This window comes from Hyphomicrobiales bacterium (genome assembly GCA_030688605.1).
Taxonomy (GTDB): domain Bacteria; phylum Pseudomonadota; class Alphaproteobacteria; order Rhizobiales; family NORP267; genus JAUYJB01.
Genome location: JAUYJB010000039.1, coordinates 1 through 49,850, shown reverse-complemented (window position 1 = coordinate 49,850; position 49,850 = coordinate 1). Strand labels below are relative to the sequence as shown.

The 49,850-nt window shown below is 64.4% G+C and carries 50 protein-coding genes and 2 tRNA genes; 45 read left to right on the top strand and 7 right to left on the bottom strand.

The window, feature by feature from the left end:
* From Q8P46_04960 to Q8P46_04950, 3 genes are all read left to right on the top strand, one after another.
* On the top strand, positions 1 to 657 hold a 657-nt coding region (locus Q8P46_04960), incomplete at its 5' end, for an AAA family ATPase (GenBank protein MDP2619510.1).
* Between the two features lie 264 nt (positions 658 to 921).
* A complete protein-coding gene (gene lon, locus Q8P46_04955) occupies positions 922 to 3,357 on the top strand; it encodes an endopeptidase La (GenBank protein MDP2619509.1) in 2,436 nt (811 codons plus the stop codon).
* Positions 3,358 to 3,557: 200 nt separating this feature from the next.
* Positions 3,558 to 3,833, top strand: coding sequence for an HU family DNA-binding protein (locus Q8P46_04950; GenBank protein MDP2619508.1), 276 nt, complete (start codon positions 3,558 to 3,560; stop codon positions 3,831 to 3,833).
* 66 nt (positions 3,834 to 3,899) lie between these two features.
* Here Q8P46_04950 and Q8P46_04945 read toward each other — a convergent pair whose 3' ends face one another.
* On the bottom strand, positions 3,900 to 4,052 hold the full coding sequence (locus Q8P46_04945; GenBank protein ID MDP2619507.1) for a hypothetical protein: 153 nt from the start codon (positions 4,050 to 4,052) through the stop codon (positions 3,900 to 3,902).
* 133 nt (positions 4,053 to 4,185) lie between these two features.
* Here Q8P46_04945 and Q8P46_04940 point away from each other — a divergent pair.
* The 3 genes from Q8P46_04940 (at position 4,186) to Q8P46_04930 (ending at position 5,544) form a co-directional block, all read left to right on the top strand.
* Positions 4,186 to 4,261, top strand: a tRNA-Val gene (locus Q8P46_04940).
* Between the two features lie 115 nt (positions 4,262 to 4,376).
* Positions 4,377 to 4,453, top strand: a tRNA-Asp gene (locus Q8P46_04935).
* 143 nt (positions 4,454 to 4,596) lie between these two features.
* Complete coding sequence (locus Q8P46_04930) at positions 4,597 to 5,544, top strand: glycosyltransferase family 9 protein (protein MDP2619506.1); 948 nt, start codon at positions 4,597 to 4,599, stop codon at positions 5,542 to 5,544.
* On the opposite strand, the gene Q8P46_04925 is transcribed toward Q8P46_04930, so the two are convergent.
* Together Q8P46_04925 and Q8P46_04920 are read right to left on the bottom strand one after the other, a co-directional pair.
* The gene (locus Q8P46_04925; protein ID MDP2619505.1) at positions 5,532 to 5,933 is read right to left on the bottom strand and encodes a DUF6165 family protein; all 402 of its coding nucleotides are present in this window, start codon (positions 5,931 to 5,933) and stop codon (positions 5,532 to 5,534) included. The two genes, Q8P46_04930 and Q8P46_04925, sit on opposite strands and share 13 nt — an antisense overlap.
* A 664-nt stretch (positions 5,934 to 6,597) precedes the next feature.
* On the bottom strand, positions 6,598 to 6,792 hold the full coding sequence (locus tag Q8P46_04920) for a hypothetical protein (protein MDP2619504.1): 195 nt from the start codon (positions 6,790 to 6,792) through the stop codon (positions 6,598 to 6,600).
* Between the two features lie 552 nt (positions 6,793 to 7,344).
* Between Q8P46_04920 and Q8P46_04915 the strand changes: the two genes are divergently transcribed.
* From Q8P46_04915 to Q8P46_04785, 27 genes are all read left to right on the top strand, one after another.
* Positions 7,345 to 7,710, top strand: a complete 366-nt coding sequence (locus Q8P46_04915; protein MDP2619503.1) for an NADH-quinone oxidoreductase subunit A — start codon at positions 7,345 to 7,347, stop codon at positions 7,708 to 7,710.
* A complete protein-coding gene (locus Q8P46_04910) occupies positions 7,701 to 8,279 on the top strand; it encodes an NADH-quinone oxidoreductase subunit B family protein (protein ID MDP2619502.1) in 579 nt (192 codons plus the stop codon). Before Q8P46_04915 ends, Q8P46_04910 begins: the two co-directional genes overlap by 10 nt.
* 39 nt (positions 8,280 to 8,318) lie before the next feature.
* Positions 8,319 to 8,921: an NADH-quinone oxidoreductase subunit C gene (locus tag Q8P46_04905; protein MDP2619501.1), complete on the top strand. Its 603-nt coding sequence runs from the start codon at positions 8,319 to 8,321 to the stop codon at positions 8,919 to 8,921.
* A gap of 15 nt (positions 8,922 to 8,936) precedes the next feature.
* On the top strand, positions 8,937 to 10,127 hold the full coding sequence (locus Q8P46_04900) for an NADH-quinone oxidoreductase subunit D (GenBank protein ID MDP2619500.1): 1,191 nt from the start codon (positions 8,937 to 8,939) through the stop codon (positions 10,125 to 10,127).
* A gap of 131 nt (positions 10,128 to 10,258) precedes the next feature.
* Complete coding sequence (locus tag Q8P46_04895) at positions 10,259 to 10,633, top strand: endonuclease domain-containing protein (protein MDP2619499.1); 375 nt, start codon at positions 10,259 to 10,261, stop codon at positions 10,631 to 10,633.
* Positions 10,630 to 11,340: an NADH-quinone oxidoreductase subunit NuoE gene (gene nuoE, locus Q8P46_04890; GenBank protein MDP2619498.1), complete on the top strand. Its 711-nt coding sequence runs from the start codon at positions 10,630 to 10,632 to the stop codon at positions 11,338 to 11,340. The genes Q8P46_04895 and nuoE overlap by 4 nt, the downstream gene beginning before the upstream one ends.
* Before the next feature lie 14 nt (positions 11,341 to 11,354).
* Entirely contained in the window at positions 11,355 to 12,659 is a 1,305-nt protein-coding gene (gene nuoF / locus Q8P46_04885) for an NADH-quinone oxidoreductase subunit NuoF (protein ID MDP2619497.1), read from the top strand.
* An 11-nt stretch (positions 12,660 to 12,670) separates the two neighbouring features.
* The gene (locus Q8P46_04880) at positions 12,671 to 12,877 is read left to right on the top strand and encodes a hypothetical protein (protein ID MDP2619496.1); all 207 of its coding nucleotides are present in this window, start codon (positions 12,671 to 12,673) and stop codon (positions 12,875 to 12,877) included.
* 57 nt (positions 12,878 to 12,934) lie between these two features.
* Positions 12,935 to 15,049, top strand: coding sequence for an NADH-quinone oxidoreductase subunit NuoG (gene nuoG, locus Q8P46_04875; protein MDP2619495.1), 2,115 nt, complete (start codon positions 12,935 to 12,937; stop codon positions 15,047 to 15,049).
* Positions 15,042 to 16,106 (top strand): NADH-quinone oxidoreductase subunit NuoH, encoded by a 1,065-nt coding sequence (gene nuoH, locus Q8P46_04870; GenBank protein MDP2619494.1) that lies wholly within the window; start codon positions 15,042 to 15,044, stop codon positions 16,104 to 16,106. The genes nuoG and nuoH overlap by 8 nt, the downstream gene beginning before the upstream one ends.
* A gap of 14 nt (positions 16,107 to 16,120) precedes the next feature.
* Positions 16,121 to 16,390: a hypothetical protein gene (locus Q8P46_04865; protein ID MDP2619493.1), complete on the top strand. Its 270-nt coding sequence runs from the start codon at positions 16,121 to 16,123 to the stop codon at positions 16,388 to 16,390.
* A 10-nt stretch (positions 16,391 to 16,400) separates the two neighbouring features.
* Positions 16,401 to 16,892: an NADH-quinone oxidoreductase subunit NuoI gene (gene nuoI / locus Q8P46_04860; GenBank protein MDP2619492.1), complete on the top strand. Its 492-nt coding sequence runs from the start codon at positions 16,401 to 16,403 to the stop codon at positions 16,890 to 16,892.
* Positions 16,893 to 16,931: 39 nt separating this feature from the next.
* Positions 16,932 to 17,546: an NADH-quinone oxidoreductase subunit J gene (locus Q8P46_04855; protein MDP2619491.1), complete on the top strand. Its 615-nt coding sequence runs from the start codon at positions 16,932 to 16,934 to the stop codon at positions 17,544 to 17,546.
* Positions 17,547 to 17,567: 21 nt separating this feature from the next.
* Entirely contained in the window at positions 17,568 to 17,876 is a 309-nt protein-coding gene (nuoK, locus tag Q8P46_04850; GenBank protein ID MDP2619490.1) for an NADH-quinone oxidoreductase subunit NuoK, read from the top strand.
* 276 nt (positions 17,877 to 18,152) lie between these two features.
* Positions 18,153 to 20,093, top strand: a complete 1,941-nt coding sequence (gene nuoL, locus Q8P46_04845; GenBank protein ID MDP2619489.1) for an NADH-quinone oxidoreductase subunit L — start codon at positions 18,153 to 18,155, stop codon at positions 20,091 to 20,093.
* Positions 20,093 to 21,604 (top strand): NADH-quinone oxidoreductase subunit M, encoded by a 1,512-nt coding sequence (locus Q8P46_04840; GenBank protein ID MDP2619488.1) that lies wholly within the window; start codon positions 20,093 to 20,095, stop codon positions 21,602 to 21,604. The genes nuoL and Q8P46_04840 overlap by 1 nt, the downstream gene beginning before the upstream one ends.
* A gap of 17 nt (positions 21,605 to 21,621) precedes the next feature.
* Positions 21,622 to 23,058, top strand: a complete 1,437-nt coding sequence (gene nuoN / locus Q8P46_04835; protein ID MDP2619487.1) for an NADH-quinone oxidoreductase subunit NuoN — start codon at positions 21,622 to 21,624, stop codon at positions 23,056 to 23,058.
* Between the two features lie 4 nt (positions 23,059 to 23,062).
* Positions 23,063 to 23,866: a biotin--[acetyl-CoA-carboxylase] ligase gene (locus Q8P46_04830; protein MDP2619486.1), complete on the top strand. Its 804-nt coding sequence runs from the start codon at positions 23,063 to 23,065 to the stop codon at positions 23,864 to 23,866.
* Positions 23,867 to 25,543 (top strand): ribonuclease J, encoded by a 1,677-nt coding sequence (locus Q8P46_04825; protein MDP2619485.1) that lies wholly within the window; start codon positions 23,867 to 23,869, stop codon positions 25,541 to 25,543.
* A 72-nt stretch (positions 25,544 to 25,615) separates the two neighbouring features.
* Positions 25,616 to 26,020, top strand: coding sequence for a methylmalonyl-CoA epimerase (gene mce, locus Q8P46_04820; GenBank protein ID MDP2619484.1), 405 nt, complete (start codon positions 25,616 to 25,618; stop codon positions 26,018 to 26,020).
* A gap of 16 nt (positions 26,021 to 26,036) precedes the next feature.
* On the top strand, positions 26,037 to 26,297 hold the full coding sequence (locus Q8P46_04815) for a DUF1467 family protein (GenBank protein MDP2619483.1): 261 nt from the start codon (positions 26,037 to 26,039) through the stop codon (positions 26,295 to 26,297).
* A 465-nt stretch (positions 26,298 to 26,762) separates the two neighbouring features.
* Positions 26,763 to 28,082, top strand: a complete 1,320-nt coding sequence (locus Q8P46_04810) for a proline--tRNA ligase (protein MDP2619482.1) — start codon at positions 26,763 to 26,765, stop codon at positions 28,080 to 28,082.
* Between the two features lie 26 nt (positions 28,083 to 28,108).
* Positions 28,109 to 29,374 (top strand): lipoprotein-releasing ABC transporter permease subunit, encoded by a 1,266-nt coding sequence (locus Q8P46_04805; protein ID MDP2619481.1) that lies wholly within the window; start codon positions 28,109 to 28,111, stop codon positions 29,372 to 29,374.
* A gap of 25 nt (positions 29,375 to 29,399) precedes the next feature.
* Positions 29,400 to 30,086 carry an ABC transporter ATP-binding protein gene (locus Q8P46_04800; protein MDP2619480.1) on the top strand — a complete coding sequence of 229 codons (687 nt, stop codon included), beginning with the start codon at positions 29,400 to 29,402 and terminating at the stop codon, positions 30,084 to 30,086.
* 174 nt (positions 30,087 to 30,260) lie between these two features.
* Entirely contained in the window at positions 30,261 to 31,142 is an 882-nt protein-coding gene (locus Q8P46_04795) for a dienelactone hydrolase family protein (GenBank protein MDP2619479.1), read from the top strand.
* Between the two features lie 178 nt (positions 31,143 to 31,320).
* Positions 31,321 to 32,868 (top strand): class I adenylate-forming enzyme family protein, encoded by a 1,548-nt coding sequence (locus Q8P46_04790; protein MDP2619478.1) that lies wholly within the window; start codon positions 31,321 to 31,323, stop codon positions 32,866 to 32,868.
* A gap of 452 nt (positions 32,869 to 33,320) precedes the next feature.
* Positions 33,321 to 34,577 (top strand): DcaP family trimeric outer membrane transporter, encoded by a 1,257-nt coding sequence (locus tag Q8P46_04785; protein MDP2619477.1) that lies wholly within the window; start codon positions 33,321 to 33,323, stop codon positions 34,575 to 34,577.
* 109 nt (positions 34,578 to 34,686) lie between these two features.
* Here the strand turns inward: Q8P46_04785 and Q8P46_04780 are convergent, their stop codons facing one another.
* Positions 34,687 to 36,903, bottom strand: coding sequence for a lytic transglycosylase domain-containing protein (locus Q8P46_04780; protein ID MDP2619476.1), 2,217 nt, complete (start codon positions 36,901 to 36,903; stop codon positions 34,687 to 34,689).
* 163 nt (positions 36,904 to 37,066) lie between these two features.
* Between Q8P46_04780 and dapA the strand changes: the two genes are divergently transcribed.
* Together dapA and smpB are read left to right on the top strand one after the other, a co-directional pair.
* A complete protein-coding gene (dapA, locus tag Q8P46_04775; GenBank protein ID MDP2619475.1) occupies positions 37,067 to 37,948 on the top strand; it encodes a 4-hydroxy-tetrahydrodipicolinate synthase in 882 nt (293 codons plus the stop codon).
* Positions 37,949 to 37,977: 29 nt separating this feature from the next.
* Complete coding sequence (gene smpB, locus Q8P46_04770; protein MDP2619474.1) at positions 37,978 to 38,448, top strand: SsrA-binding protein SmpB; 471 nt, start codon at positions 37,978 to 37,980, stop codon at positions 38,446 to 38,448.
* 10 nt (positions 38,449 to 38,458) lie between these two features.
* Here the strand turns inward: smpB and Q8P46_04765 are convergent, their stop codons facing one another.
* Both Q8P46_04765 and Q8P46_04760 read right to left on the bottom strand, forming a co-directional pair.
* Positions 38,459 to 39,106, bottom strand: coding sequence for a uracil-DNA glycosylase (locus Q8P46_04765; protein MDP2619473.1), 648 nt, complete (start codon positions 39,104 to 39,106; stop codon positions 38,459 to 38,461).
* Between the two features lie 40 nt (positions 39,107 to 39,146).
* Positions 39,147 to 39,773 carry an NYN domain-containing protein gene (locus tag Q8P46_04760; GenBank protein MDP2619472.1) on the bottom strand — a complete coding sequence of 209 codons (627 nt, stop codon included), beginning with the start codon at positions 39,771 to 39,773 and terminating at the stop codon, positions 39,147 to 39,149.
* Positions 39,774 to 40,058: 285 nt separating this feature from the next.
* Here Q8P46_04760 and folK point away from each other — a divergent pair, with 285 nt between their 5' ends.
* The 10 genes from folK (at position 40,059) to Q8P46_04710 (ending at position 49,610) form a co-directional block, all read left to right on the top strand.
* A complete protein-coding gene (gene folK / locus Q8P46_04755; protein ID MDP2619471.1) occupies positions 40,059 to 40,613 on the top strand; it encodes a 2-amino-4-hydroxy-6-hydroxymethyldihydropteridine diphosphokinase in 555 nt (184 codons plus the stop codon).
* Positions 40,614 to 40,951: 338 nt separating this feature from the next.
* Positions 40,952 to 41,344 carry a DNA-directed RNA polymerase subunit omega gene (gene rpoZ / locus Q8P46_04750; GenBank protein ID MDP2619470.1) on the top strand — a complete coding sequence of 131 codons (393 nt, stop codon included), beginning with the start codon at positions 40,952 to 40,954 and terminating at the stop codon, positions 41,342 to 41,344.
* A 123-nt stretch (positions 41,345 to 41,467) separates the two neighbouring features.
* Positions 41,468 to 43,753 (top strand): bifunctional (p)ppGpp synthetase/guanosine-3',5'-bis(diphosphate) 3'-pyrophosphohydrolase, encoded by a 2,286-nt coding sequence (locus Q8P46_04745; GenBank protein ID MDP2619469.1) that lies wholly within the window; start codon positions 41,468 to 41,470, stop codon positions 43,751 to 43,753.
* 12 nt (positions 43,754 to 43,765) lie between these two features.
* Positions 43,766 to 44,347, top strand: coding sequence for an orotate phosphoribosyltransferase (gene pyrE, locus Q8P46_04740; GenBank protein ID MDP2619468.1), 582 nt, complete (start codon positions 43,766 to 43,768; stop codon positions 44,345 to 44,347).
* A gap of 161 nt (positions 44,348 to 44,508) precedes the next feature.
* On the top strand, positions 44,509 to 45,078 hold the full coding sequence (locus Q8P46_04735; protein MDP2619467.1) for a DUF2062 domain-containing protein: 570 nt from the start codon (positions 44,509 to 44,511) through the stop codon (positions 45,076 to 45,078).
* A 10-nt stretch (positions 45,079 to 45,088) separates the two neighbouring features.
* Positions 45,089 to 45,502, top strand: a complete 414-nt coding sequence (gene acpS / locus Q8P46_04730) for a holo-ACP synthase (protein MDP2619466.1) — start codon at positions 45,089 to 45,091, stop codon at positions 45,500 to 45,502.
* A 93-nt stretch (positions 45,503 to 45,595) separates the two neighbouring features.
* Entirely contained in the window at positions 45,596 to 46,351 is a 756-nt protein-coding gene (gene lepB, locus Q8P46_04725) for a signal peptidase I (GenBank protein ID MDP2619465.1), read from the top strand.
* Positions 46,352 to 47,071, top strand: a complete 720-nt coding sequence (gene rnc / locus Q8P46_04720) for a ribonuclease III (GenBank protein MDP2619464.1) — start codon at positions 46,352 to 46,354, stop codon at positions 47,069 to 47,071.
* A complete protein-coding gene (gene era, locus Q8P46_04715; protein ID MDP2619463.1) occupies positions 47,064 to 47,990 on the top strand; it encodes a GTPase Era in 927 nt (308 codons plus the stop codon). The genes rnc and era overlap by 8 nt, the downstream gene beginning before the upstream one ends.
* A gap of 375 nt (positions 47,991 to 48,365) precedes the next feature.
* The gene (locus Q8P46_04710) at positions 48,366 to 49,610 is read left to right on the top strand and encodes a DEAD/DEAH box helicase (protein MDP2619462.1); all 1,245 of its coding nucleotides are present in this window, start codon (positions 48,366 to 48,368) and stop codon (positions 49,608 to 49,610) included.
* Here the strand turns inward: Q8P46_04710 and Q8P46_04705 are convergent.
* Positions 49,607 to 49,850: hypothetical protein (locus tag Q8P46_04705; GenBank protein ID MDP2619461.1), on the bottom strand; the 244-nt coding region annotated here is incomplete at its 5' end. The genes Q8P46_04710 and Q8P46_04705 overlap by 4 nt on opposite strands.

Here is a 49,850-nt window from a genome sequence, read left to right as displayed (position 1 = left end):
GAGGGCGTGCAGCAGGCGCTGTTGAAGATCATGGAAGGCACCGTCGCCTCGGTGCCGCCGCAGGGCGGGCGCAAGCACCCGCAGCAGGAATTCCTGCAGGTCGACACCACCAACATATTGTTCATTTGCGGCGGTGCCTTCGCGGGCCTCGAGAAGATCATATCGGCGCGCGGGCGGGGCACGTCGATCGGCTTCGGCGCCGACGTCAAATCGGCCGACGACCGGCGCACCGGCGAGGTGCTCAAGCAAGTCGAGCCGGAGGATCTGCTGCGTTTCGGCCTGATCCCCGAATTTGTCGGCCGCGTGCCGGTGATTGCCACGCTCGACGACCTCGACGAGCCGGCCTTGATGGAGATCCTCACCGAGCCCAAGAACGCGCTCATCAAGCAGTATCAGCGCCTGTTCGAGATGGAGAACATACACCTGTCCTTCGCCGACGAGGCGATCCGCTCGATCGCCAGGAAGGCCATCGACCGCAAGACCGGCGCGCGGGGTCTGCGCTCGATCATGGAGGCGATCCTGCTCGACACCATGTTTGAACTACCGGGCCTGGAAGGCGTCGAGGAGGTGGTCATCTCCAACGAGGTCGTCGAAGGTCAGGCGCGTCCGCTGCACATCTATGCCGACCGCGCGGAGGATATCGGAACCAGCGCCTGAGGGTGTCGGGCCGGAATGTGGCCGGGTTACAACGGCATCGACGGGTTTTGCCGCCGCCGGCTTGAAGTTTCGCCTGTAAAGGGCCAACTATGCGGTGAGCGGAAAATCCGACCCACCGCCGATGAGGCCGAGTTTGGTTCTCTAAGGATCAAATGGCGTTGGTACCGGTCAGTCTCGTTCAGGGGTCAAGCGCGAGCAGCCCTCGACGGGGCACTGATCGGCTGCGGTGCGGTGCCCACGGGCCAAGAAAAGGATATTTTGCAGATGAGCGATGACAAGCCGCGTATGGTCGGCGTTCCCGGACGCAAGGGCCGCTTCCCGGTCCTGCCGCTGCGCGACATCGTGGTGTTCCCGCATATGATCGTGCCGCTGTTCGTCGGGCGCGAGAAGTCGATTCGCGCGCTCGAAGACGTCATGCGCAACGAAAAGCAGATTCTTCTGGCAACCCAGAAGAACGCCGGCGACGACAATCCGGAGCCCGATCAGATTTTTCCGATCGGCACGCTGGCGGCCGTGCTGCAGCTCCTCAAGCTGCCCGACGGAACCGTCAAGGTGCTGGTCGAGGGGCAGAGCCGGGCCAGCGTGCAGAGCTATACCGATCGCGACGACTTCTTCGAGGCCGACGCGATGCTGCTCGCCGAGGAGATCGGCGAGGCGGTCGAGGTCGAGGCGCTGGCGCGCTCGGTCATTTCCGAGTTCGAAAGCTATGTAAAGCTCAACAAGAAGGTGTCGCCCGACATTCTCGGCTCGATTTCCCAGATCGACGACTACTCCAAGCTTGCCGACACGGTGGCCTCGCATCTGGCGATCAAGATTCAGGACAAGCAGGAGATTCTCGAGGACGCCTCGGTGGCCCGGCGGCTCGAGCGGATCCTCGGCCTGATGGAGAGCGAGATTTCCGTCCTGCAGGTGGAAAAGCGCATCCGCAGCCGCGTCAAACGGCAGATGGAGAAGACGCAGCGCGAATACTATCTCAACGAGCAGATGAAGGCGATCCAGAAGGAACTCGGCGACGGCGAGCAGGGCCGCGACGAGCTGGCCGAGCTTGAAGACAAGATCGCCAAGACCAAGCTTTCCAAGGAGGCTCGCGAGAAGGCCCACAACGAGCTCAAGAAGCTGCGGCAGATGAGCCCGATGTCGGCCGAGGCGACGGTGGTGCGCAACTATCTCGATTGGCTGTTGCAGATCCCGTGGGGCAAGAAGGGCCGGATCAAGAAGGACCTGGTCGGCGCCCAGGAGATCCTCGACGCCGATCATTACGGCCTCGACAAGGTCAAGGAGCGCATCGTCGAATATCTCGCCGTGCAGAGCCGCACCAAGAAGATGCGCGGGCCGATTCTGTGCCTGGTCGGGCCGCCCGGCGTCGGCAAGACCTCGCTCGGCAAGTCGATCGCCCGCGCCACGGGCCGCGAATTCGTGCGCATGTCGCTCGGCGGCGTGCGCGACGAGGCGGAGATCCGCGGCCACCGGCGCACCTATATCGGCTCGATGCCCGGCAAGATCGTGCAGTCGATGCGCAAGGCCAAGACGGTCAACCCGCTGTTCCTGCTCGACGAGATCGACAAGATGGGCGCCGACTTCCGGGGCGATCCATCCTCGGCGCTGCTCGAGGTGCTCGATCCGGAGCAGAACAACACCTTCAACGACCATTATTTGGAGGTCGACTACGATCTCTCCAACGTGATGTTCGTGACCACGGCCAACACCCTCAACATCCCGCCGCCGCTGATGGACCGGATGGAGATCATCCGCATCGCCGGCTACACCGAGGAAGAGAAGGTGCAGATCGCCCGCCGCCACCTGATCCCCAAGGCCTACAAGGCCCACGGGCTGAAGGCCAAGGAGCTCATCTTCGACGACGAGGTGCTGCTTCACATCACGCGCCGCTACACGCGTGAGGCCGGCGTGCGCAATCTGGAGCGCGAAATCTCAACGCTGGCCCGCAAGGTGGTCAAGGAATTGATGCTCAGCAAGAAAGGCTCCGTCACCGTCACCGTCGAAACCGTGTCCGACTATCTCGGCGTGCCCAAATTCCGTTATGGCGAAGCGGAGCTGGAGGATCAGGTCGGCGTCGTCACCGGTCTCGCCTGGACCGAGTTCGGCGGCGAGCTGTTGACCATCGAGGCCGCCATGATGCCCGGCAGGGGCAAGATGACGGTCACCGGCAATCTGCGCGACGTGATGAAGGAATCGATTTCCGCCGCCAACGCCTATGTGCGCTCGCGGGCGGTCGAATTCGGCATCGAGCCGCCTCTGTTCGACCGCCGCGACATCCACGTCCACGTGCCCGAGGGGGCAACCCCCAAGGACGGCCCGTCGGCGGGCATCGCCATGGGCTGCGCCATCGTCTCGGTGATGACCGGCATTCCGGTGCGCCGCGACGTGGCGATGACCGGCGAGATCACCCTGCGCGGCCGCGTGCTGCCGATCGGCGGCCTGAAGGAGAAACTTCTCGCTGCGCTGCGCGGCGGCATCAAGAAGGTGCTGATCCCGGAAGAGAATGTGAAGGACCTCGCCGAGATTTCCGAAGAGGTCAAGAACGGGCTCGACATCACCCCGGTGGCGCGGATGGAGGACGTGCTCAAGAACGCCCTGGTGCGCCAACCGGAAGCCATCGAGTGGGAAGAGAAGTCGGCGCACGGGGAGGACAAGCCGCCGGTCGTCGCCGACGACGAGCCCTCCGGCGTGACGGCGCATTGATCGTCTTTCACGGACCAAACTGGCACTGACGAATCGGGCGGCCGCGAGCCGCCCGACGCGCTTGGCCTGGTTGACCGTCTCTTAAGCCTCCGCCACATTGGCAGAAAAAGCTTGCGATTCCTCGGTTTTTGCAGTGACCATATGGTACGGTACCGCGTTTAGCGAATCACTTGAACGTCAATCAGAAAGAGGGAATCGCCGTGAACAAGAACGAGCTGATTGCCCGCGTTGCGAACAAGACCAATATGTCGAAGTCCGCCGCGGCCGACGCTGTCGAGGCAACCTTCGCCGAAATCGAGACAGCTTTGAGAGGTGGGGACGAGGTCCGCATTGTCGGCTTCGGCAATTTCGTTGTCGCAAATCGCGCAGCCTCCATGGGGCGCAATCCGCGCACGGGCGCGGTGATCCACATTCCGGCGTCTAGGGCGCCGAAATTCCGCCCGGGCAAGGCGCTGAAGGAAGCGGTAAACCGCTAACTCCGCGATTTGATTGACTTTTTCGGTGGGCCCCGCGCGCTCCGCGCGCGGGGCCCTCTGTCCGAGTCATAAGCCGCTCCAGGATCGGGGCCGGCCATGCAAGCCCGGGGCGTGGTCCGGGCCGATGGCGGCGGCCTCCGGCGTCTCCCCGCCCAGCACCTGCATCGCTATCCGCTCTCGACCGAGCGGCGTCAGACGGGCATTCTTATGGATGTTCATCCGGTCCTCCAAGGAATCACTGAAGTCTTGCAACCTCAGCTTCCTCGCTCAGGACCGGATGGACAACCTAATGAAAGCTCACATCTAGCGCCTTGCGTTGTCGCGTGCGAGTGCGTAAATCCGCGGGTGTAAGGGGCGGTTAGCTCAGCTGGTAGAGCGCCACGTTTACACCGTGGATGTCGGGAGTTCGAGTCTCTCACCGCCCACCAGCCGGCACTCTTCGAGCTTCGGCTCGGCGGGCCGGATTCGGTCGCTTGACTTGCAACAGGGCCGTGCGTACATGAACGCCACCGCTCGCCCGGGCCCGAAGGCGCGCCGGCGATAGGGGGTGTAGCTCAGTTGGTTAGAGCGCTGGCCTGTCACGCCAGAGGCCGCGGGTTCGAGTCCCGTCACTCCCGCCAGCCTTCGTTCTCCACTACTGCCGCTTCCGATCGGACCCCGTGGGATCGATTTTCCAGCCTCTGCCCGGGCCGGGCGGAGGGCTCCAAGGCTTGCCCGGCCGCGGGATTGTCCGGCGCAGAACGGCGATGCATGATGCACTCCCATGCCGATGAAGATCGCCGCGCACGGGATACTGGTCATCAAGCTGGGTGCGTTCGGGGATGTGATCCTGTCCGCAGGCGCGCTGCGCGACATAAGGGCCAATCATCCGAATGCCCGGATCACCGCCCTCACAACGCCCGCCTACGAGCGGATCATGGAGCGTTGCCCCTTCGTCGATGCCGTAGAAATCGACCCGCGCGCGCCGCGTATCGCGCTGGGGCCGCTTCTCGATCTCAGGCGGCGGCTTCGCGCCGGCGGCTACGACATGGTCTACGACCTGCAGAACAGCGGCCGGACCCGGTTCTACCGTCGCTTCATGTTGCCCCGAACGCCCTGGTCGGGAAAGGCAGCCGGCTGCAGCCATCCATATACTGCCGCCAATCCGGAACGGATCCCGGTCCTCGACCGGCTGGCCGGGCAACTTGCCGAGGCTGGCCTGAAGGTCGCCCATGCCGGCCGGCCCGACGTCTCGTGGATGGCCGACGACCCAAGCGGGATTTTGGAGCAGGCGGGTGTCAGCGATGGATTCATTCTGCTCGTTCCGGGAAGCGCTGCCCGGCATCCGCAAAAACGATGGCCCGGTTACGCCGCGCTTGCGCGCCGGCTCCTCGCCGAGGGCCATCAGGTCATTACCGCTCCGGGATCGGACGAACTCGATCTGTGCCGCGCCATTCCGGGCATCATGCTGTTGGACAATGGCGCGCCGGTCGATTTCTTCAAGCTCGCCGGGCTCGCCATACGGGCGCGCTTCGTGGTCGGCAACGATACCGGGCCGACGCATCTGGCCGCCCACGCCGGAGCCAGGGGACTGGCGCTCTACGGTACGCCTACGGCGGCCGTCACGTGCATCGATCGCCGCTTCAAGGTCATCGAGGTCCCCGACCTGAGGACCTTGACCGTGGAGACGGTCTATGCCGCCGTTCGCGCGGAACTTGATCAGGGAGCGTAGGATTTTTCCTCGACGATGCGCGCGCCGGTCAGCGCGTTGATGCGCCGTTTCAAGGCGGAACGGCGGTCATTCTGCTTGTAGACGGAGCGGGCCAACCGCACGAACCGATCGCCGAACTCACCCGTCCGCTCGCAGCGGCGGATGTCGTCCTCGATGTCCCACAAGGCTTGGTTGATGCGTTTGAGCTCTTCCTCAAGGTGGTCGAGCTCGGCGCTCGCCGGCAGGCTGCGCGCACGCGCGCGCCGCAGCATGTCGAGTTCGCGCCGGATGTTGACAAGCTTGGTGGCGTCGGTCATGCGCTCGGTCTTGATCCGCAGGATCGTGATCTTGTCGATCAGCTCTCCGGCCCCTGCCTCGATCATGATCCGCGCGCCGTCTACAGGGCTCACGCAATCCCTCCCCCGCCTGCAACCGGCCCGGCGCCGGCGGGCCGCATGATAGATCAGCCCTGCCGCCGGGACCAGCCGCCGGCGTATGAAGCTCCAAGGCTCCGGCGAACTGCAAGGCCCTCCGGGCCTGTATCCTCGTCTTTCACATTACTTTATTGATCGTTTCGCGCCTTGGTATATGTCATCCAAGCGGAAATAGAACTGCTATCCGCCACTTTCTCAATACTGGCGTTGCTTAACCGCTCGCATAAAGGACGACGTATTTCCATAGGGCAGATCCGCGCGAATCCCACCGGACTCCCGGCTCGGAAAGAATTCAAAAAAGTGGGAGATGGTTGCCCATCTCCCCAAGTGCCGGACAGGACTTCTCGGCCGCCTTGGTGTGGCGTTGCCGAGGCGCTTCGCATCTCGTGTTTACCTCGTATAGCCTATTTTGTTCAATTCAGTCTGGACATCGTGGCCATTGCGAGGAAATTCGTCATTCGGCCGCAACGGCGGTTGCAGCAAGGGCAGGCGCATTGCTGATTCCAGTGCGTGGCCAAGTTGAAACATTCTGGCCAACAACCGCGCCACCCGCGCGGCACTGATCCTACGCCCGCGCCGGGTTCTCCTTACGCCTGAACCGCGCACCCAACCGGACTTGGCGCGCACTCGACCGAACCTGTCATGTGCCCGAACGCGTCGGCACATATGCCGCTCCTTCGGCCACCAGACCGATCGCACCTGCACTCTGTTCTGCCTGAACGCCACCGATCATGCCGTATTCGTCGACAGCCTGCTTCAGAAACGTGTGTCTTTCTCCCCGGCGCACGATATGGATTACGCTGTCGACATGACGACAGAATATACGTTCGAACATGCCCGCGTCCGTTTTGACTCACCGCCTATATCCGTCCGGCTGCGGTGTTGCATCTATTATCGGCTCATAATTTAACATATTAATTCGATTTTCGGGAGGCAGTTAACGAGATGCCACCATTTGTCATCGGATGGCGGGAAAGCCGCCAGGAGGAGCGAAGGCAAGATCCGCATGTCGAAGCGATCGTGACGCGGGGATCAGGTATCGCCGATTCGCTGAGTTATTCGCGCTGCAACGCGATGCGCCGTCATTTCATTCCACATTCCATAGATCCGGCCATTTAACCGGCGGATGTCCTAGCATCGGTTGCGACGCATGGGCGCAGCCGAATCTGCCGCTTCGGAGGGTAGGCTCGCTTGCCTAGCCGGCGGCCCTGCGCTAGAGCATTGTCCGGTCAAAAGGGATCGATCGAGTGGGTCAAATCGGGTTGTCCGGCAACGGGCGGACGGGTTGCGCCGCGGCTCGATCTGGCGCAACGTGTAGGCGGCGGTCGGGGTACTGCCAGGCCGGGCGCAGCTGAGGGCGGCTCGGAGTTCTTGCCAAGGGTTTTGAATGCACGACCTGGTAATCGACTATCTGCCAATCGTCATTTTCATCGGCGTCGCCTTGGTTATTGCGCTGGCACTGCTGGTCGCGCCGTTCCTGGTCGCCTACAAGCAGCCCGACCCGGAAAAGCTGTCGGCCTATGAGTGCGGCTTCAACGCCTTCGACGATGCGCGCATGAAGTTCGACGTGCGCTTCTATCTGGTCGCCATCTTGTTCATCATTTTCGATCTTGAGGTTGCCTTCCTGTTTCCCTGGGCCGCCGCGTTCAAGGCGGTCGGCTGGTTCGGCTTCTGGTCGATGATGGTGTTTCTGGGCGTTCTGACCATCGGCTTCGTTTACGAATGGCGTAAGGGAGCGTTGGAATGGGACTAGGCTATATGTCGCGGCCGGGAGTTGCGCCCCCGGCCAAGAAGCTGCTCGATCCGCACGCCGTTCCGGCTGATGCCGAGGATACCTTCTTTACCGAGGTCGACGCGGGGCTGGCCGACAAGGGCTTCATCGTCACCTCGACGGATGAATTGATCACCTGGGCGCGGACCGGCTCACTGATGTGGATGACATTCGGGCTGGCCTGCTGCGCGGTCGAAATGATCCAGATGGCGATGCCGCGCTATGACTGCGAGCGGTTCGGCTTTGCCCCGCGCGCGAGCCCCCGACAGTCCGACGTGATCATCGTCGCCGGCACGCTGACCAACAAGATGGCGCCGGCCTTCCGCAAGGTCTACGACCAGATGCCGGAGCCGCGCTACGTCATCTCCATGGGCAGTTGCGCCAATGGCGGCGGCTACTATCACTATTCCTACTCGGTGGTGCGCGGCTGCGACCGGGTCGTGCCGGTGGACATCTACGTGCCTGGCTGCCCGCCGACCGCCGAGGCGCTGCTTTATGGCGTTCTCTTGCTGCAAAAGAAGATCCGCCGCACTGGGACAATCGAACGCTGATCGGCCCGGCACACCATTGCAAGGCCCCGGAACCCCGCTATGGACGAGACGCTGAAGGAACTCGGCGAATACATCAAAACGGCCTTGGGCGGCGACGTCGCCGCGTACACGGTGGCCCATGGCGAGCTGACCGTGTCGGTGAGCGCGGCGGCCATCCTCAAGGTGCTCAAGTTCCTGCGCGACGACACGAGTTGCCAGTTCGATTGCCTGATCGATATCTGCGGCGTCGATTATCCCGGCCGCGAGAAGCGATTCGACGTCGTCTATCATCTGTTGTCTCCGGTGCAGAATCAGCGCATCCGCGTCAAGCTGGTGACCGACGACACGGAGCCCGTGGCAAGCGTGGTCTCCCTGTTTCCCGCCGCCGACTGGTACGAGCGCGAGGCCTTTGACCTTTACGGCATCCTGTTTTCCGGCCATCCGGACCTGCGGCGGATTCTCACCGACTACGGCTTCGAGGGCCATCCGCTGCGGAAGGACTTCCCGCTCACCGGCTTTGTCGAGGTGCGTTACGACGACGAGCTCAAGCGGGTCGTCTACGAGCCCGTGAGGCTGGAGCAGGAATTGCGCAGCTTCGACTTCCTCAGCCCCTGGGAAGGGCCGGACTATCTGCTGCCCGGCGACGAGAAGGCGAGCCGATGACCATGGAGCTCACCCGTGGCTGAGGCCGAAATCCGCAACTTCACCATCAATTTTGGCCCGCAGCACCCCTCGGCCCACGGCGTGCTGCGCATGCTGATGGAACTCGACGGCGAGGTCATCGAGCGGTGCGACCCGCATATCGGCCTGTTGCACCGGGGCACCGAGAAGCTGATCGAGCACAAGACCTATTTGCAGGCCATTCCGTATTTCGACCGGCTCGACTATTGGGCGCCGATGAACCAGGAGCACGCTTTTGCGCTCGCCGTGGAAAGGCTGCTCGGCATCACCGTGCCCAAGCGCGGCCAGCTCATCCGCGTGCTCTATTCGGAGATCGGCCGGCTGCTGTCGCATCTCCTCAATATCGCCTCGCTCGCGCTCGATGTCGGCGCGCTGACCCCGCCGCTGTGGGGCTATGAGGAACGCGAGAAGCTGATGATCTTCTATGAGCGCGCCTCCGGGGCGCGCCTGCACGCCGCCTATTTCCGACCCGGCGGGGTGCATCAGGACCTGCCGCAGAAGCTCGTCGACGATATCGGCGAATTCTGCGATCCGTTCCTGAAGGCGGTCGACGAAATCGAGGTGCTGCTCACCGACAACCGCATCTTCAAGCAGCGCAACGTCGATATCGGCGTCATCAAGCTCGACGAGGCTTGGGCGCGGGGATTTTCCGGCGTCATGGTGCGCGGCTCGGGCGCCGCTTGGGACCTGCGCCGGGCGCAGCCCTATGAGTGCTATTCCGAGCTCGACTTCGACATCCCGGTCGGCAAAAACGGCGACTGCTACGACCGCTATCTGATTCGCCTGGAAGAGATGCGCCAGTCGATCCGCATCATGCGCCAATGCATCGACAAGCTGAACTCGCCGGAAGGGGCGGGGCCGGTCTCCCACCCCGACCACAAGATCGTGCCGCCCAAGCGCGGCGAGATGAAGCGCTCCATGGAGGCGCTGATCCACCACTTCAAGCTCTATACCGAGGGCTACCGGGTGCCGGAGGGCGAAGTGTACGCCGCCGTCGAGGCGCCGAAGGGCGAATTCGGCGTCTATCTGGTCTCCGACGGCAGCAACAGGCCCTACCGCTGCAAGATCCGCGCGCCCGGCTTCCCGCATCTGCAGGCGATCCACTTCCTCAGCAAGGGCCACATGCTGGCCGACATGACGGCGATTATCGCCACCATCGATATCGTCTTCGGGGAGGTCGATCGGTGAGCGTGTCGGGAGACACTGGAAGAACCTCCCCCAGCAAGGGGGAGGTCGGCCCGCAGGGCCGGGTGGGGGTTGGTCGACGCTTCACGCGCACTCGCGCTGCGACCGCGTCCGCGCGACGACTGCGGCAAGATATGACCGACGCGGAACGGAGACTGTGGCGCTCGCTCAAAGGCGGACAAATGGAGGGCCATTCGTTTCGTCGCCAGCATCCCGTCGGCCGCTATGTCTTGGATTTCTATTGCGCGCCTCTTGCGCTGGCGGTGGAGCTCGACGGCGGACAGCACGGTGAACCGGCAGTGTTGAAAAGAGACGTGCGTCGTGAGGACTGGCTCAAAGGCAAAGGTATCCGGGTGCTGAGATTCTGGAATGGCGACGTGATGAACGGGTTTGACGGCGTGCTGGAGGCCATTCGTCGCGAAGTTCTGCAATTGGCGGGCAACACCAGGACCCCCACCCTGACCCTCCCCCTTGCAGGGGGAGGGAATGAGACGGAGGTCGACCGGTGAGCGTGCGACGTCTCCACCCGGAGCAGCCGGCCAAGTTCGCGTTCACGCGCGAGAATCTCGCCTGGGCGAGGGCGCAGATCAAGAAATACCCGGCCGGCAAGCAGGCCTCCGCCGTGATCCCGCTGATGTGGCGCGCCCAGGAGCAACACCAGGGCTGGCTGCCCGAGCCGGCGATCCGCTACGTCGCCGACATGCTCGACATGCCCTATATCCGGGCGCTGGAGGTTGCCACCTTCTACACCATGTTCCATCTCGAGCCGGTGGGCCGGAAGGCGCATGTGCAGGTCTGCGGCACGACGCCGTGCATGCTGCTCGGCGCAGGCGAGCTCATCAAGGTCTGCCGGAAGCGCATCGCCGAGCAGCCGCATGCGCTCTCCGCCGCCGGCGACTTCTCCTGGGAGGAGGTCGAATGCCTTGGCGCCTGCGTCAACGCGCCGATGATCCAGGTCGCAAGCGACACCTATGAGGACCTGACGGCGGAGATCTTCGAAACGATCCTGGATCAACTGGCGGCCGGCAAGAAGCCGAAGCCGGGGCCGCAGAGTGCGCGGCATTCGTCGGAGCCGGCAGGCGGCCTGACGACGCTGCTGAACGGCGCAGCCACGGGCGCAAAGAAGGCGGTCGCGGCGAAAACGGCAGCCAGGAGGGCCCCGGCACGGAAGGCTCCGGCAAGAAAGCCGGCCGTGAAGCCGGGCAAGGCGAAGTGAAGGCGAACCAGACGATGCTTAGCGACAAGGACCGCATCTTCACCAACCTTTACGGCCTCCACAGCCCCGGCCTGAAGGCGGCGAAAATACGCGGCGCCTGGAACCGCACCAAGACGATTCTGCAAAAGGGCCACGACTGGATCATCGAGGAGGTCAAGGCCTCGGGACTGCGCGGCCGCGGCGGCGCCGGCTTTCCGACCGGACTGAAATGGTCGTTCATGCCCAAGCAGTCCGATGGCAGGCCGCACTATCTCATTGTCAATGCTGATGAATCTGAGCCCGGCACCTGCAAGGACCGGGACATCATGCGCCACGATCCGCACATCCTCATCGAAGGCAGCCTGATGTCCGGCTTCGCCATGCGCGCGCACACCGCCTACATCTATGTGCGCGGCGAGTTCATTCGCGAGCGGGAGGCGCTGCAGAAGGCGATCGATGAGGCCTACGAGACCAAGCTCATCGGCAAGAACAACGTGCATGACTGGGATTTCGACATTCTCATCCATCACGGCGCCGGCGCCTATATCTGCGGCGAGGAGACGGCGCTGCTCGAAAGCCTCGAGGGCAAGAAGGGCATGCCGCGCCTCAAGCCGCCGTTTCCGGCCAATGTCGGCCTTTATGGCGCGCCGACCACGGTCAACAATGTCGAAACCATCGCCGCGGTTCCGGAAATCCTGCGCCGCGGCGCGAGTTGGTTTTCGGGCATCGGCCGGCCCAACAATACCGGCACCAAGCTGTTCTGCATTTCCGGCCACGTCAACCAGCCCTGCAATGTCGAGGAGGAGATGGGGATCACCCTGCGCGAGCTTCTCGACAAGCACGCCGGCGGCGTGCGCGGCGGCTGGGACAATCTGCTCGCGGTCATCCCCGGCGGCTCGTCGGTGCCTTGCGTTCCGGCCGGCGAATGCGGCCAGCTGCGCATGGATTTCGACGGTCTGCGCGACAAGAAGTCGGCGCTTGGGACCGCCGGCGTCATCGTCATGGACAAGTCGACCGATATCATCCGCGCCATTTCGCGCATCGCCTATTTCTACAAGCATGAGAGCTGCGGCCAGTGCACGCCGTGCCGCGAAGGCACCGGCTGGATGTGGCGGGTCCTCGAGCGGATGGCGCGCGGCGAAGCGGAAAAGCGCGAGATCGACATGTTGATGGACGTAACCCGGCAGGTGGAGGGTCACACGATCTGCGCGCTCGGCGACGCCGCCGCCTGGCCGGTGCAGGGGCTCATCCGCCATTTCCGCGATGAGATCGAGGCGCGTATCGACAGTCATGCCGCCAGCTCGAAGGCGGAAGGCCGGGTCAAGCAAGCGGCGGAATAGGAGGACGGACCATGATGTGGAATGGATATGGTGGTGGATTCGGTTTCTTCTGGCTGATCGTCTACATCCTGGTGCTGGTGATTCCGATCGCCAGGATCCTGGGGCGGCTGGGCTTCAACCAATGGTGGTCGATGGTGGCGGTCATTCCCCTCGTGAATGTGATCTTTCTGTGGATTCTCGCCTATGCCGACTGGCCGCGCGGCGGCCGGGCGACTTAAGCGGGCATCAAGTTTGACGATTTGTCGGACGGTAGCAGGGATTAGATGGAAACGCTCATGCCAATCCTGAAGATCGACGGCCAGGAGATCGAGGTCCCGAGCGGCATCACGCTGTTGCAGGCGTGCGAGATGGCCGGCGCCGAGATCCCGCGTTTCTGTTTCCACGAGCGGCTGTCGATCGCCGGCAATTGCCGCATGTGCCTGGTCGAATGGGTCGGCGCGCCGAAGCCGCAGGCAAGTTGCGCACTCTCCGTCAATGAGCTGCGCCCTAACCGCGACGGCTCGCCGGCCGACATCCGCACCAACTCGCCGCTGGTCAAGAAGGCGCGCGAGGGGGTGATGGAGTTCCTGCTCATCAACCATCCGCTCGACTGCCCGATCTGCGACCAGGGCGGGGAGTGCGATCTGCAGGACCAGGCCATGGCCTACGGCATCGACTCTTCGCGCTTCCACGAAAACAAACGCGCGGTGGAGGACAAGTATATCGGCCCGCTGGTCAAGACCATCATGACCCGGTGCATCCATTGCACCCGCTGCATCCGCTTCGCCACCGAGGTCGCCGGCGTTCCGGACCTCGGCGCCATCGGCCGCGGCGAGGACATGGAGGTAACCACCTATCTGGAAAGCGCCATGGGCTCGGAATTGCAGGGCAACGTCATCGACCTGTGCCCGGTCGGCGCGCTGACCTCCAAGCCCTATGCGTTCGCAGCCCGGCCGTGGGAGCTCGACAAGACCGAATCGATCGACGTGATGGATGCGGTCGGCAGCAACATCCGCGTCGACACCCGCGGCCGTGAGGTGATGCGCATCCTGCCGCGGCTCAACGAGCAGGTGAACGAGGAGTGGATCTCCGACAAGACCCGTTTCGTCTGCGACGGTCTGAGGGTCCAGCGCCTCGACCAGCCCTATGTGCGCAAGAGCGGCAAGCTGCGGCCGGCGAGCTGGCCGGAAGCGTTTTCCGCCATCGCCGAAGCGGTCGGGAAATCGGCGCCTGACAGGATCGCCGCCATAGCCGGGGATCTGGCGAGCGCCGAGGAGCTGTTTGCCTTCAAGGACCTGATGGGCCGGCTCGATGTTTCGAGCCTCGACTGCCGTCAGGACGGCGCGGCCCTCGACCCGGCTTTCGGTCGCGCCGGCTACCTGTTCAATGCCACCATCGAGGGCATCGAGGCGGCCGATGCGCTGTTGCTGGTCGGCACGAACCCGCGTATCGAGGCATCCCTGGTCAACGCCCGCATCCGCAAGCGCTGGCGCATGGGGAATTTTCCCATCGGCGTCATCGGCGGCGTCGCCGGGGGCGGGGTCGATCTGACCTATGACTACGACTATCTCGGCGCCGGCGCCGACACCCTCGCCGACCTTGCCGACGGCAATGGCCGCTTCGCCAAACTGCTGCAGCAGGCGCAAAGGCCGCTTATCGTCGTCGGCCAGGGGGCGCTCGCGCGTCCCGACGGCGCTGCAATCCTCAGCCTTGCCGCCAAGGCCGCGACCGGTTTCGGGGCCGTTTCGCAAAGCTGGAACGGGTTTTCGGTGCTGCATACCGCGGCTGCCCGCGTTGCCGGGCTCGATCTCGGTCTCGTGCCGGGCCCAAGCGGGCGCGATACCGCCGGCATCCTGGAGGGCGCGGCGAAAGGCGAAATCGACATGGTCTTCCTGCTCGGCGCCGACGAGATTCCCGCCGGCAGGCTTGGCGACGCCTTCATCGTCTATCAGGGCAGCCATGGCGACCGTGGCGCCCACCGCGCCAACGTTATTCTGCCGGGCGCCGCCTATACCGAGAAGTCCGCCACTTACGTGAATACCGAGGGGCGGGTGCAGCTTGCCGCCCGCGCCGCCTTCCCGCCGGGCGACGCGCGCGAGGACTGGGCGATTCTGCGAGCGCTGTCCGAAGCGCTCGGCCACAGGCTTGCTTACGACAATCTCGAGGCCCTGCGCGCGGCGATGTATGAGGCGCACCCGCATCTTGCCGATATCGACACCATTCTGCCCGGCGATCCGTCAGACGTCACGCGGCTCGCCAAGGCGGGCGGGCACACCGACAAGGCGCCGTTCACGGGTCCGATCGCCGATTTCTATCTCACCAATCCCATTGCCCGCGCCTCCGCCGTCATGGCCGAACTGAGCGGGTTGGCGCGGGGACGCTCCACGGAAGTGACGGGCACCGATGGCTGATATCTTCTGGACCTACATCCTGCCGGCGCTCATCATCGCCATTGAGAGCCTGGTGCTGATGACGGTGCTGCTGATCGCCATCTCCTTCCTGCTCTATGGCGACCGCAAGATCTGGGCGGCGGTGCAGATGCGCCGCGGACCCAATGTCGTCGGCCCGTGGGGCGTGCTGCAGTCCTTCGCCGATTTCATCAAATTCGTGCTCAAGGAGCCGATCATCCCCTCCGGCGCCAACCAGGGCGTGTTCCTGCTGGCGCCGCTGGTGACCACCGTCTTGGCGCTGTCGGCGTGGGCCGTGGTGCCGGTCGGCGAATGGATCGACGGCAGGGTCCTGGTCATCGCCGACATCAATGTCGGCATCCTCTACCTGTTCGCCATCTCATCGCTCGGCGTCTACGGCATCATCATGGGCGGCTGGGCCTCGAACTCGAAATATCCGTTCCTCGGCGCGCTGCGCTCGGCGGCCCAGATGGTCTCCTACGAGGTGTCCATCGGCTTCGTCATCATCACCGTCCTGTTGTGCGTCGGCTCGCTCAACCTGACCGACATCGTCGTCGCCCAGAAGACCGGGCTTGCCGACATGATCGGCCTGCCGTGGCTCAGCTTCCTGAACTGGTTCTGGCTGCCGCTGTTTCCGATGTTCATCGTCTTCTTCATTTCGGCGCTCGCCGAGACCAACCGGCCGCCCTTCGACCTGCCGGAGGCGGAATCGGAGCTCGTCGCCGGCTACATGGTGGAATATTCCTCCACCCCGTATCTGCTGTTCATGCTCGGGGAATATGTCGCCATCGTGCTGATGTGCGCCCTGATCTCGATCCTGTTCCTCGGTGGCTGGATGTCGCCGCTCGACATCGTGCCGTTCACCTGGGTGCCGGGGGTCATCTGGTTCACGATCAAGATCTGCGCCCTGTTCTTCATGTTCGCCATGGTCAAGGCCTTTGTGCCGCGCTACCGCTACGACCAGCTCATGCGGCTCGGCTGGAAGGTGTTTCTGCCGCTGTCGCTCGGCATGGTGGCGGTGGTGGCGCTGGTTCTGCAGCTGACCGGCTGGGCGGCATGAGGAGGGGCGCGGACATGAGCGGCGCATTCGAAGGCCCGGGACTGATCGGCGGCCTCGTGGGGCTTGCCTTCGGCGTTGCCGACTGGCTGATCTTTACCCTTCTCATCGTGCCCAAGCTCGAGGAGTCCGCCCGCCAGGACGCCTGGAAGGGGCGGAAGCGCGCCACCTCGCTGCCGGTCCTGCGGGCTGCCTTCCTGTTGTCCTGCTTCGTCGCCCTTCCCATCGTAGGCTATGTGGTGGGGCGGCTTGTCCTGCCGAATTTCGGCATCGCGGCGGGGGGTTAGGAGCGGTCGGATGAGCAGGATAACCCAAGCCGTCAACGCGCTGTTTCTCAAGGAGTTCGTCTTGGCGTTCGTCCTGTCGATGCGCTATTTCTTCAGGGCCAAGCCGACCATCAACTATCCGTTCGAGAAGGGGCATCTGAGCCCGCGCTTCCGCGGCGAGCACGCGCTGAGGCGCTATCCCAACGGCGAGGAGCGCTGCATCGCCTGCAAACTCTGCGAAGCGATCTGCCCGGCCCAGGCGATCACCATCGAGGCGGGCCCGCGGCGCAACGACGGCACCCGGCGCGCCACTCGCTACGACATCGACATGGTCAAGTGCATCTATTGCGGCTTTTGCCAGGAAGCCTGCCCGGTCGACGCCATCGTCGAGGGACCGAACTTCGAATATTCGGTGGAGACGCGCGAGGAGCTTTATTACGACAAGGAAAAGCTGCTCGCCAACGGCGACCGCTGGGAGCGCGAGATCGCCCAGAACCTGGCGCTCGACGCGCCGTACAAGTGAACCGGCCGGGCAGGGGATGATACGGGGGCGCGACAGCACATGATCCTGACCGGGGTCTTCTTCTATCTATTCGCCGCCCTCGTCCTCGCCGCCGGCGTGATGGTGATCGCCGCGCGCAATCCGGTGCACGCGGTCCTGTTCCTGATCGTCGCCTTCTTCAACTCCGCCGGCCTGTTCGTGCTGATGGGGGCGGAGTTCATCGCCATGATCCTGCTCATCGTCTATGTCGGCGCGGTGGCTGTGCTGTTCCTGTTCGTGGTGATGATGCTCGACATCGACTTTGTCGAGCTCAAACAGGGATTCCTGCAATATCTGCCGATCGGCGCGCTGATCGGCCTGATGCTGCTGGTCGAGCTGTTCCTCGTCGTCGGGTCCTGGGTGCTCGCGCCGCAGTTTGCCGAGATGATCGCGGCGCCGACGCCGCCCATCGCCGACATCTCCAATACCGAGGCAATCGGCCGCATCCTGTACACGAAATACGTCTATTTCTTCCAGACCGCCGGCCTCATCCTTCTGGTCGCCATGGTCGGCGCCATCGTGCTGACCTTGCACCATAAGGTCGGCGTCAAGCGCCAGAGCGTCGCCGAGCAGATTGCGCGCGACCCGGCGACCGCCATCGAAATCAAGAAGGTCGAGCCCGGCAAGGGCATCTGAGACGAGGGGGATCAGAGGCACATGATCATCGGTCTGTCGCACTATCTCGCCGTCGCCGCGATCCTGTTCACGCTCGGTATTTTCGGCATCTTCGTGAATCGCAAGAACGTCATCGTGATTCTGATGTCGATCGAGCTGATGCTGCTGGCCGTCAACATCAACCTGGTCGCCTTTTCCGCCCATCTCGGCGACCTCGTCGGCCAGGTCTTCGCCATGCTGGTGCTCACGGTGGCTGCCGCGGAAGCCGCCATCGGGCTGGCCATCCTGGTCGTTTTCTACCGCAACCGCGGCTCGATCGCGGTTGTGGATATCAACATGTTGAAAGGGTAGGGCCTGTTGACAGTTATCTTGCGAGGTCTGGTTTGAGCGAAATCGGTGCGAGGCCAGGAGTGAGGACGATGGACATGCAGCGCATATTCGAGGACGAGGGACGCCGCCTCGCGCCGATTGCGCCAAATCCCGCAGGGACGGGGCCCCTTTTCCCGCCGGCGGCGTCGAAGACGCCTTGTGGTGGGATGGCACCACGGCGGCGCCTGCTCCTGGCGGGCGGAAAAATCGGCTCCCGCCAGTCCCGCAACATAACTGTCAACAGGCCCTAGGCTAGGCATGTATTCGGCCATCGTCTTCCTGCCGCTCATCGCCGCGATCATCGCCGGATTCTTCGGCCGGTTCATCGGCGCGCGCGGCGCCGAACTGGTCACCTGCTTCGCGGTCACCCTTTCCGCCATTCTATCCTGGTACGCCTTTTTCGATGTCGGCTTCGGAGCGGAGACGGCGCGCATCACGGTCGCGCGCTGGCTTACGTCCGACGCCTTGCAAGTCGACTGGGCCTTCCGCATCGACACCCTGACCGTGGTCATGCTCGCTACCGTCAACACCATTTCCGGCCTGGTGCACTGGTATTCCATCGGCTACATGCAGCACGACCCGCACCGGCCGCGCTTCTTCGCCTATCTGTCGATGTTCACCTTCGCCATGCTGATGCTGGTGACGGCGGACAATTTTCTGCAGCTTTTCTTCGGCTGGGAGGGGGTCGGACTTGCCTCTTATCTGCTGATCGGATTCTGGTATCTGCGGCCGTCCGCCAACGCCGCCGCGATCAAGGCGTTCATCGTCAACCGCATCGGCGATTTCGGCTTCGCGCTGGGCATTTTCGCCATCTTTCTCGTCTTCGGCACCATTTCCTACGAAGAGGTCTTCACCAACGCGCCGTTATTGCCGGAGAGCCTGCGAACCATGACCTTCCTGTCCTGGCAGGTCGACACCATCACCGTCATCTGCCTGCTGCTGTTCATGGGCGCCATGGGCAAGTCGGCGCAGTTCCTGCTGCACACCTGGCTTCCCGACGCCATGGAGGGTCCGACCCCGGTCTCCGCCCTGATCCATGCCGCGACCATGGTCACCGCCGGCGTCTTCATGGTGGCGCGGCTGTCGCCGCTGTTCGCGCTGTCGGAAACGGCGCTGATGATGGTCACCATCGTCGGCGCCACCACTGCCTTCTTCGCCGCCACCGTCGGCATCGCCCAGAACGACATCAAGCGGGTCATCGCCTATTCGACCTGCTCGCAGCTCGGCTACATGTTCGTGGCGCTCGGCGTCGGCGCCTATTCGGTCGGCATCTTCCACCTGTTCACCCACGCCTTCTTCAAGGCGCTGCTGTTCCTCGGCTCCGGCTCGGTCATCCATGCCATGTCCGACGAGCAGGACATGCGCAACATGGGCGGCCTGAGACGGCTCATTCCGGCCACCTACTGGCTGATGGTGATCGGTACATTGGCGCTCACCGGCTTCCCGCTGACCGCCGGCTATTTCTCCAAGGACGCGGTCATCGAAGCGGCTTACGCGGCGGGCTCCGACTGGGCCTATTACGGCTTCCTGACGACGGTGATCGCCGCCTTCCTGACCTCGCTCTATTCCTGGCGGCTGATCTTCATGACCTTCCACGGCCGCTCGCGCGCCTCGCCCGAGGTGCTCGGCCACGTCCATGAATCGCCGCTGGTCATGCTGGTTCCCCTCGGCGTGCTGGCGGCGGGCGCGCTTTTCGCCGGTTTCCTGTTCGAGGGCCTGTTCATCGGCGAGGGGTTCGAGCCGTTCTGGCGCGAATCCTTGGCGGCGGCCGGCGGCATCGAGATCCTGGAAGCCATGCATCACGTGCCGGAGTGGGTCTTCTGGTCGCCGACGGTGATGATGGCGGCGGGCTTCGTCATCGCCTGGGGCTGCTATATCCTCTTCCCCGGCCTGCCAACGGTACTCGCCAGATGGTTCCGGCCCGTCTACCTGTTCCTGCTCAACAAGTGGTATTTCGACGAGCTTTACGACCTCCTGTTTGTACGCACGGCCAAGGGCCTCGGCCATTTCCTGTGGCGCCAGGGCGACGGCTGGCTGATCGACGGTTTCGGGCCTGACGGCATCTCGGCGCGGGTCCTCGACGTCACCCGCGGCGCCGTGCGGCTGCAGACCGGCTATGTCTATCACTATGCCTTCGCCATGCTGATCGGCGTCGCGGCGCTGATCACCTGGTACATGTTCTGGGGAGGCGTGCACTGATGTCCTTCGGGCCGATCCTCTCGCTGATCACCTGGCTGCCGCTGGTCGGGACAGCGTTTATCTTCGTCGTAAGGGGCCGCGACGAGGCGGCCGACACGGCAGCGCGGCGCATCGCGCTGATGACGACGACGATCACGTTCCTTCTGTCGCTTACCGTGTGGATCGGCTTTGATCCGGGCACCGCCGAGTTCCAGTTCGTCGAGCGCTATGAGTGGCTCGGCGGCACCATCGCCTATCACATGGGGGTGGACGGCATCTCGATGCTGTTCGTCATTCTGACCACCTTCCTGATGCCGCTGTGCATCCTGGCGAGCTGGGAGGCGATCACCGACCGGGTGAAGGAATATATGATTGCTTTCCTGGTGCTCGAGACGCTGATGATCGGCGTCTTCACCGCGCTCGACCTGGTGCTCTTCTACCTGTTCTTCGAGGGCGGGCTGATCCCGATGTTCCTGATCATCGGCGTCTGGGGCGGCCAGCGGCGCGTCTATGCCAGCTTCAAGTTCTTCCTCTATACGCTGGCAGGCTCCGTTCTGATGCTGCTCGCCATAATGGCAATGTATTGGCAGGCAGGCACCACCGACATCCCGACGCTGCTGGCGCATCGGTTTCCGGGCAATATGCAGACTTGGCTGTGGCTTGCCTTCTTCGCCTCATTCGCCGTCAAGCTGCCGATGTGGCCGGTGCACACCTGGCTTCCCGACGCCCATGTCGAGGCGCCGACGGCGGGCTCGGTCATCCTTGCCGCCATTCTGCTGAAGATGGGCGGTTATGGCTTCCTGCGCTTCTCGCTGCCGATGTTTCCGCTGGCGTCGGACGTTTTCACGCCGTTCGTCTTCACCCTTTCGGTGGTCGCCATCATCTACACCTCGCTGGTGGCGCTGATGCAGGACGACATGAAGAAGCTGATCGCCTATTCGTCGGTCGCCCATATGGGCTTCGTGACCATGGGCATTTTCACCCTGACCTTTCAGGGCTTGCAGGGGGGCATCTTCCAGATGCTCTCGCACGGCCTCGTCTCGGCCGCTTTGTTCCTCTGCGTCGGCGTTGTCTATGACCGCATGCACACGCGCCAAATCGCCGCCTATGGCGGTCTCGTCAACCGCATGCCGGTCTATGCCTTCACTTTCATGGTGTTCACGCTCGCCAATGTCGGATTGCCCGGCACGAGCGGCTTCATCGGCGAGCTCCTGACGCTGATCGGGGCCTTCAAGGTCAACACATGGGTCGCGTTCCTGGCTACGACCGGCGTCATCCTGTCGGCGGCCTATGCGCTGTGGCTCTACCGCCGCGTCGTCTACGGGGCGCTGGAAAAGGAGAGCCTGAAGCTGATCACCGACATGACTCCGCGCGAGGTCGCAGTCATGGCGCCATTGATCCTGCTCACCGTCCTGTTCGGCTTTTATCCCTCGCCGCTCATCGACGTAACGGAGGTCTCGGTGCGGAACCTGATCGACAATTACCAAGCAGCGCTCGCCGCCGCCGACGCGGTCAGCGTCGCGGTGCGCTGACAGGAGATCGACAGCACATGGCCCCCATCGCCGTTCCCGATCTGGTTCCGGTAATTCCGGAGATGCTGCTGGCGCTCGGCGCTCTGGGGCTGCTCATGCTCGGCGTCATCTGGCCCGCGGCGAAGCGCGATCTGGTCAACGCGCCGGCGCTCACGCTACTGGCGCTCGCCGCCGCTTGCGTGATCCTGCTGCCGGCGAACCGCATGACGACATTCGGCGATGCCTTCGTGGTCGACGATTTTGCGCGCTTCATGAAGGTGCTGGCGCTCCTTGGCTCATTCATCGCGCTGATCATGTCGATCGGCTATTTCCGCGCCGAAAAGGCGGTGCGGTTCGAGTTCCCGATCCTCGTGCTGCTGGCCACCCTCGGCATGCTCATGATGATCTCGGCCAACGATCTGATCGCGCTTTACATGGGACTGGAGCTGCAGAGCCTGTCGCTTTACGTGCTCGCCGCGATCCAGCGCGATTCGACGCGGGCCACCGAGGCGGGGCTCAAATATTTTGTCCTCGGCGCGCTCGCCTCCGGCATGCTGCTCTATGGCGCCTCGCTGATCTACGGCTTCACCGGCACGACCGAGTTCGCCGGCATCGCCACGGCGGCGAGGGACGGCGTCTCGACCGGGCTCGTCTTTGGCCTCGTCTTCCTGCTCGCGGGGCTGGCCTTCAAGGTCTCCGCCGTGCCCTTCCACATGTGGACGCCGGACGTCTATGAGGGCGCACCGACGCCGGTCACGGCATTTTTCGCCGCGGCGCCGAAAATCGCCGCCATGTCGGTCATTGTGCGCGCCATGATCACCGCCTTTCCGGCCGCCACCCCGCAATGGCAGCAGGTCGTGGTGTTCATCTCGATTGCCTCCATGGTACTCGGGGCGTTTGCCGCCATCGGGCAGACCAACATCAAACGGCTGATGGCCTACAGCTCGATCGGCCATATGGGCTATGCGCTGGTCGGCCTTGCGGCCGGCAGCCAGGCCGGCGTCACCGGGGTGATCCTCTATCTGGTCATCTATATGGCGATGACGGTCGGCACCTTCGCCTGCATTCTAGCCATGCGCCGGCGCGAGGGGATGGTCGAGGACATCGACGAGCTGGCCGGCCTCGCCAGGCGCCAGCCGCTGATGGCCATGTTGCTGGCAATCCTGATGTTTTCGCTCGCCGGGATTCCGCCGCTCGCCGGCTTCGCCGCCAAGTTCTACGTTTTCCTCGCGGCCATCGAGGCGCAGCTCTATACGCTTGCCGTGATCGGCGTTCTCGCCAGCGTCGTTGGCGCTTTCTATTATCTGCGGATCGTCAAGATCATCTATTTCGACGAGCCGGCCGAGGCGTTCGAGCCGATGCCCGGCGAGCTCGGTATGGTTTTCGCATTGGCGAGCGCCTTCATGCTCTTGTTCTTCGTCTTTCCCGGCCCGCTGATCGCGGCGGCCGAGAATGCCGCCAGGTCGCTGTTCTAAAGCGATGCGCCGTCGCCGATCCGGAGCATTCAACCAGCCGCGGGTCCTGCAGTTTGGATCCATCGATTCGACGAGTTCGGAGGCCTTTCGCCGCGCTGAGGCAGGCGAGGCCGGGCATCTGTGGATCGTCGCCGAGCGCCAGCTCAAGGGCCGCGGCCGGCGCAACCGGGCCTGGACGTCGGAGCGGGGCAATCTCTATGCGAGCGTGCTGCTGCGCCCGCCCGTTCCGGCGACCAGGGCCGGCGAGCTCTCCTTTGTCGCCGCCGTGGCCCTCTACGACGCCATCGCCGTGGCAGCGCCTGCCGTTGCAGGCAAGCTCGCTCTCAAATGGCCCAACGATCTGTTGATCTCCGGCCGCAAGGTTTCCGGCATCCTGCTTGAAAGCAGGGCTGCAGCCGGTGCGTCGCTCGATGCCCTTGTCATCGGCTTCGGCGTCAACTGCGCCAGTCACCCGGGGGGCGTCGACTATCCGGTGACGGATCTTGCGAGCGAAGGCGCCCCGGTCTTGCCGGCCGGTCTGTTCGGCGTACTAGCGGCGGAATTCAGCGCCGCGTATGAGACCTGGACATTGGGGGAGGGGTTTGCGGCCATCCGAAGTGCGTGGCTCGCCCGCGCGGCGGGCCTTGGCGCAGCCATCACGGTGCGGCTGCCGAACCGCGAGATCCGCGGCATCTTCGAGGCGCTCGGCCCCGACGGCGCGCTAGCGGTGCGCGGTGCCGATGGCGCGCTTCGGCACATCGCCGCCGGCGAAGTATTTTTCGCCCCTGCCGGGTCTGCTTCCGATCCGTCGCCGCAAGGTTTGCGCTGAATGGCGCGTGGCAACGAGGAACTGGTGTTCGCGCCGCTCGGCGGCGCCGGCGAGATCGGCATGAATCTGAGCCTTTACGGCTTCGGTCCTGCGCGATCGCGCAAATGGATCGCCGTCGATCTCGGCGTCGCCTTCGCCGACGAGAGGCAGCCCGGCATCGAGGTGATCATGCCGGATACCCGCTTCCTGGAGGACGAACGCCACAATCTCCTCGCCATCCTCCTGACCCATGCCCATGAGGATCATCTCGGCGCCGTGATCGATCTGTGGCCGCGCCTCCAGGCGCCGGTCTATGCCACGTCCTTCGCCGCCGGTCTGTTGCGCGCCAAGATGCTCGAGCACCTTGCCCATCCCGGCCCCCCGGTCCCGGTGCATGAGGTGCCGCTCGGCGCCACCCTTAGTCTTGGCCCGTTCACGGTCGAATATGTGACCGTGACCCACTCGATCCCCGAGCCGAACGGCCTCGTCATCACCGTGCCCGGAGCAAGCGTCTATCACACCGGCGACTGGAAGATCGATCCGACGCCGCAGATCGGCGCGCCGACCGACGTCGCCCGCCTGAAGGCGCTCGGGCAGGAGGGCTGCCGGGCCATCATCTGCGATTCGACGAATGCCCTGCGCGCCGGGGTCTCTCCCAGCGAGGGCGACGTCTACGAGACGCTGAAACGGCTGATCGCCGGGGCGCCGGCGCGGGTCATCGTCACCGCCTTCGCCTCCAATGTGGCGCGCCTGCGCTCGGCGGCGCGGGCCGCGGTAGCCGCGGGCCGCCGCGTCGTCGTCGTCGGCCGGGCGCTCGACCGGATCATCGCCATCGCCCAGGAGACCGGCTATCTCAACGATGTCGGAGAATTCCTCTCCGAGCAGGATTTCGGCCATCTGCGGCGCGAGGAGGTGGTGGCGCTGGTGACCGGCAGCCAGGGAGAGCCGAACGCTGCGCTTGCCCGCATCGCCTTCAACGAGTACCGCAATGTGGAGCTGGCCAAAGGCGACCGGGTGATCTTTTCCTCGCGCACCATCCCCGGCAACGAGAAGGCGGTCGGCCGGGTCCAGAACGCGCTCGCCCGCGCCGGCATCGAGATCGTCACCGACGCCGACGATCTGGTCCATGTCTCCGGCCATCCGCGCATCGGCGAGCTGGAACAAATGTACCAGTGGTTGCAACCGCAGGCCGCGATTCCCGTACACGGCGAGGCGCTCCATCTACAGGCTCACGCCCGCATCGCCGCCCGTCTCGGCGTCAAGGAGGTTGTCACCGCCTATAATGGCGATCTGGTGCGGCTTTGGCCGGCGCCGGCCGAGAAGATCGACGAGCTGCCTTCCGGAAGGCTGCACAGGGACGGCCGCATCATCGTTCGCGAGGACGACGACAGCTTGCGCCTGCGCCGGCGCTTGGGTTTTGTCGGCTTTATCGGCGTCAGCGTCGTTGTGACGGCAAAGGGGGAGCTGGTGGCGCCGCCCGAGGCCAGGCTCATCGGCATTCCCGACGCGGATGCCGAAGGTCGCTCGGTCCACGATCTGGTGCTCGATGCCATCGATGGCGCCATCGACTCGATCCCCAAGGCGCGGCGGAAGGATCCCGAACTGATCGAAACCGCGGTGCGCCGCTCGGCCCGTGCCGCGGTCGCCGAAGCCTGGGGCAAGCGCCCGGTCTGCGAGGTCCTGGTGACGCAGGTGTAGCGCCTGCCTTGCCCGCCGACATAGGCTCAACTAATAACGTCTCTTGCCAGGCATCGAGCCCAAGGACCGCCCATGATCGGCCGCCTCAATCACGTCGCCATCGCCGTTCCCGACATTGAAGCGGCGAGCGCCGTCTACCGCGACACGCTGGGCGCCAAGGTCTCGGCCCCCGTGGCGCAGCCCGATCATGGCGTCACCACCGTATTCATCGAGCTGGAAAATACCAGGATCGAGCTGTTGGAGCCGCTGGGCGCAAATTCGCCGATCGCGGCCTTTCTCGAACGCAACGCGGCCGGCGGCATCCACCATGTCTGCTACGAGGTCGACGACATCGCGGCTGCCCGCGACCGGCTGACGGCCGCGGGCGCGCGGGTGCTCGGGGACGGCAATCCCAAGATCGGCGCCCATGGCAAGCCGGTACTGTTCCTGCATCCGAAGGATTTCTGCGGCACCCTGGTCGAGCTCGAACAGGCATGACGAGGGGTTTCAAACCGTGAGCCTGCCCGGAGCGCTTGCCGTCTATTTCGTCATCTGGTGGCTGGTGCTGTTCGCGGTGCTGCCCTGGGGCGTGCGCACGCAGGCGGAGGCGGGAACGGTCGAGCCCGGCAGCCCGGAAAGCGCCCCGGTTCACCCGCAACTTGGCAGGAAGATGCTGATCACGACTTTCGTGTCGGCGATCGTTTTCGCGCTGGTTTATGTCGTGCAGGCGCAGGGCTGGCTGGATTTCTCGCTGCCCGACAAGGCCGCTGGCTGAATGCCATGTCCGCGAAACCGATGCAAATGGGCCGCCGCGACCTGCAATCGCAAAAAAAGAAGCGAGGCAAAGTGCCTCGCGAAATTTCCTCTATCGCGTACCGTACTGATTATAACGGCTATCGCGTTCCTCTCCTCCCTCGACTTGGGCCTGGACCCGGTTCCGCGGCAGCGGAACTTGATGGGCCGATCACCCAGTCTTTCACATTTGTAAGAATAGCTTGACCCCTTGCTCTTGTCACGTTTTTTCGCCACCTCTGCGCCATTCCAACGCATATTTAGGGTCGAGGTCCGGCTGTGGTCCGAGCCCCCGTGAAAAGGCTGACGCAGTTCCCCGTCATGAGGTCCCGAACGGCGCTCGAACGCCCTTCTTTGGCGTTCGGCGAGGAAGGCCGCATCGAGGGGGCTTGTTTTGCGCTCCCAATAAGGTTTCACTTCGCCGCCCTTCCACAGAACCGGACTCGCCATGCGATTGTCCCGCTATTTCCTGCCAACCCTGAAAGAAACCCCGAAGGAAGCCGAGATCGTCTCGCACCGGCTGATGCTGCGCGCCGGAATGATTCGCCAGGAGTCCGCCGGCATTTATTCCTGGCTGCCGCTTGGTTTTCGGGTGATGCGCAAGATCGAACAGATCGTCCGTGAGGAGCAGGACCGCGCCGGTTTCGTCGAAATGCTGATGCCGACCATTCAGCCGGCCGACCTGTGGCGGGCAAGCGGACGCTACGAGGATTACGGCAAGGAAATGCTGCGCATCAGCGATCGCCACGAGCGCGAGATGCTGTACGGCCCGACCAACGAGGAGATGATCACCGACATTTTCCGCGTCTCGGTGCGTTCCTACCGGGATCTGCCCAAGCTCGTCTATCACATCCAGTGGAAGTTCCGCGACGAGGTCAGGCCGCGCTTCGGCGTCATGCGCGGGCGCGAATTTCTGATGAAGGACGCTTATTCCTTCGACGTCGACCACGCGGCCGCGCGGCGCTCCTACAACCGGCAATTCGTCGCCTATTTGCGGACCTACGATCGTCTCGGCCTCAAGGCGATCCCGATGGCCGCGGAATCCGGCCCCATCGGCGGCGATATGAGCCACGAATTCATCATTCTCGCCGACACGGGCGAGAGCGCGGTCTATTGCGACAGGGAGCTGGTCGACATGGCCGTTCCCGGCGAGGATGTCGACTATGAGGGCGACCTTTCATCCATCGTCAAGACTTGGACGGAGCGGTACGCGGCGACCGACGACAAGTTCGACGCGGCTGGCTTTGCCGCCGAGGTGCCGACCGCGCGGCAGGTGTCGGCCCGCGGCATCGAGGTCGGCCATATCTTCTATTTCGGCACCAAATATTCCGAACCCATGCGTGCCTTGGTCCAGACCTCCGACGGCGCCCAGGTGCCGGCCGAGATGGGCTCCTACGGCATCGGCGTTTCGCGCCTGGTCGCTGCCATCATCGAGGCAAGCCACGACGAGGCGGGCATCATCTGGCCGGAGGCGGTTGCGCCCTTCAAGGTGGGGCTGGTTAACCTGAAATCGGGGGACAAAGCGACCGACAAGGCCTGCGAGGAACTCTATTCCCGCCTTGAAAAGGCCGGCGTGGAAGTGCTCTATGACGACAGCGACGAGCGCGCCGGTGCCAAATTCAAGGGCCTGGACCTGATCGGTCTGCCGTGGCAGCTCATCGTCGGCCCGCGCGGGCTTGCCGCCGGCAAGGTCGAAATCAGGCGGCGGGCGAGCGGCGAGCGCGTCACGCTGACGCCGGACCAAGCCGTTGCCCAATTGACTTGCTGAGGGGAGGCGGGAAAGACAGGCACGACATGGCCGCAGCCGATACCAGACCTTTTTCAGGCTTCGAATGGATGATCTCCCTGCGCTATCTGCGGGCGCGGCGCCGCGAGGGCTTCATCTCCGTCATCGCCGGTTTTTCCTTCCTCGGCATCATGCTGGGCGTCGCCACGCTGATCATCGTCATGTCGGTGATGAACGGCTTCCGCAGCGAGCTTCTTGGCAAGATCCTCGGCCTTAACGGACATATGGTGGTGCGCGGCATCGATACGCCGTTTTCCGATTACGACGTGGTTGCCGAGCGGCTGGCGGCGCTGGAGGGCATCCAGTCGGTGGTTCCCTCGGTCGAAGGGCCGGCGATGGCCTCCTCGCCGCTCAACGCCACCGGCGCGCTGGTGCGCGGAGTGCGCGCCGACGACCTCGCCAAGCTGAAAGCGATCGCGGGCCATCTGCGCAACGGCACGCTCGAGGGCTTCGACGGCGGCGAGGGGGTCATCCTCGGCTCAAGGCTTGCCGAAAGCCTCGGTCTCATCGTCGGCGAGAATGTAACCCTGATCGCGCCGCGCGGCGCCGCGACGCCCTTCGGCACCGCGCCGCGGGTGAAAAGCTACAAGCTTCTCGCCACCGTCGAGATCGGCATGTCGGAATATGACTCGACCTTCGTCTTCATGCCGTTGGAGGAAGCGCAGCTCTTTTTCAACAAGGGCGACACGGTGACGGCGCTCGAGATCCTCGTCGCCGACCCCGACGATATGGATGCCTATCGCCGCGCCGTGGAGGCCGCAGCCGGCCGCTCGGTTTTCGTCGTCGATTGGCGCCAGCGCAACCGCACCTTCTTCTCGGCGCTGGAAGTCGAGCGCAATGTCATGTTCCTGATTCTGACCCTGATTGTCCTGGTCGCGGCCCTCAACATCGTTTCCGGGCTGATCATGCTGGTCAAGGACAAGGGGCCGGACATCGGCATTTTGCGCACCATGGGCGCGACCCAGGGGGCGGTGATGCGGATCTTCTTCATCACCGGCGCCAGCATCGGCGTCGTCGGCACATCGGCCGGTTTCGGGCTCGGCCTCCTGGTGTGCCTCAACATCGAGACCCTGCGCCAGTTCCTGTCGGGCCTCACCGGCACCGAGCTGTTTTCGCCGGAGCTTTACTATCTTAGCCAGCTTCCCGCCGAGCTCGATCCAAGCGAAGTGGCCATGGTCGTGGCGATGTCGCTCATCCTGTCGTTCCTGGCCACCCTCTATCCGGCTTGGCGGGCGGCCCGGCTCGATCCCGTCGAGGCGCTGCGCGATGAATGAGTTGAGCCAGAAGCGCGTCGCTGCGATGCCCGCCGCGACGGCGGAGACCCTGCGCCTGAACGGCATTCGCCGCATCTATGGTCAGGGCGCCACCACCATCGAAGTGCTCAAGGGCGCCGACCTGTCGATCAGGGCCGGCGAGGCGGTTGCGCTGGTCGGTCCCTCCGGCGCCGGAAAGTCGACATTGCTGCACATTGCCGGACTGCTGGAAAGCCCCTCTGCCGGCTGGGTCAAGCTGTGCGGTGCCGATTGCTCGGCGCTGAACGATGCCGAGCGCACCCGGCTGCGCCGGCGCGATATCGGTTTTGTCTACCAGGCGCATCGGTTGCTGCCGGAGTTCACGGCGATGGAGAATGTGGTCCTGCCGCAGCGCATCGCCGGCCTCGGCAAGGACGCCGCACGCGAGCGTGCCGAGGCGCTCTTGGTGATGATGGGTCTTGCCGCGCGCACCGAGCACCGGCCGTCGGAGCTTTCCGGCGGCGAGCAGCAGCGCGTCGCCATCGCCCGGGCGGTCGCCAACGCGCCGCAGCTCCTGCTTGCCGACGAGCCGACCGGCAATCTCGACCCGAAGACCGCCGAGCGGGTTTTCGAAGCCCTGATGAGGATTGTGCGGCAGACCGGGCTTGCGGCGCTGATCGCCACCCACAATTACGATCTTGCCGCAAAGATGGACCGCACGGTAACGCTCGCCGATGGCCGCATCCGGGACTAAAGCGGCCGCCGCTCGATTGGACCTAAGCCCTTGTTCTTGTGGCCCCTTCCATTGATAACGCAAATGTTATTTTGCCTATGCTCGTTCAGCGAAAACCATGGGGTGCATGGCGGCCGGCGGATTGGTCTCGCCTGGCCGCGCACCATCTTGAAATCCAAAGTTTGGGAGAAGGATATGAACGAGCCCGTCAAGATTACCCAAGAGATGATCCGGATTTACGACGAGTACACGCATTTGACCCTGGACCGCCGGGGATTCCTGGACAAACTGACCAAGGTCGCAGGCTCCACCGTGGCCGCCGCCGCGATCTTGCCGCTGATCGAGAACGACTATGCCCAGGCCGCCATGATCGCTCCCGACGATCCAAGTCTGAAGATCGAGAAGATCACTTTTCCCGGGGCATCCGGAGACATGATGGGCTATCTGGCGATGCCGGCTGACGCGTCCGGCAAGCTGCCGGCGGTGCTCGTCATTCATGAGAATCGCGGCCTCAATCCGCATATCGAAGATGTCGCCCGCCGCGTCACCGCGGAGGGATTCCTCGCGCTGGGCGTCGACTTCCTGTCGCCGTCCGGCGGCACCCCCGCGGACGAGGATGTGGCGCGCGACATGATCGGCAAGCTCGACGCGGGCCAGACGGTCGAGAATTCCGTCGCCGCCGTATCGTTCCTGATGTCGCATCCATCCTCGAATGGCAAGGTCGGCGTCGTCGGCTTCTGCTGGGGCGGCAGCCTCGTCAACCAGACGGCGGTCCATTCGCCCGATGTCGCCGCCGCCGTGCCTTATTACGGCGGTCAGCCCGCCGCGGCGGATGTACCGAGGATCATGGCCAAGCTGCTGCTGCATTACGCCGGCCTCGACCAGCGCATCAACGCCGGCATTCCGGCCTTTGAGGCGGCGCTGAAAGAGGCGGGAACCGACTACCGGATCTTCATCTATGAGGGCGCCAACCACGCCTTCAATAACGACACCAACGCGGCCCGTTACAACAAGGAGGCGGCCGACCTCGCCTGGTCGCGGACCATCGCCTTTTTCAAGGAAAGCCTCGCCGGCTGAGACCGGCGGCCAGGACATCGCAAGAGTCTTTGCGCCGGCTGGCATCCGTGCCGGTCGGCGGGCATTTTTTCCGGGTTGCCTGACAGAATTCGCGTTGCGACACCGTATCGGGTTGCGAACGACCCCAATTTGACCGAACTTTCGGTTGGGGAAACACAGGCGACGACGGACTCACGCCATGATGCTGACGGGCGAGATGCTGCGCCGCTCGGCCGACCGCTTCGCGGATAAGCCGGCAATCGTCTGCGACGATCGGCAGATCAGCTATCGCGAGCTCGACGATCGAGCCAACCAGCTGGCCCACGCGCTGCTGGCGCTCAACCTCGGCAAGGGCGGGAAAATCGCCATTCTCGCCCGGAACATCATCGAATACGGCATCGTCTTCTTCGGCGCCGCACGCACCGGCTATGTGCTGAACAATCTGTCGTTGCTGCACACCGTCGACGAGCTGGCCTACGCGATCGAGAAGACCGACGTCGAGGCGCTGATCTTCGACGCGGTGGTCGCGGCGGACGTCGCCAAGCTGCTGCCCCGGGTCGGAGGACGGCTCAAGAAGATCGTCTCGATCGGCGAGGCCAACGGCATCGACGCGGTCGACTTCTATACCTTCATCGCCAATCAGCCGCGCCAGCCGCCCGATGTGGCGATCGACGAGCGCGACCCATACTGCATGACCTATACCGGCGGCACCACGGGTCGGCCGAAGGGCGTTCTGTGCGATCACAGGGCCCGTTCCATCACCGCCTATACGGCGATGATCGAGCAGATGATCGACGAGCGCGACGTGGTCGGCGTCGTCACGCCGCTCTATCACATCGCCGCCCTGCACCTCACATTCCAGCCGGCCATCCTGGCCGGCGCCGTCACCGTGTTCCTGCCCAAATGGTCGCCGCAAGGCTTCATGGAGATCGCCGAGAAGCATGGCGTGAACACCAGCTTCATGGTGCCGACCCAGGCGACCCGCTTGCTGGCCGATCCCGCGTTCAAGCCGGAGCGGTTGAAGAGCTGGCGCAAGGCCAATTTTGCCGGCGCGCCGATGCCGGACTGGGTGCAGATCGAGCTGATGCGGATGTTTCCCGAGCTGATGATCACCCAGAACTACGGCCAGTCGGAGATGGGTATGGTCGTCGTGCTGCGCCACTGGTATCTGCCCGAAAAGCTCGGCGCCGTCGGCCGCCAGGCGATCAATGTCGACATCCGCGTCGTCCGCCCCGACGGTACGCCGGTCGAGCCGGGGGAGATCGGCGAGGTGGTCTCGCGCGGCGACAATCTGATGCTCGAATATTACGGCGAGCCGGAACAGACGGCGGAATTCTTCCGCCATGGCGATGGCTGGGGCTGGTCCGGGGACCTGGCGCGGATCGACGAGGACGGTTTCATCACCCTCGTCGACCGCTCCAAGGACATGATCATCTCCGGCGGCGAGAACGTCTTTCCCAAGGAAATCGAGCTCGTCATCTACGAGCTGGCGGAAGTCGGCGAATGCGCCGTTTTCGGAATTCCGGACGAGGTCTGGGGCGAGGTTCCGGCCGCCTTCATCGTGTTGAAATCGGGCGCGATTCTGGACGAGAAACGGATCGTCGAGCATTGCATGGGACGGCTCGCCCGCTTCAAGCGGCCGCGCCTGGTGAGATTCGTGACCGAGTTTCCCAAGACGCCGGTCGGCAAGATCCAGAAGAACGTGCTGCGCGAGGAATTCTGGTCCGACCGCGACAAGCGGATCTGAGTTTGATTCGCCCGTGCGGCCGCGGGGGGCGCGGCAAGTCGAGTCGTCGCGGCTCGCCCACACCGCCCCCGGCGCGGCCGATGGCATCTCCAGGCGCCGGATCGGCTGTCGGCGCGTTCCGAATCGGCCTCCGACGCGACGGCGCAGCAACGCTCGCGGTGGGGGCTCGCGTTGATTCTTCGGCGATTTGAGCGAAGTTTCTTAAGAAAGTGGCAAGACTTTGAAGCCCTTAGGCCGTGGCTCCGTGGTATTTTTGCCACATGGGTCATCCAAAGTTCTCTATGACCGCCACAAATGATGATTTTGCTGTTGTATGCGGTAATTCGCTTTCGGTACAGTTCGAGCACGCTGAATGCCGAGTGGGGCGCGAGGCGCGATCCGGACTTGAGGGAAATGCCGCGGTTTGCGGCCGGAGCCCAGATCCGGGCACAGATGTTAAGACGGAGGTTCCAATGAAGGCTTTGAGAACATTGCTTCTGGGCTCGGCGGGGGCGGCAATGCTGTTCACGGCGGGCACGGTTGCGCAGGCAGCGGACGCGCCGGAAGCGGTCAAGGGCCGCGAACCGGTGTGGCGTTGCGACACGGCCGGGTTCATCGAATATCCCGGCTCCGACCTTTGCTTCAAGATCGGTGGCTATGCCAAGGCGTGGATTGGCGGTGCCGATGAAGACTGGACGACGGGTGAAGGCATCGACGAATACGGTGTCAGGGACGACCTTCACACGACGGACAACACGTTCTTCATGGGCGCACAGGGGCGGTTGAATTTCGACATCCGCAACGCGACCGAATTTGGCGTTGTCCGCGCCTTTATCGAAATGTGGGCCACGGACAACAACGGCAACTCCGGTGGCAACTTCACCTTGCGTCACGCCTTCATCCAGATCGGCAACTGGTTGATGGGCAAGACCTGGTCGACCTTCCGCTCGGGGCCCGGTACGCCGGAGCAGCATATCGAAGTTTTCGCCGCGGTCGGCGACCAGCGGACGGTGCGTGCGGTGCAGATCCGCTACACGTTCAATGTCGGCAACGGCGTCACCATCAACGTCGCGATCGAGGATCCGGCGTTTATGCAAGGCGGAGACTTCGAAGGTTCCCATATCATTGACAGCCGCAACGAGGTTCCGGATTTCGTCGCCAACATCCAGATCAAGGGTTCCTGGGGTTCGGCGCAGCTCTCGGGCGCCGTGCATCAGGCCTCCGGTACCGGTTTCCTCGCTCCGAACGTCAATCGTCGGGAAGTCGGCTGGGCGACCATGCTCAGCGTCGCCATCGACGTGCCGGGCACCATGGGTGACGTGATCTATCTCGCGGGCGCCTATGCCGATGGCCATATGGGCGCCATCGACACCGGTGCTCCTTACAGCTGGAGCGACAATCTTCCGGGCGGCAGCGTATCGATCTCGGGCTGGGCGGTCGTTGGCGGCTGGGAGCACTACTGGTCGCAGACCCTGCGCTCGACCATCGCGGCTTCGCATGCGAACAACGACTATGACGCGGACTTTCACAACGTGCTGAATATCGACACGGCAACCTCCGTGTGGGCGAACCTGGTGTGGACGATCGTCCCGCAGTTGGACCTCGGCGTCGAGGTGGTCTGGACCCAGAACAAGATCACTGGGACCCAGGCTCAGTGTATCGCTGCCGGATTCGCATCGTGCACGGCCTCCGCGATCGCGGTCGGTGCACAGGCCACCCGCAGCTTCTGATCCTCTCTTAGGATAGAACAAGAATCGAACCCCGGTGGCTTAGGCCACCGGGGTTTTCGTTTCGGCCATCGGTTATCCGACGGCCGGAAATCCAAGCTCTGCGTTCCGGTTACTGGCGTCTGACAGCCGACGCCCGGCCCCGCGTCAGATCGGCGACGAGTTCGATCGGGTGGGTGTCGCCGTTGAGGCGCGCGCGATAGACCTGCAAATTCTCCAGCACCCGCTGCACGTAGTTGCGCGTCTCCGAAAACGGGATGCGCTCGATCCAGTCGATCGGATCGACCTGAGCCCGGCGCGGATCGCCGAAAGCGGCGACCCACTGCTTGACCCGCGGCCCGCCCGCATTGTAGGCGGCGATGGTCATGACGTAGGAGCCGGCGTATTCCGCGACCAACTGCCCGAGATGGGCGGCGCCCATGGCGGCATTGTAGGCCGGGTCGGTGGTGAGCCGGTCGGGCGAATAGGCAAGGTCGAAGGCGCGCGCGGTCCGCTTCGCGGTTGCCGGCATCAGCTGCATCAGCCCGCGGGCGCCGGCCGGGCTGACGGCGGCGGCGTTGAACGAGCTTTCCTGGCGCGCCACCGCGTGCACAAGCGCCCGCTCGACCGGCGCGCCGTGCGACGGAAAATCGGGGACCACCCCGGTGAGGAAGGCAAGCTCGGGAACCGGCCGGTTGCGCGCCGCGGCGATCTTGCCCATCCGCAGCGCCACATGGGGAATTCCGAAATCGCGGGCAAGCTGACCGGCCATTGCAATTTCCACCGGTTCGTCGAGGCTCGAGGCGAGCTCGATGAGGAAAGTGCCGGCAAGCCCCGTCTCGCCGAGCTCGCCGAGGAGCCTTGTCGCGCGCACCAGCTCGCGGCCGAAAAAGCGGTCGCGCTCCGCCACTGTCGGCGGCGCGGAGGGGCTGAGCGAGAGCGCCGCCGGCATGCCCAGCTTGAGCCTGGCAAGCTGGCCATAGTAGGTGGTCTCGTAGCGGGCCGCGTGTTGATAGTTTGACCGGGCGTCCTCGACGCGCTTGAGCGCCTCGAAGCCGCGGCCGAGCCAATAATAGGCGCGCGACAGGCTCAAGTCCGTCGAGACCTTCAGGCGCAGTGCCTCGAAATGGGTCAGCGCCGTTTCCGGCTTGTTCAGATAACGCAGCGCCACCCAACCGGCGTGGAACTCGCCCTCCGCGAAGGCAAGGCCGCTTTCGGCGGCGTGCCCCGTGGCGATCTTGTAAGCCGTCTTGGGATTGCCGCGGTCGAGCAACCGGCGGATAAGGATGCGCCGCTCCTCCCACCATTGCCAGACATCGGTGACGGCGTCCGCGTCGCTCGGCGCGGTCAGCATCAGCTTGGCCGCCTCGACATCCTTGCCGTCGCGGCGCAGCCACTGGATGCGGCTGAGAAGCGCGACGGGGTCCTTGCGGGTTTCACCCTTCAGGGCGCCCAGCAGCTTTCCGGCGCTGCGCGATTGTTTGGAGACCGCATCGCGCGCCTTCGCCAGCGCCACCGCCTCCTCCCCGAGCCGCTTTGCGGCGCGCAGCGCCGCCGCCGAATGGTCGGCATAGAGCAATCGGTCGAGCCGCGCCTTGTGGTTCTGTTTCGTCAGCACGTCGGCGAATTTCGTCAGGATCGCCGCCTCCTGGGCCGGGCTCAGCGTGTGGTTCTCCCACGCGTCGCGGGCCCATTTCGCGGCTTGCGCCTTGTCGCCCCTCTCGAGCAGCGCAAAGGCCAGCGCCGCCTTGCCGGGACCCGTCTCGGGCGGCATGGCGGCGAAGGCGGCCATCACCGCCTCGGTGGGCGAGCCCTGTTCGAACAGCACCGTCTCCATGCGGGCGCGCAACAGATCCCGGTTCGGCCAGTCGGGGTGCGCGCGCAGGAAGGCGGCGATGCGGGCATAGCCGGCGGTGAACGCCCTGTCGCGGGCATAAAGCCAATCGAACAGGATGCGCGCGACGGGCGCCTGCAATTGGGCGCGTTTGGACTGTGCGGTCGCAAAATCGTTCTCGCGCATCGCCGCAATCGCCGCGCGCAGGGTCAGGAAGTCTTCGTTGGGCACGATCTGTGACAGTGCCACATCGCCGGGTCGCGGCCATGGGATCGGCGTATCGCCGCTGCCGCGCGCGCCGAGTTCCGAATCTGGGGCGAGCGCCTCATCGTCGGGCCGCAGCCACGGGATCGGCGTATTTCTGCTGACGCCGGCGGCGAAATCGGGGCCCGGGCGCAGGGCAGGAAGCGGAGCGGTGGCCGCGCCCGCGCCCGGCGGGTCGGCCGCGACGAGGGCTGCCGACTGCAAAAGGAATCCGGCGATCAGACCTGCGCGCCGCCGCTCCCATCGTGTCATTCGCGAATCTCCGCCATTTCGGCCGGCAAGTTTAGCAAATCAGCGTATACGATGTACAAACAGCTGTGCTTAATTCTGGGTTCCAGTCAAATAATTCCATATGGGTGGAGAATGCTCTATTCTCGGCGCCCGCCCGAGCGACGGAAAAACGGAGCAAAGCGCCATGTTCAAAGGATCGATCACGGCCCTCATCACCCCGATGAACGGCGACAAGATCGACGAAAAGGCGTTTCAGGATCTGGTCTCCTGGCAGATCGGGCAGGGGACAAACGGGCTCGTGCCGGTGGGCACCACCGGCGAATCACCGACCCTGTCGCACGAGGAGCACCGGCGGGTCGTGGATCTCACCATCGAAACGGCCGCTCGTCGCGTGCCGGTGATCGCCGGCACCGGCTCCAATTCGACCGCCGAGGCGATCGAGCTTACCCGTCACGCCAAGAAGGTCGGCGCCGACGCGGCCCTCATCGTCTGTCCCTATTATAACAAGCCGACCCAGGAGGGGCTGTATCAGCATTACCGGGCGATCGCCACGGCGGTGGATATCGCCATCCTGATCTACAACATTCCCGGCCGCAGCGTCGTCGACATGTCGGTCGAGACCATGGCCCGGCTGCACAAGGACTGCCCCAACATCGTCGGCGTCAAGGACGCCACCGCGAATGTCGGCCGGGTGAGCCAGCAGCGGCTCGCCCTGGGCCCCGATTTCAACCAGCTCTCCGGCGAGGACGCGACCGCCCTCGGCTTCATGGCCCACGGCGGTCACGGCTGCATCTCGGTGACCGCGAATGTCGCTCCGGCGCTGTGCGCCGAATTCCAGAGGGCCTGCCTTGCAGGCGACTTTGCCGCCGCGCTGACCCTCCAGGATCGGCTGATGCCGCTGCATCAGGCCCTGTTTGTGGAAACCAGCCCCGGCCCGGTCAAGTATGCGGCCGAGCTCCTCGGCCTGTGCAGCGCCAAGACGCGGCTGCCGCTGGTTCCGATCGCGCAATCGACCAAGAGCGCGGTGCGCGCGGCGCTGGTCCATGCGGGCCTCTTCAACGGCTGAGCGCGCAACGGCAGAGCGTGCGATGAGCGATGACCAAACAGGACCCTTCCCGGCGCATCGTCGCCTTCAACCGCAAGGCGCGGCACAATTACGAGATCCTGGAGACCGTTGAAGCGGGCCTGGCGCTCACCGGAAGCGAGGTCAAGTCGCTGCGCGAGGGCAAGGCGAGCATCGCCGAGGCTTATGCAAGCCCGAAGAACGGCGAGCTTTTCCTGCTCAACGCCACGATTCCCGTTTACGCTCAGGCCGGGCGCTTCAACCACGAAGAGCGCCGCGACCGTAAGCTGTTGCTGCACAAGCGCCAGATCGCCCGGCTCATCGGCGCGGTGCGGCGCGAGGGAATGACGCTGGTGCCGCTCAGGCTCTATTTCAGCGATCGCGGCATCGCCAAGCTGGAGCTGGCGCTCGCCCGCGGCAAGAAGCTGCATGACAAGCGCGAAACCCAGAAACGGCGCAGCTGGGACCGCGAAAAGGCGCGGCTCATACGCGAAAAGGGCTGAAAATGGCGCCTCAGCCGGCGATGTGATCGCCAATCTCGGCGAATACCTGCTCGAACATGTCGTGGGTCAGCCGACCCGTATTGGTGTTGTAGCGGGAGCAGTGATAGCTATCGAACAGGCGCAAATTGTTGCCGAGATCATGCCCGGCGCCGTGGGCAAAGCGAAGATGGGCGCGCTTGAGCTTCAGTGCGGCAACGACGCTGTCATGGGCGATGCGGCCGAGCGCGAGCACCGCCTTCAGGCCGGCCATGGCGCCCAATTCGGCGCCGAGGAACGAGCGGCAGGCGGTAATCTCCGCTGTCAAGGGCTTGTTCTGCGGCGGAGCGCAGCGCACCGCGTTGGTGATCCGGCAGCCGACAAGGCCAAGTCCGTCATCGGCGCGGGCCGCGTAAGTCCCTGATGCGAAGCCGAATTTGAGCAAGGTCGCATAGAGCAGCTCGCCCGCATAGTCGCCGGTGAAGGGGCGCCCCGTGCGGTTGGCTCCCTGCAATCCCGGCGCCAAGCCGACAATCAGAAGCCGCGCGTCGAGGGGGCCGAAGCTTGGAACCGGCGCATTGTGCCAGTCGGGGTGGAGCCGGCGCTGTTGGGCGCGAAAGGCGACAAGCCGCGGACAGCACGGGCAATCCTTGCCCGGAGCCGTATCGGTGGCCTCGGTCATGCGGAGCGGTTAGCCGAAATGGCGTTGGCTTGCGCGCGGGTCAGGCGCCGTCATAGTCATCCGCCTCGCCGAAAGGTTCGTCGGCCTCTTGAGCTTGCTGCCGCGAATGGGCGCGCGGCGCCGGCCGCTCGGAGGCCTCGCGGCCAATGTCGTCGATCAGCTCGGAGATATCGATGAAACGGTCGGCTTGGCGGCGCAGATCGTCGGCGACCATCGGCGGGTCGGTGCAGATCGTCGAGATGACGGTCACGCGCTTGCCCTTGCGCTGCATCGCCTCGATCAGGCTGCGGAAATCGCCATCGCCGGAAAACAGCACCATATGGTCGATATGGTCGGACATTTCCATGGCATCGACGGTCAGCTCGATGTCCATATTGCCCTTGATCTTGCGCCGGCCGGCGGAATCGATGAACTCCTTGGTCGGCTTGGTCACCATCCTGTAGCCGTTATAGTCGAGCCAGTCGATCAGTGGGCGGATCGAGGAATATTCCTGGTCGTCGGCAAGCGCCGTGTAGTAACAGGCGCGCACCAAGTAACCGCCGCCGTTGAAGACGGCGAGCAGCCGCTTATAGTCGATGTCGAACCCGAGAGCCTTCGTCGTGGCGTACAGATTGGCCCCATCGATGAACAGGGCAATGCGTTCATGCGGGTGGAATTTCAAAGACATGGTCATTCCGCTGGCCTCACTTTTTCAATTTCGCGCCTCCGAAGCGGCCGGTCCGATCCGCCGCAATTGCCACCGGCGCTTCCTTGTCGAGCAATCGAGCTTCCCCGTTGCCGTGCCGTGCGCATGCGCTCCCCAACCGCGGCCCTTCCGGCCAAGCCCAATGCACCAGGGATCGCCTGGCCCATGGCTAGATTCCGCGCTTGTTCGGGGATCGCCGTCGTTGCCGCCGCATCCGAGCTTACCAATGCATTTTTATTAATGCTACCAAAGGTATAAAAAAACATAATGCTCCTCATCGCCATCGGCTCCAACCTAAATGGGCCGTGGGGGACGCCGGTCGAGACGGCTGCAAGAGCCGTTCGCGCGCTTCAGTCGTGCGGCGTTGCCGTGACGCGAACCTCCCGTTTCTATCGAACGGCGCCGATCGGCCCCGGCCGCCAGGCCCCCTATGTCAACCTCTTGGTTGCGGCCAGGAGCCACTTGCCGCCGGCGGCCTTGCTCATGGTCCTGCATCGCATCGAGGCGAAGGCCGGGCGGGTTAGGGCCGGCCGCTGGCGCGCGCGGACCCTCGACCTCGACCTCATTGCCTATCATCGGCTCGTGCTGGGCTGGGACCCTGACCGCGACCCTGCTCGCATGGCCGGCGCCGTACCGCGGCCGGGCGCCGTCGTCGTTCCGCATCCGCGGCTGCATCTGCGCCCGTTTGTCGTGCGCCCGCTCGTTGACATCGCGCCGCTGTGGCACCATCCGGTCACCGGCGACAGCGCGAGCGGTTTGTGGCTGCGGCTGAAACGCCAGGCCGACGGCCGGATTGTGGAGGTCATCAACGCCGCAGCGTAACTTCATTGCCGTAGGAAACCTTGTCTAATAGACGGAAATCGTGAACGAATCTCGATTATCTTATACTTTACGTAAACTGCAATAATTGGTCATTTCGTAGGCATGGTTGGATCACGCCGAACCTGCTTTGTCAATCCACGGATGCCTGCTAACGGACGAGAAAACCGACGCAAGTCTATGCCTGTGCCGGCAGCCAAATGCCGCGTGGATACCGTCCATGGAAAGCCCATTGGATCGATCGGGATGGGCGAAAAGCCGGAGAATCGGCTTGATTCGCCTCAAGGATGCGCCTAAGTAAGCTGCACTTTCAAAAAAACGGCAAAAAAGGCTCAGATCCGATGGCGCGCGTTACCGTTGAAGATTGTATCGATAAGGTCGAGAACCGGTTCGATCTGGTTCTGCTCTCTTCCCACCGCGCCCGCGCGATCTCCAGCGGCTCGCCGATCACGATTGACCGCGACAATGACAAGAATCCCGTCGTCGCGCTCCGCGAAATCGCCGATACGACGATCGCGCCGGAGGATGTGCGCGAGGACCTGATCCATTCGATGCAGAAATATGTCGAGGTCGACGAGCCCGAGCCGGTGGCGGTTCCGGTGATCCCCGGCGCCCAGGCCGGCGACGAGGACGAGGCCGAAGTCGTCTTCGACCGGATGAGCGAGGAAGAGCTTCTGAAGGGGCTTGAAGGTCTTGTCGCTGCGGAAGGCGACGGCGGCAAATCCGGACGCTGACGCCCGCCGGCGGCCGCGCGCGACCCGCCCCCGGCGGGGGATGGGGAAATTGGGCGCAAGCGGAAGCACGAAATCGAGTTGCCGCCCTGCCGTGCTGCCTCCATATGTCGGGCAGGAGGCAGCATGATGCGTCAGTACGAGCTTCTCGAACGCGTCGCTCGCTATAACCCGAACGCGAACGAAGCGCTGCTCAACCGCGCTTATGTCTACGCCATGCGGGCGCACGGCACTCAGAAGCGCGCCTCCGGCGATCCCTATTTCACCCACCCATTGGAAGTCGCCGCGATCCTGACCGAGCTGAAGCTCGACGACGCGACCATCGTCGCCGCCCTTCTGCACGACACCATCGAGGATACCGGTACGACGCGGGCGGAGATCGACACGCTGTTCGGCTCGGACATCGGCGCCCTGGTCGAGGGGCTGACCAAGATCAAGAAGCTCGACCTGGTCTCTAAGAAGGCGGAACAGGCCGAGAATTTCCGCAAGCTCCTGCTCGCCATTTCCGACGATATCCGCGTGCTGCTCGTCAAGCTCGCCGACCGGCTGCACAATATGCGCACGCTCGCCTCGATGCCCGCCGACGCGCGCCAGCGCATCGCCCAGGAGACAATGGACATTTACGCGCCGCTGGCCGGCCGCATGGGCATGCAGGGCCTGCGCGAGGAACTGGAGGATCTGTCGTTCCGCGAGCTATCGCCGGAAGGCCATAAGATGGTTGTCAACCATCTGAAATCGCTCAAGGAAAAGAACCAGGGCTTTATCGATCAGATCGTCGCGGAGCTGAACCGGCGCTTTGCCGAGGAGGGCGTCGAGGCGGTCGTCAAGGGACGCGAGAAGCGCCCCTATTCGATCTGGCGCAAGATGGAGCGCAAATCGATCTCCTTCGAGCAGCTTTCCGATATTTACGCCTTCAGGGTCATGGTCGACGGCCGCGAAGCCTGCTACCGCGCGCTCGGGGCCGTCCACACCACCTGGCCGACGGTGCCGGGCCGCTTCAAGGACTATATTTCGACGCCGAAGCAGAACGACTACCGCTCCCTGCATACGACCGTGATCGGCCCCGGCCATCAGCGTGTCGAGCTGCAAATCCGCAGCCACGAGATGCACGACGTCGCCGAATACGGCATCGCCGCGCACACGCTCTACAAGGATCTGTCCGACGGTGCGGCCGACGGCGGCGGCAATGGCGCCAAGCCAAGCGCGCTGATTAAGGAAACCAGTGCCTACCGCTGGTTGCGGCGGCTTCTGGAGTTATTGGAGGAGGGCGACAGCCCGGAGGAATTCCTCGAGCACACCAAGCTTGAGCTGTTTCAGGATCAGGTGTTCTGCTTCACGCCCAAGGGTCGGCTGATCGCCCTGCCGCGCGGCGCCACGCCCATCGATTTCGCCTATGCGGTGCACACCGACATCGGCAATACCTGCGTTGGCTGCAAGATCAATGGCCGCATTGCGCCGCTGGTCAGCGAGCTCGGCAACGGCGATGAGGTCGAGATTATCGGCTCCAAGACACAGACCCCGCCGGCGGCCTGGGAGCAGATCGCGGTTACCGGCAAGGCGCGCGCCAATATCCGCCGCGCCAGCCGCGAGGCGGTGCGGACGCAATATGCCGGGCTCGGGCGGCAGATCGTGAGCCGCGCCTTCGAGCGCGCCGGCAAGCCCTATTCCGACGAGCGGCTCGAGGCGGTCCTCAACCGGCTCGCTCGCAACACGGTTGCCGACGTATTGGCCGCCGTCGGCCGCGGCGAGATGCCGTCCGATCACGTGCTCAAGGCGGTCCATCCCGATCACAAGGAGACGCGGCCAGCCGAGAAGCGCCGCACCCGCAAGGAGGAGGGCTGGTTCGGGCTGAGACGGGCGATGAACCTGAAATTCCGTATTCCGTCTCGCGGCGGCAAGACCGGGAGCGAGGCCGCCAAGGCGGAGGCCAATTTGGCCAAGGGGGAGATGAACGCCAATATGCCGATCCCGATCCGCGGGCTGAAGGGCGACCTGCCGGTGCGTTTCGCGCCCGACAGCGGTGCCGTTCCCGGCGACCGGATCGTCGGTATTCTCACGCCGGGGGAGGGGATTACCATCTATCCCATTGTCTCGCCGGCGCTGAAGGCCTTCGAGGACCACCCGGAACGCTGGCTCGACACGCGCTGGGATATCGATCCGAATAATCCCGAACGGTTCCCGGCCCGCATCAGGGTGCTCGCCATCAACGAGCCGGGCTCCCTTGCCCAGATCGCCCAGGTGATCAGCGAACATGACGGCAATATCGACAATATCAGGATGACCGCGCGCTCACAGGATTACCGCGAGCTGCTGATCGACCTGGAGGTCTGGGACGCGAAGCATTTGACCGGCATCATCTCGCAGCTGCGCAAGAAGAAGCTCGTCAGCGCCGCCGAGCGGCTGATCGAATAGGCTGGGGGAGGAATGGACAGGGAGGAGGTGCTCAATGAATTCCGGGCCGCGGGCGCGCTCATGTCCGGCCATTTCATCCTCACCTCCGGCCTGCACAGCCCGGTGTATCTGCAATGCGCGCGGGTGATGATGGACGCAAGCCGCGGCGCGCGGCTTTGCGCGGCGCTGGCTGACAAGGTGCGCGCGCGCTTCGGCGATGAGATCGATATGGTCGCCTCGCCGGCGCTGGGCGGCATCGTCGTCGGCTACGAAATCGGCCGGCAGCTCGGCCGCCCGGCGATCTTCTTCGAGCGCGTGGACGGCGTCTTCACGCTGCGCCGCGGGTTTGAGATCCCCAAGGGTGCGCGCTGCCTGATGGCCGAGGACGTGGTGACCACGGGCCTGTCCTCGCGCGAATGCATCGCCGCGATTGAGGCTGCCGGCGGCAAGGTGCTTGCCGGCTGCTGCCTCATCGACCGCTCCGGGGGAGACGCCGATATCGGGGTCGACCTGATCTCGCTTGCCGAGCTTGCCGTTCCGACCTATCGCGCCGACAGCCTGCCGCCGGAGCTGTCGGCGATCCGGGCGGTCAAGCCGGGCAGCCGCGCTCTGTGACCGAGTTTCGCAGTTGCCCAGGTATTAAGGGTCGCTTTATAACGCGCGCACTAAGGTAGCGTCCGGACCGCGGGAGATTTTGGGCAGCTGCCCGAAGGCATCTCTCGGACGTGCCTGCCGCCGCCGCGCCGTCGCGTAGCACTAGTTGGACGAACCGGTCGATGCTGTTTCAACGCCGCGAAAAACCCGCACTGAAGGAGCGGATCCGCTCCTTGCTCTGGCCGCGGCGCGGCTGGCGGCGTTCCTCGCAATATCTCGCCAAACGGGTCCTCAGGCTGAAGGGCACCCCGCATGCCATTGCGCTCGGCGTCGCCGTCGGCGTGTTCGTCTCCTTCACCCCCTTCGTCGGCCTGCATTTCACCATGGCGTTCATCGTCGCCTGGGTGACCGGCGGCAATCTCATCGGCGCCGCGCTCGGCACCTTCCTCGGCAATCCCTTGACCTTCCCCGCCATCTGGGCGAGCACCTTCTACGTAGGCAATTGGATGCTCGGCAAAGCGGTCTCGACGAGCTTCCATTTCAACGCCAGCAAGAGCCTGCTCAACGAATCCTTCGACGCGCTGTGGCCGCTGATCAAGCCGATGGCCGTCGCCGGCATCCCCATGGGCATCCTGTTCGCGATCGCTTTCTATTTTCCGGTGCGGGCGATGGTGCACTTCTATCAAAGGCGCCGGCGCCAAGTCATAAACAACAGGCCAAACGCCACCAGGCCCGAAGCCAACCCGTCCTGAAGGGGCGACTGTGATCATTGGCACCGGCAACGATATCGTCGACATCCGCAGGGTCGAGCGTCTTCTCGCGCGCTATGGCGCCCGCTTCACGACCCGGGTTTTCACCGATATCGAACGTGCCCGCTCGGAGCGCCGGCGCGAATGCGCCGCCTCCTACGCCAAGCGCTTCGCCGCCAAGGAAGCCTGCTCCAAGGCGCTCGGCACCGGCATCCGCAAGGGCGTGTTCTGGCGCGACATGGGGGTTGTCAATCTGCCCTCGGGCAAGCCGACGCTGAGGCTGAGCGGCGGCGCGCGCATGCACCTGGAACGGCTGCTTCCGGCCGGCCACGTCGCCGAGATTCACCTCACCCTGAGCGACGATTACCCCCTGGCACAAGCGTTCGTAATCCTAGAGGCGCGGCCGGTCGCCGAAGAATCTGAATAAGTCCGCGAGGATGTTTGCTTGCCGCGCGACAAGCGGATATAGGAGCGAGGGCAATGGGCTTGGCGGCAAATTTTTGGGGACGATCGTATGTTTATGAGTGAGCGCAAGGCGAAGCGCGCCAAGGAGAGCTCGCTGGGCGAAACGGTGCGGATCATCATCCACGCCCTGATCCTGGCGCTGATCGTGCGGACCTTCTTCTACCAGCCTTTCAACATACCGTCCGGCTCCATGAAGGATACGCTGCTGATCGGCGATTATCTGTTCGTCTCCAAGTTCAGCTACGGCTATTCGCGTTACTCGATACCCTTCGGCCTGCCGCTGTTTTCGGGTCGCGTCTGGGGGGGGGAGCCGCAGCGCGGCGACGTTGTCGTGTTCAAGCTGCCGCGAGACAATGAGACCGATTACATCAAGCGCGTGATCGGGCTGCCCCGCGACAAGATCGAGGTGCGCGACGGCATCGTCCACATCAACGGCAATCCGGTGCCGCGCGAGCGCGTCGGCGACTTCGTGACCACCGACCTCCACGGTAACGTGACCCGGGTTCCCCGATACCGCGAGACCCTGCCCAACGGCGCAAGCTATGACGTGCTCGACCTGGTGCCGGACGGTTTCAGCGACAATACCCCGGTCTACGAGGTCCCGCAGGGCCACTATTTCATGATGGGCGACAATCGCGACAATTCCACCGACAGCCGCGTGCTGTCGCAGGTCGGCTACGTGCCCTATGAAAACCTGATCGGACGCGCCGACATCATCTTCTTCTCCATCGAGGAGGATGCCTATTTCTGGCAGGTCTGGAAATGGCCGTGGAGCATTCGCTGGGAGCGCTTGGTCAAATTGGTGCACTGAGTGAGCGACCGGGCGAAAATCGACGCGGAACGTCTTGCCGAGGTGCTCGGCTACGGGTTTCGGCAGCAGACGCACCTCATGGAAGCCCTGACCCACGCCAGCGCCACCGGCGAAGCCCAGAAGAACGGCGATTATCAACGCCTTGAATTCCTTGGCGATCGGGTGCTTGGCCTGATCGTCGCCGACATGCTCGTGGAGGCGTTCCCGAAGGCCGACGAGGGCGAATTGGCGCGCCGCTTCAACGCCCTGGTGCGCCGCGAGACCTGCGTCGAGGTGGCCCGCGCGCTCGATCTCGGCGCCCATGTGATCCTCGGCCAGAGCGAAATCGCAAGCGGCGGGCGCAACAAGCGGGCGATCCTGGCCGATGCCTGCGAATCGGTCATCGGCGCCATCTATCGCGACGGCGGCTTTGAAGCCGCGCGCGCCTTCGTGGCGCGCAATTGGAAGCCGCTCATGCTGGCCGCCGACCGGCCGCGGCGCGACGCCAAGACGGCGCTGCAGGAATGGGCCCAGGGGCGCGGCATGCCGCCTCCGGTCTACGATGTCATCGAGCGCACCGGACCCGATCACGCGCCGCGCTTCAAGGTGCGGGCGCTGATCTCCGGGCTCGAGCCGGCCTTTGGCGAGGGCTATGCCAAGCGCAACGCCGAACAGAAGGCGGCCGCTGCCTGCCTCGTCGCGCTCGGCCTGTGGGAGCCGGACGAGATCGAAGATGAGTGAGGCGCCGGACGCGGCCGCGCCTGCCGCGCCGCGGTGCGGGTTTATCGCCCTGATCGGCGCACCCAATGTCGGCAAATCGAGCCTGGTCAACACCCTGACCGGCGCCAAGGTGTCGATCGTCAGCCGCAAGGTGCAGACGACGCGCACCACCCTGCGCGGCATCGCCCTGCACGGTGCAAGCCAGCTCGTCTTCGTCGATACGCCGGGCATTTTCGCGCCGAGGCGCAGGCTCGACCGGGCCATGGTGCAGCGCGCCTGGGCGGGCGCCGCCGACGCCGACCTGATCGCGCTCATTGTCGATGCGGCGACCGGCCTCGACGATGAGACCGCCGCCATCCTGCCGCGGCTCTCGGACATGGCCGACAAGGCAATCCTGGTTCTCAACAAGATCGACCTGGTGAAGCCCGAGGGCCTGCTCGCCCTTGCCGGCGCGCTCAACGAAAAGCTCTGCTTCCGGCGCACCTTCATGGTCTCGGCCAAGACCGGCGACGGCGTCGGCGATCTGAGGGACTATCTGGCGGAGCAAGTGCCGGCCGGGCCGTGGCTTTATCCCGAAGACCAGCTCACCGACGCGCCGCTCAGGCATCTTGCCGCAGAGATCACCCGCGAGAAGCTGTTCGACCGACTGCATGACGAGGTGCCCTATGCCTCGACCGTCGAGACCACCGACTGGAAGACCGTCAAGGGCGGCGCGGCGCGTATCGAGCAGACGATCTATGTCGAGCGCGAAAGCCAGCGCAAGATCGTGCTCGGCAAGGGCGGCCGCGCCATCCGCGATATCGGCACCGCGGCGCGCCTTGAGCTTGCCAAAATCCTGGAGACGCCGGTGCACCTGTTCCTGTTCGTCAAGGTGCGCGAGCGCTGGGGCGAGGACCGCGCGCGCTACCGCGAAATGGGTCTCGATTTCCCGGATGAGTGAGCTGGGTCCAGCCGGTCCGGCAGACAAAGTATGCCCGCGGCGACGGGAAAAGCGCGAACGCGAATGCCGTCACCGTAATCGGCGTTACGACATGGCCTATTAACGGCGCTTTTCCGCAGCAACTACTCCGGACGGGCCTTAGCCGCTTTTTGGAATTTTCGCAGTGTGGCTTGACTTTCAAGGCCTTAAGGCCCATCTGTGGCCTAGAACTTCTCGCGATCGCGCGATTCGCCCCGGGCTTCCGGGCGTTATTGTCTCGAGACCCAAGTCCAAAAAACCCATCCGTTCCAAGTGCGCGTGGACGATGACGACACGGCCAGGGCCTGTCGCGCGCCGCTGTGCGCGCGTCCCCCCGGCGCATAAGGAACATTGAACGTGACAGTTACATCTTTCGCCGAGCTTGGCCTCTCCGGCCGGCTCCTGCGTGCTCTTGAGGACGCAAACTACCGGACCCCCACTCCGATTCAGACCAAGGCCATCCCGCTGCTTCTCGACGGACGGGACCTGCTGGGTATCGCCCAGACGGGCACCGGCAAGACGGCGGCCTTCACGCTGCCGCTCTTACAGAACCTGGAAGAGGATGACGAGCGCGCCAGCCCGCGCCGCACGCGCGCGCTGATCCTCGCCCCGACGCGCGAACTGGCGCTCCAGATTGCCGACAGTATCAAGACCTATGGGCGGCACATGCGCATGCGCCAGGCGGTGGTCATGGGCGGCGTCGGCCAGCGGCCGCAGGTCGATGCGCTGCGGCGCGGCGTCGATATCCTGGTGGCAACGCCCGGCCGACTCCTCGATCTGATCGATCAGGGCCACGTCGACCTGCGCCGCACCGAGTATCTGATCCTCGACGAGGCGGACCGCATGCTCGACATGGGCTTCATCGGCGACGTGCGGAAGATCGTCGCGATGTTGCCGCAAGAGCGGCAGACGCTGCTGTTTTCGGCGACCATGCCGGCAGAGGTCGCCAAGCTCGCCCGCGAGATCCTGTTCGAGCCGGAGCGCGTCGAAATCGCGGCCAAGACCGTTGCCGTGGAGCGCGTCGAGCAGCACGTCCACCACCTCAGCGCTGCCGCGAAGCGCGCCCGGCTGAGCGAACTTCTCGCCGCGCCCGGCTTCGAACGGGTGATCGTCTTCACCCGGACCAAGCACGGCGCCGACAAGGTGGTGAAGCATCTTGCGCACGACGGCGTCGGCGCCGTGGCGCTGCATGGCAACAAGTCGCAAGGCGCGCGCCAACGCGCGCTCGACAATTTCCGCGAGGGCCGCTCCCGCGTGCTGGTCGCGACCGACATCGCCTCGCGCGGCATCGACGTCGACGACGTGACCCACGTCATCAACTACGAGCTGCCGAACGTACCGGAAAGCTATGTGCACCGGATCGGACGCACCGCCCGCGCCGGGGCGGCCGGCATCGCGATCTCGTTCTGCGATCCCAGCGAGCGGCCGCAGCTGCGCTCGATCGAGCGGCTGATCAAATGCTCATTGAGCGTTGTCGGCGAGGTGCCCGTCGAACCCGTGGCCTCATCGGCCAAAAAGGATCAGGGCGCTTCGCGCCGGCCCGCGCCGGGCACCCGCAAACGGCGCCGGCGCTCCCGGCGGTTCGATCGGCGCGCCGCCTAGAGCGGTTCATGGTTATAGGGGATCAATTCGATGGGCCAAGTCGGTTCATCCGGGCAGGCGTGGGCCGCGACGCGCGATACGGGATATCGGGCGAGCGCGGCAACGAACCCGGTGGGCCGATTTGGCCCACCGAAGGCCGGGTTCTTTTGCGCCGTGGCGGTGTGGCGGCTGTTGGCCGAGGCACCGCATCGCCCGGCGAGCCGCGCCGGGCCACGGCGAAAAATCATCCCGGTAAACTGG

Excerpts from the sequence above, each read along its gene's own strand:
- lon (MDP2619509.1), top strand. The coding sequence starts at position 922 with ATGAGCGATGACAAGCCGCGTATGGTCGGCGTTCCCGGACGCAAGGGC.
- Q8P46_04945 (MDP2619507.1), bottom strand. The coding sequence starts at position 4,052 with ATGAACATCCATAAGAATGCCCGTCTGACGCCGCTCGGTCGAGAGCGG.
- Q8P46_04930 (MDP2619506.1), top strand. The coding sequence starts at position 4,597 with ATGCCGATGAAGATCGCCGCGCACGGGATACTGGTCATCAAGCTGGGT.
- Q8P46_04920 (MDP2619504.1), bottom strand. The coding sequence starts at position 6,792 with ATGTTCGAACGTATATTCTGTCGTCATGTCGACAGCGTAATCCATATC.
- Q8P46_04915 (MDP2619503.1), top strand. The coding sequence starts at position 7,345 with ATGCACGACCTGGTAATCGACTATCTGCCAATCGTCATTTTCATCGGC.
- Q8P46_04910 (MDP2619502.1), top strand. The coding sequence starts at position 7,701 with ATGGGACTAGGCTATATGTCGCGGCCGGGAGTTGCGCCCCCGGCCAAG.
- Q8P46_04905 (MDP2619501.1), top strand. The coding sequence starts at position 8,319 with ATGGACGAGACGCTGAAGGAACTCGGCGAATACATCAAAACGGCCTTG.
- Q8P46_04895 (MDP2619499.1), top strand. The coding sequence starts at position 10,259 with ATGACCGACGCGGAACGGAGACTGTGGCGCTCGCTCAAAGGCGGACAA.
- nuoF (MDP2619497.1), top strand. The coding sequence starts at position 11,355 with ATGCTTAGCGACAAGGACCGCATCTTCACCAACCTTTACGGCCTCCAC.
- Q8P46_04880 (MDP2619496.1), top strand. The coding sequence starts at position 12,671 with ATGATGTGGAATGGATATGGTGGTGGATTCGGTTTCTTCTGGCTGATC.
- nuoG (MDP2619495.1), top strand. The coding sequence starts at position 12,935 with ATGCCAATCCTGAAGATCGACGGCCAGGAGATCGAGGTCCCGAGCGGC.
- nuoH (MDP2619494.1), top strand. The coding sequence starts at position 15,042 with ATGGCTGATATCTTCTGGACCTACATCCTGCCGGCGCTCATCATCGCC.
- Q8P46_04865 (MDP2619493.1), top strand. The coding sequence starts at position 16,121 with ATGAGCGGCGCATTCGAAGGCCCGGGACTGATCGGCGGCCTCGTGGGG.
- nuoI (MDP2619492.1), top strand. The coding sequence starts at position 16,401 with ATGAGCAGGATAACCCAAGCCGTCAACGCGCTGTTTCTCAAGGAGTTC.
- Q8P46_04855 (MDP2619491.1), top strand. The coding sequence starts at position 16,932 with ATGATCCTGACCGGGGTCTTCTTCTATCTATTCGCCGCCCTCGTCCTC.
- nuoK (MDP2619490.1), top strand. The coding sequence starts at position 17,568 with ATGATCATCGGTCTGTCGCACTATCTCGCCGTCGCCGCGATCCTGTTC.
- nuoL (MDP2619489.1), top strand. The coding sequence starts at position 18,153 with ATGTATTCGGCCATCGTCTTCCTGCCGCTCATCGCCGCGATCATCGCC.
- Q8P46_04840 (MDP2619488.1), top strand. The coding sequence starts at position 20,093 with ATGTCCTTCGGGCCGATCCTCTCGCTGATCACCTGGCTGCCGCTGGTC.
- nuoN (MDP2619487.1), top strand. The coding sequence starts at position 21,622 with ATGGCCCCCATCGCCGTTCCCGATCTGGTTCCGGTAATTCCGGAGATG.
- Q8P46_04830 (MDP2619486.1), top strand. The coding sequence starts at position 23,063 with ATGCGCCGTCGCCGATCCGGAGCATTCAACCAGCCGCGGGTCCTGCAG.
- Q8P46_04825 (MDP2619485.1), top strand. The coding sequence starts at position 23,867 with ATGGCGCGTGGCAACGAGGAACTGGTGTTCGCGCCGCTCGGCGGCGCC.
- mce (MDP2619484.1), top strand. The coding sequence starts at position 25,616 with ATGATCGGCCGCCTCAATCACGTCGCCATCGCCGTTCCCGACATTGAA.
- Q8P46_04810 (MDP2619482.1), top strand. The coding sequence starts at position 26,763 with ATGCGATTGTCCCGCTATTTCCTGCCAACCCTGAAAGAAACCCCGAAG.
- Q8P46_04805 (MDP2619481.1), top strand. The coding sequence starts at position 28,109 with ATGGCCGCAGCCGATACCAGACCTTTTTCAGGCTTCGAATGGATGATC.
- Q8P46_04800 (MDP2619480.1), top strand. The coding sequence starts at position 29,400 with ATGCCCGCCGCGACGGCGGAGACCCTGCGCCTGAACGGCATTCGCCGC.
- Q8P46_04795 (MDP2619479.1), top strand. The coding sequence starts at position 30,261 with ATGAACGAGCCCGTCAAGATTACCCAAGAGATGATCCGGATTTACGAC.
- Q8P46_04790 (MDP2619478.1), top strand. The coding sequence starts at position 31,321 with ATGATGCTGACGGGCGAGATGCTGCGCCGCTCGGCCGACCGCTTCGCG.
- Q8P46_04785 (MDP2619477.1), top strand. The coding sequence starts at position 33,321 with ATGAAGGCTTTGAGAACATTGCTTCTGGGCTCGGCGGGGGCGGCAATG.
- Q8P46_04780 (MDP2619476.1), bottom strand. The coding sequence starts at position 36,903 with ATGACACGATGGGAGCGGCGGCGCGCAGGTCTGATCGCCGGATTCCTT.
- dapA (MDP2619475.1), top strand. The coding sequence starts at position 37,067 with ATGTTCAAAGGATCGATCACGGCCCTCATCACCCCGATGAACGGCGAC.
- smpB (MDP2619474.1), top strand. The coding sequence starts at position 37,978 with ATGACCAAACAGGACCCTTCCCGGCGCATCGTCGCCTTCAACCGCAAG.
- Q8P46_04765 (MDP2619473.1), bottom strand. The coding sequence starts at position 39,106 with ATGACCGAGGCCACCGATACGGCTCCGGGCAAGGATTGCCCGTGCTGT.
- Q8P46_04760 (MDP2619472.1), bottom strand. The coding sequence starts at position 39,773 with ATGTCTTTGAAATTCCACCCGCATGAACGCATTGCCCTGTTCATCGAT.
- folK (MDP2619471.1), top strand. The coding sequence starts at position 40,059 with ATGCTCCTCATCGCCATCGGCTCCAACCTAAATGGGCCGTGGGGGACG.
- rpoZ (MDP2619470.1), top strand. The coding sequence starts at position 40,952 with ATGGCGCGCGTTACCGTTGAAGATTGTATCGATAAGGTCGAGAACCGG.
- Q8P46_04745 (MDP2619469.1), top strand. The coding sequence starts at position 41,468 with ATGATGCGTCAGTACGAGCTTCTCGAACGCGTCGCTCGCTATAACCCG.
- pyrE (MDP2619468.1), top strand. The coding sequence starts at position 43,766 with ATGGACAGGGAGGAGGTGCTCAATGAATTCCGGGCCGCGGGCGCGCTC.
- Q8P46_04735 (MDP2619467.1), top strand. The coding sequence starts at position 44,509 with ATGCTGTTTCAACGCCGCGAAAAACCCGCACTGAAGGAGCGGATCCGC.
- lepB (MDP2619465.1), top strand. The coding sequence starts at position 45,596 with ATGAGTGAGCGCAAGGCGAAGCGCGCCAAGGAGAGCTCGCTGGGCGAA.
- era (MDP2619463.1), top strand. The coding sequence starts at position 47,064 with ATGAGTGAGGCGCCGGACGCGGCCGCGCCTGCCGCGCCGCGGTGCGGG.